At 63.5% G+C, this 56,189-nt stretch carries 55 protein-coding genes and 1 tRNA gene (1 of these 56 running past the window's edge); 23 read left to right on the plus strand and 33 right to left on the minus strand.

What is annotated here, in order from left to right; all coding sequences use genetic code 11:
• Window positions 1-468: 468 nt before the first annotated feature.
• The 3 genes from FHS49_RS14465 to aguB form a co-directional block, all read right to left on the minus strand.
• A tRNA-Lys gene (locus tag FHS49_RS14465) sits at window positions 469-544 on the minus strand.
• Between the two features lie 32 nt (window positions 545-576).
• Window positions 577-1,098, minus strand: a complete 522-nt coding sequence (gene folK, locus FHS49_RS14470) for a 2-amino-4-hydroxy-6-hydroxymethyldihydropteridine diphosphokinase (RefSeq protein ID WP_184019884.1) — start codon at window positions 1,096-1,098, stop codon at window positions 577-579.
• Between the two features lie 3 nt (window positions 1,099-1,101).
• Window positions 1,102-1,950 (minus strand): N-carbamoylputrescine amidase, encoded by an 849-nt coding sequence (aguB, locus tag FHS49_RS14475; RefSeq protein WP_184019886.1) that lies wholly within the window; start codon window positions 1,948-1,950, stop codon window positions 1,102-1,104.
• 153 nt (window positions 1,951-2,103) lie between these two features.
• On the opposite strand from aguB, the gene FHS49_RS14480 reads away from it, so the two are divergent.
• The 4 genes from FHS49_RS14480 to FHS49_RS14495 all read left to right on the plus strand — a co-directional run bounded on the left by FHS49_RS14480 (window position 2,104) and on the right by FHS49_RS14495 (window position 7,863).
• The gene (locus tag FHS49_RS14480) at window positions 2,104-3,978 is read left to right on the plus strand and encodes a 2-oxoacid:acceptor oxidoreductase subunit alpha (protein WP_184019888.1); all 1,875 of its coding nucleotides are present in this window, start codon (window positions 2,104-2,106) and stop codon (window positions 3,976-3,978) included.
• Between the two features lie 123 nt (window positions 3,979-4,101).
• The gene (locus tag FHS49_RS14485) at window positions 4,102-5,130 is read left to right on the plus strand and encodes a 2-oxoacid:ferredoxin oxidoreductase subunit beta (RefSeq protein WP_184019890.1); all 1,029 of its coding nucleotides are present in this window, start codon (window positions 4,102-4,104) and stop codon (window positions 5,128-5,130) included.
• Between the two features lie 55 nt (window positions 5,131-5,185).
• Entirely contained in the window at window positions 5,186-6,565 is a 1,380-nt protein-coding gene (locus FHS49_RS14490; protein WP_184019892.1) for a cryptochrome/photolyase family protein, read from the plus strand.
• Window positions 6,566-6,615: 50 nt separating this feature from the next.
• Window positions 6,616-7,863 carry a class I SAM-dependent methyltransferase gene (locus tag FHS49_RS14495; protein ID WP_425502708.1) on the plus strand — a complete coding sequence of 416 codons (1,248 nt, stop codon included), beginning with the start codon at window positions 6,616-6,618 and terminating at the stop codon, window positions 7,861-7,863.
• Window positions 7,864-7,874: 11 nt separating this feature from the next.
• On the opposite strand, the gene FHS49_RS14500 is transcribed toward FHS49_RS14495, so the two are convergent.
• The 3 genes from FHS49_RS14500 to purF form a co-directional block, all read right to left on the minus strand.
• Window positions 7,875-8,222, minus strand: a complete 348-nt coding sequence (locus FHS49_RS14500) for a PilZ domain-containing protein (RefSeq protein WP_184019894.1) — start codon at window positions 8,220-8,222, stop codon at window positions 7,875-7,877.
• 102 nt (window positions 8,223-8,324) lie between these two features.
• Window positions 8,325-9,035 (minus strand): SDR family NAD(P)-dependent oxidoreductase, encoded by a 711-nt coding sequence (locus FHS49_RS14505; RefSeq protein ID WP_184019896.1) that lies wholly within the window; start codon window positions 9,033-9,035, stop codon window positions 8,325-8,327.
• Window positions 9,036-9,125: 90 nt separating this feature from the next.
• The gene (gene purF / locus FHS49_RS14510; RefSeq protein ID WP_184019898.1) at window positions 9,126-10,583 is read right to left on the minus strand and encodes an amidophosphoribosyltransferase; all 1,458 of its coding nucleotides are present in this window, start codon (window positions 10,581-10,583) and stop codon (window positions 9,126-9,128) included.
• Between the two features lie 132 nt (window positions 10,584-10,715).
• Here purF and FHS49_RS14515 point away from each other — a divergent pair, with 132 nt between their 5' ends.
• The 6 genes from FHS49_RS14515 (at window position 10,716) to FHS49_RS14540 (ending at window position 15,758) form a co-directional block, all read left to right on the plus strand.
• Window positions 10,716-10,895 (plus strand): hypothetical protein, encoded by a 180-nt coding sequence (locus FHS49_RS14515; RefSeq protein WP_184019900.1) that lies wholly within the window; start codon window positions 10,716-10,718, stop codon window positions 10,893-10,895.
• Between the two features lie 53 nt (window positions 10,896-10,948).
• On the plus strand, window positions 10,949-11,305 hold the full coding sequence (gene hisI, locus FHS49_RS14520; RefSeq protein WP_184019902.1) for a phosphoribosyl-AMP cyclohydrolase: 357 nt from the start codon (window positions 10,949-10,951) through the stop codon (window positions 11,303-11,305).
• The gene (locus FHS49_RS14525; protein ID WP_184019904.1) at window positions 11,305-11,808 is read left to right on the plus strand and encodes a hypothetical protein; all 504 of its coding nucleotides are present in this window, start codon (window positions 11,305-11,307) and stop codon (window positions 11,806-11,808) included. The genes hisI and FHS49_RS14525 overlap by 1 nt, the downstream gene beginning before the upstream one ends.
• Before the next feature lie 47 nt (window positions 11,809-11,855).
• Window positions 11,856-12,281 carry a MerR family transcriptional regulator gene (locus FHS49_RS14530; RefSeq protein WP_184019906.1) on the plus strand — a complete coding sequence of 142 codons (426 nt, stop codon included), beginning with the start codon at window positions 11,856-11,858 and terminating at the stop codon, window positions 12,279-12,281.
• A gap of 31 nt (window positions 12,282-12,312) precedes the next feature.
• Window positions 12,313-14,115 carry an acyl-CoA dehydrogenase C-terminal domain-containing protein gene (locus tag FHS49_RS14535; RefSeq protein ID WP_184019907.1) on the plus strand — a complete coding sequence of 601 codons (1,803 nt, stop codon included), beginning with the start codon at window positions 12,313-12,315 and terminating at the stop codon, window positions 14,113-14,115.
• Between the two features lie 191 nt (window positions 14,116-14,306).
• The gene (locus FHS49_RS14540) at window positions 14,307-15,758 is read left to right on the plus strand and encodes a phospholipase D-like domain-containing protein (RefSeq protein ID WP_343052990.1); all 1,452 of its coding nucleotides are present in this window, start codon (window positions 14,307-14,309) and stop codon (window positions 15,756-15,758) included.
• Between the two features lie 119 nt (window positions 15,759-15,877).
• On the opposite strand, the gene FHS49_RS14545 is transcribed toward FHS49_RS14540, so the two are convergent.
• The 8 genes from FHS49_RS14545 to FHS49_RS14580 form a co-directional block, all read right to left on the minus strand.
• Entirely contained in the window at window positions 15,878-17,191 is a 1,314-nt protein-coding gene (locus FHS49_RS14545; protein WP_184019909.1) for a cell wall hydrolase, read from the minus strand.
• A 7-nt stretch (window positions 17,192-17,198) separates the two neighbouring features.
• Window positions 17,199-18,119, minus strand: coding sequence for a cysteine synthase A (gene cysK, locus FHS49_RS14550; protein ID WP_184019912.1), 921 nt, complete (start codon window positions 18,117-18,119; stop codon window positions 17,199-17,201).
• The gene (locus FHS49_RS14555) at window positions 18,116-19,399 is read right to left on the minus strand and encodes an MFS transporter (RefSeq protein WP_184019914.1); all 1,284 of its coding nucleotides are present in this window, start codon (window positions 19,397-19,399) and stop codon (window positions 18,116-18,118) included. Before FHS49_RS14555 ends, cysK begins: the two co-directional genes overlap by 4 nt.
• Before the next feature lie 38 nt (window positions 19,400-19,437).
• Window positions 19,438-20,811 (minus strand): MFS transporter, encoded by a 1,374-nt coding sequence (locus FHS49_RS14560; RefSeq protein ID WP_184019916.1) that lies wholly within the window; start codon window positions 20,809-20,811, stop codon window positions 19,438-19,440.
• Window positions 20,812-20,884: 73 nt separating this feature from the next.
• Entirely contained in the window at window positions 20,885-21,538 is a 654-nt protein-coding gene (locus FHS49_RS14565; RefSeq protein ID WP_184019919.1) for a L,D-transpeptidase family protein, read from the minus strand.
• Window positions 21,539-21,661: 123 nt separating this feature from the next.
• Complete coding sequence (locus FHS49_RS14570; protein WP_184019921.1) at window positions 21,662-22,831, minus strand: aspartyl/asparaginyl beta-hydroxylase domain-containing protein; 1,170 nt, start codon at window positions 22,829-22,831, stop codon at window positions 21,662-21,664.
• 101 nt (window positions 22,832-22,932) lie between these two features.
• Window positions 22,933-25,221 (minus strand): ATP-dependent helicase, encoded by a 2,289-nt coding sequence (locus FHS49_RS14575; RefSeq protein ID WP_343052991.1) that lies wholly within the window; start codon window positions 25,219-25,221, stop codon window positions 22,933-22,935.
• A 338-nt stretch (window positions 25,222-25,559) separates the two neighbouring features.
• Entirely contained in the window at window positions 25,560-26,132 is a 573-nt protein-coding gene (locus FHS49_RS14580; protein WP_184019925.1) for a helix-turn-helix domain-containing protein, read from the minus strand.
• A gap of 44 nt (window positions 26,133-26,176) precedes the next feature.
• Between FHS49_RS14580 and rhtA the strand changes: the two genes are divergently transcribed.
• Window positions 26,177-27,058 (plus strand): threonine/homoserine exporter RhtA, encoded by an 882-nt coding sequence (gene rhtA, locus FHS49_RS14585; RefSeq protein ID WP_184019927.1) that lies wholly within the window; start codon window positions 26,177-26,179, stop codon window positions 27,056-27,058.
• 35 nt (window positions 27,059-27,093) lie between these two features.
• On the plus strand, window positions 27,094-28,365 hold the full coding sequence (locus tag FHS49_RS14590; RefSeq protein ID WP_184019929.1) for an MFS transporter: 1,272 nt from the start codon (window positions 27,094-27,096) through the stop codon (window positions 28,363-28,365).
• Here FHS49_RS14590 and FHS49_RS14595 read toward each other — a convergent pair.
• Genes FHS49_RS14595 through FHS49_RS14605 form a run of 3 tightly spaced genes read right to left on the minus strand, consistent with a single transcriptional unit; the run spans window position 28,325 to window position 30,557 of the window.
• Window positions 28,325-29,263 carry a DMT family transporter gene (locus FHS49_RS14595; protein ID WP_184019931.1) on the minus strand — a complete coding sequence of 313 codons (939 nt, stop codon included), beginning with the start codon at window positions 29,261-29,263 and terminating at the stop codon, window positions 28,325-28,327. The genes FHS49_RS14590 and FHS49_RS14595 overlap by 41 nt on opposite strands.
• A 12-nt stretch (window positions 29,264-29,275) precedes the next feature.
• Window positions 29,276-29,812: a 16S rRNA (guanine(966)-N(2))-methyltransferase RsmD gene (gene rsmD / locus FHS49_RS14600; RefSeq protein WP_184019933.1), complete on the minus strand. Its 537-nt coding sequence runs from the start codon at window positions 29,810-29,812 to the stop codon at window positions 29,276-29,278.
• Window position 29,813: 1 nt separating this feature from the next.
• Window positions 29,814-30,557: a pseudouridine synthase gene (locus FHS49_RS14605; RefSeq protein WP_343052992.1), complete on the minus strand. Its 744-nt coding sequence runs from the start codon at window positions 30,555-30,557 to the stop codon at window positions 29,814-29,816.
• 91 nt (window positions 30,558-30,648) lie between these two features.
• On the opposite strand from FHS49_RS14605, the gene FHS49_RS14610 reads away from it, so the two are divergent.
• Complete coding sequence (locus FHS49_RS14610; RefSeq protein ID WP_184019935.1) at window positions 30,649-31,068, plus strand: response regulator; 420 nt, start codon at window positions 30,649-30,651, stop codon at window positions 31,066-31,068.
• A gap of 76 nt (window positions 31,069-31,144) precedes the next feature.
• On the opposite strand, the gene FHS49_RS14615 is transcribed toward FHS49_RS14610, so the two are convergent.
• On the minus strand, window positions 31,145-32,323 hold the full coding sequence (locus FHS49_RS14615) for an aromatic ring-hydroxylating oxygenase subunit alpha (protein ID WP_184019938.1): 1,179 nt from the start codon (window positions 32,321-32,323) through the stop codon (window positions 31,145-31,147).
• An 89-nt stretch (window positions 32,324-32,412) separates the two neighbouring features.
• Here FHS49_RS14615 and FHS49_RS14620 point away from each other — a divergent pair, with 89 nt between their 5' ends.
• Window positions 32,413-33,822, plus strand: a complete 1,410-nt coding sequence (locus tag FHS49_RS14620; protein WP_184019940.1) for an AmpG family muropeptide MFS transporter — start codon at window positions 32,413-32,415, stop codon at window positions 33,820-33,822.
• 102 nt (window positions 33,823-33,924) lie between these two features.
• Here FHS49_RS14620 and FHS49_RS14625 read toward each other — a convergent pair whose 3' ends face one another.
• The 11 genes from FHS49_RS14625 to FHS49_RS14675 form a co-directional block, all read right to left on the minus strand.
• The gene (locus FHS49_RS14625; RefSeq protein WP_184019943.1) at window positions 33,925-34,356 is read right to left on the minus strand and encodes a DUF6628 family protein; all 432 of its coding nucleotides are present in this window, start codon (window positions 34,354-34,356) and stop codon (window positions 33,925-33,927) included.
• A 239-nt stretch (window positions 34,357-34,595) separates the two neighbouring features.
• Entirely contained in the window at window positions 34,596-35,924 is a 1,329-nt protein-coding gene (locus FHS49_RS14630; RefSeq protein WP_184019945.1) for a bifunctional folylpolyglutamate synthase/dihydrofolate synthase, read from the minus strand.
• A gap of 126 nt (window positions 35,925-36,050) precedes the next feature.
• Window positions 36,051-36,905, minus strand: coding sequence for an acetyl-CoA carboxylase, carboxyltransferase subunit beta (accD, locus tag FHS49_RS14635; RefSeq protein WP_184019947.1), 855 nt, complete (start codon window positions 36,903-36,905; stop codon window positions 36,051-36,053).
• The gene (gene trpA, locus FHS49_RS14640) at window positions 36,902-37,741 is read right to left on the minus strand and encodes a tryptophan synthase subunit alpha (protein WP_184019949.1); all 840 of its coding nucleotides are present in this window, start codon (window positions 37,739-37,741) and stop codon (window positions 36,902-36,904) included. Before trpA ends, accD begins: the two co-directional genes overlap by 4 nt.
• Complete coding sequence (locus tag FHS49_RS14645; protein ID WP_184019951.1) at window positions 37,738-38,085, minus strand: endonuclease domain-containing protein; 348 nt, start codon at window positions 38,083-38,085, stop codon at window positions 37,738-37,740. Before FHS49_RS14645 ends, trpA begins: the two co-directional genes overlap by 4 nt.
• An 88-nt stretch (window positions 38,086-38,173) precedes the next feature.
• The gene (gene trpB / locus FHS49_RS14650; RefSeq protein WP_184019953.1) at window positions 38,174-39,406 is read right to left on the minus strand and encodes a tryptophan synthase subunit beta; all 1,233 of its coding nucleotides are present in this window, start codon (window positions 39,404-39,406) and stop codon (window positions 38,174-38,176) included.
• Window positions 39,407-39,523: 117 nt separating this feature from the next.
• Entirely contained in the window at window positions 39,524-40,168 is a 645-nt protein-coding gene (locus tag FHS49_RS14655; protein WP_184019955.1) for a phosphoribosylanthranilate isomerase, read from the minus strand.
• A gap of 231 nt (window positions 40,169-40,399) precedes the next feature.
• The gene (gene pyrF / locus FHS49_RS14660) at window positions 40,400-41,074 is read right to left on the minus strand and encodes an orotidine-5'-phosphate decarboxylase (RefSeq protein ID WP_184019957.1); all 675 of its coding nucleotides are present in this window, start codon (window positions 41,072-41,074) and stop codon (window positions 40,400-40,402) included.
• Window positions 41,071-41,415 (minus strand): lipopolysaccharide assembly protein LapA domain-containing protein, encoded by a 345-nt coding sequence (locus FHS49_RS14665; protein ID WP_184019959.1) that lies wholly within the window; start codon window positions 41,413-41,415, stop codon window positions 41,071-41,073. The genes pyrF and FHS49_RS14665 overlap by 4 nt, the downstream gene beginning before the upstream one ends.
• Before the next feature lie 81 nt (window positions 41,416-41,496).
• The gene (locus FHS49_RS14670; RefSeq protein ID WP_184019961.1) at window positions 41,497-43,809 is read right to left on the minus strand and encodes a patatin-like protein; all 2,313 of its coding nucleotides are present in this window, start codon (window positions 43,807-43,809) and stop codon (window positions 41,497-41,499) included.
• A 41-nt stretch (window positions 43,810-43,850) separates the two neighbouring features.
• On the minus strand, window positions 43,851-44,261 hold the full coding sequence (locus FHS49_RS14675; RefSeq protein ID WP_184019963.1) for a hypothetical protein: 411 nt from the start codon (window positions 44,259-44,261) through the stop codon (window positions 43,851-43,853).
• A 295-nt stretch (window positions 44,262-44,556) separates the two neighbouring features.
• Between FHS49_RS14675 and FHS49_RS14680 the strand changes: the two genes are divergently transcribed.
• The 4 genes from FHS49_RS14680 (at window position 44,557) to FHS49_RS14695 (ending at window position 49,227) form a co-directional block, all read left to right on the plus strand.
• Entirely contained in the window at window positions 44,557-46,140 is a 1,584-nt protein-coding gene (locus tag FHS49_RS14680; RefSeq protein ID WP_184019965.1) for a DUF4153 domain-containing protein, read from the plus strand.
• 14 nt (window positions 46,141-46,154) lie between these two features.
• The gene (locus tag FHS49_RS14685; protein WP_184019967.1) at window positions 46,155-46,859 is read left to right on the plus strand and encodes a response regulator transcription factor; all 705 of its coding nucleotides are present in this window, start codon (window positions 46,155-46,157) and stop codon (window positions 46,857-46,859) included.
• Between the two features lie 76 nt (window positions 46,860-46,935).
• Complete coding sequence (locus FHS49_RS14690) at window positions 46,936-48,525, plus strand: sensor histidine kinase (protein ID WP_246350817.1); 1,590 nt, start codon at window positions 46,936-46,938, stop codon at window positions 48,523-48,525.
• Between the two features lie 72 nt (window positions 48,526-48,597).
• Window positions 48,598-49,227 carry a DUF937 domain-containing protein gene (locus FHS49_RS14695; protein WP_184019969.1) on the plus strand — a complete coding sequence of 210 codons (630 nt, stop codon included), beginning with the start codon at window positions 48,598-48,600 and terminating at the stop codon, window positions 49,225-49,227.
• A 41-nt stretch (window positions 49,228-49,268) separates the two neighbouring features.
• Here FHS49_RS14695 and FHS49_RS14700 read toward each other — a convergent pair whose 3' ends face one another.
• Window positions 49,269-49,964 carry an endonuclease/exonuclease/phosphatase family protein gene (locus tag FHS49_RS14700; RefSeq protein ID WP_184019971.1) on the minus strand — a complete coding sequence of 232 codons (696 nt, stop codon included), beginning with the start codon at window positions 49,962-49,964 and terminating at the stop codon, window positions 49,269-49,271.
• A gap of 112 nt (window positions 49,965-50,076) precedes the next feature.
• Between FHS49_RS14700 and radA the strand changes: the two genes are divergently transcribed.
• From radA to FHS49_RS14725, 5 genes are read left to right on the plus strand one after another with little or no spacing between them, the layout of a single operon-like run.
• Entirely contained in the window at window positions 50,077-51,450 is a 1,374-nt protein-coding gene (gene radA / locus FHS49_RS14705; protein WP_184019973.1) for a DNA repair protein RadA, read from the plus strand.
• Between the two features lie 8 nt (window positions 51,451-51,458).
• Window positions 51,459-52,001, plus strand: coding sequence for a CvpA family protein (locus FHS49_RS14710; protein ID WP_184019975.1), 543 nt, complete (start codon window positions 51,459-51,461; stop codon window positions 51,999-52,001).
• A complete protein-coding gene (locus FHS49_RS14715) occupies window positions 51,998-52,429 on the plus strand; it encodes an iron-sulfur cluster assembly scaffold protein (protein ID WP_184019977.1) in 432 nt (143 codons plus the stop codon). The genes FHS49_RS14710 and FHS49_RS14715 overlap by 4 nt, the downstream gene beginning before the upstream one ends.
• Entirely contained in the window at window positions 52,429-54,252 is a 1,824-nt protein-coding gene (locus tag FHS49_RS14720; protein WP_184019979.1) for a monovalent cation:proton antiporter-2 (CPA2) family protein, read from the plus strand. The genes FHS49_RS14715 and FHS49_RS14720 overlap by 1 nt, the downstream gene beginning before the upstream one ends.
• The gene (locus FHS49_RS14725; protein ID WP_184019981.1) at window positions 54,252-54,581 is read left to right on the plus strand and encodes a DUF423 domain-containing protein; all 330 of its coding nucleotides are present in this window, start codon (window positions 54,252-54,254) and stop codon (window positions 54,579-54,581) included. Before FHS49_RS14720 ends, FHS49_RS14725 begins: the two co-directional genes overlap by 1 nt.
• Window positions 54,582-54,653: 72 nt before the next feature.
• Here the strand turns inward: FHS49_RS14725 and FHS49_RS14730 are convergent, their stop codons facing one another.
• The 3 genes from FHS49_RS14730 to aroB form a co-directional block, all read right to left on the minus strand.
• Window positions 54,654-54,953, minus strand: a complete 300-nt coding sequence (locus FHS49_RS14730) for a GIY-YIG nuclease family protein (RefSeq protein ID WP_184021113.1) — start codon at window positions 54,951-54,953, stop codon at window positions 54,654-54,656.
• A 156-nt stretch (window positions 54,954-55,109) separates the two neighbouring features.
• Window positions 55,110-55,361, minus strand: coding sequence for a hypothetical protein (locus FHS49_RS14735; RefSeq protein WP_184019983.1), 252 nt, complete (start codon window positions 55,359-55,361; stop codon window positions 55,110-55,112).
• Between the two features lie 154 nt (window positions 55,362-55,515).
• Window positions 55,516-56,189: the 3' portion of a 3-dehydroquinate synthase gene (gene aroB / locus FHS49_RS14740; protein ID WP_184019984.1), read on the minus strand. It continues 424 nt past the right edge of the window; only the last 674 of its 1,098 coding nucleotides appear in the window; the start codon falls outside the window, past its right edge — the gene reads right to left on this strand; the stop codon is at window positions 55,516-55,518.

Here is a 56,189-nt window from a genome sequence, read left to right on the forward strand (position 1 = left end):
CCATCTTGACCCACCAATGAAACTCGAAACATAACCTACAGACGGGTCACTTCTCGATGAAAACCCCGGGTCACTTCTCAGCAGCAATCAACAGCCACTCCTTGCTTGTAGCACGGAGAAGGGAGCGGCATAACCACCCATAACGAACTGAACAGGAGATAGAGGCGTGGGCACAAGATCGGCATGGTCCCCAGAGCGACGGGCAAAGCAAGCAGAGATTATCAGGCAGACGCGGCCTTGGGCGTCGTCAACCGGCCCGCGAACGCCAGAGGGGAAAGCGGCAAGCGCGCGGAATGCCTACGCTGGCGACTGGTATCATAAAACCCGTGCGAAACTTGCCGAGGCAAGGTCGGGAGCCCTCGCAACCCTAGGATATACAAGGTTTCCGAAAAACATCCGCTGACGGACACCAGACGGACATGGGATATTAGTCCCAAGTCTCAATTTTCGCTAAGTGCTTGAAAAATATGGTGAGCCCTGCTGGGTTCGAACCAGCGACCTACTGATTAAAAGTCAGTTGCTCTACCGACTGAGCTAAGGGCCCCTGCGCAGTATTTCACTGGCAAGGCGGTTCCCCTAGGGGGCGGGAGGCGTGGGGTCAACCGGGCTGTTGTGTTTCAGGCGCGATAGGAGGTGGCGCACGGCGAGGCCGGTCACCGGATCGCGCCAGTCGGCCGCGATCGCCGCCAGCGGATCGAGCACGAACCGGCGATCCCGAAAGGCGGGATGGGGGATGGAGAGGCCGGGGCTGGCCCAGATTCCGCCGGACCACAGGATGATATCCAGATCGATCACCCGCGCCCCCCAGCGGCGACCGGAGCGGCGGCCAAAGGCGCGCTCGATCGCTTTCAGGCGAGTCAGCAGGGCGGGCGGGGTCAATGCGCTTTCGATCAGCACGGCGGCATTGGCATAGCGGCGGATCGAGGGGCCAAGCGGCGGCGTGGTGACGACCTGCGCGGCATGGACGATATCGAGCCCCGCATCGGCGATCGCGTCGCGCGCCGCGGCGATTACGCGGTCAGGCGTACCATGGCGGCCGTGGCAGCGGTTCGATCCCAGAGCGACAAGATAGGACCAGCGGTCCGCCGAGGAGGGCACGGCTCAGATATCCTGCGTCAGCCGCCCATAGAGATCCGGCCGCCGATCGCGGAAGAAGCCGAAGCCGGCGCGGTGCGTCTTGACGACGTCCAGATCGATCGTTGCCACCAGCGCGCCGGTCTCTTCCGTGCCGAAGCTGGCGAGATAATCGCCATGCTCGTCCGCGATGAAGCTGTGACCGTAGAAATTCTGGCCATTCTCGTTGCCGATGCGATTGGCGGCGATCACGGGGACGACGTTGGAGACGCTGTGGCCGACCATCGCGCGCTGCCACATGCGGCTGGTGTCGAGGCCCGGATCATAGGGTTCGGAGCCGATGGCGGTGGGGAACATCAATATGTCAGCGCCCATCAGCATCAGCGCGCGCGCGGTTTCGGGATACCATTGATCCCAGCAGATGCCGATGCCGATATTGCCATAGGGCGTGGGCCAGACCTTGAAGCCGGTATTGCCGGGGCGGAAATAATATTTTTCCTCATAGCCGGGTCCATCGGGAATATGGCTCTTGCGATAGACGCCCATCACCTGGCCCGCGTCGTCGATCATCGCCAGGCTGTTATAATGATGCGGGCCATCGGCCTCGAAGAAACTGGTGGGGATGAACACCTTCAGTTCGGCGGCAAGCGCCTGCATCGCGCGCACCGCGGGATGCCGCTCCACCGGCTGCGCGCGGGCGAACAGCGCTTCATCTTCCACCTGGCAGAAATAGGGGCCTTCGAAGAGTTCGGGCGGCAGGATGACCTTGGCACCGCGCGCCGCCGCATCGCGCACCAGGGCGGAGACTGCCGCGATATTGGCATCCATATCTTCGCTCAGAGCCAGTTGCAGCGCGGCGACGGTGATTTCGGTCATCGGGGAGCCTTTTGAAAGTCTGTGGCGGACATAGGGCGTGGCAGCCGCCCCTCCAAGAGCGCATTGCGGCGGCCGCGCATGATTTATGCTTGCCGTCCCGATGATCCGGCCTATCATCTTGCCCAGAAACATAAAACATCAGGATGCGTGACCATGGCGTCAGCAGTTCATGATGTGAGCCTAGAAGAGGCAGGCTCACACCCGGTGCCGGAATCCATCGTCGTCCGCTTTGCGGGTGATAGCGGGGACGGGATGCAATTGACCGGGGGGCAGTTCACGCTGTCGACCGCATTGGCCGGCAATGATCTGGCGACTTTCCCCGATTTTCCCGCCGAAATCCGCGCGCCGCAGGGCACGCTGTTCGGCGTGTCCGCCTTCCAGATCAATTTCGGATCGACCGCGATCGAGACCGCGGGGGATGCGCCCGACGTGCTGGTCGCGATGAACCCGGCTGCGCTCAAGACCAATGTGGGATCGCTGAAGGTCGGCGGGCTGATCATCGCCGATGCCGGCGAGTTCGGGGCGCGCAATCTGGCCAAGGCCGGCTATGCGCAAAGCCCGCTGGAGGATGGATCGCTTGCGCGCTGGCAATTGCTCAGCTTCGATATCTCGGCGCTGACGATGGAGGCGGTGAAGCCGTTCGGCCTGGGCAATAAAGAGGCTTTGCGCTGCAAGAATATGTGGACGCTCGGGCTGGCGCTGTGGATGTTCGATCGGGATCGCGCGCCGCTGATCCAGTGGCTACACGATAAATTCGCCAAGGCACCGGTGCTGGCGGACGCGAATGTCGCCGCGCTGAATGCGGGCCATGCCTATGGCGAGACCGCGGAGCTTGGCGGGGCGATCCGGCAGCATCATGTGGCACCCGCGCCCGTGGCTCCGGGGCTGTATCGCACGGTAACGGGCGCTGAATCGATCTCGCTCGGGCTGGTGGCGGGCACGCAACTGGCGGGGCTCAAGATGTTCTTCGGCGGCTATCCCATCACGCCGGCCTCGGCGATCCTGCATCATCTTTCGCGCCTGAAGGAATATGGCGTGACGACCTTTCAGGCGGAGGACGAGATTGCCGCGATCGCATCGGCGATTGGCGCGAGTTATGCCGGGTCGCTTGGCGTGACATCCTCTTCCGGCCCTGGGATCGCGCTGAAGGGCGAGGCGATCGGCCTTGCGATCATGACCGAATTGCCGCTGGTGATCGTCAATTCGCAGCGCGGCGGGCCATCGACCGGCCTGCCGACCAAGACCGAACAGAGCGATCTCTATCAGGCGGTCTATGGCCGCAATGGTGATGCGCCCATGCCGGTGATCGCGGCGCGTTCGCCGGCGGATGCCTTCGATTGCGCGATCGAGGCGGTGCGGATCGCGACCCAATATATGACCCCGGTGATGCTGCTGACCGATGGCTATATCGCGAATGCGGCCGAACCCTGGAAAGTGCCTGATATGGCGGGTTATGCGCCATTCCCGGTTCAGTTTCAGGAGGATGTGCCCGAGGGCGGGTTCAAGCCCTATGCGCGTGACGACAAGCTCAAGCGCCCCTGGGTGAAGCCGGGGACGCCGGGCCTGATGCACCGCATCGGCGGGATCGAGAAGCAGGTCGACACCGGCCATATCAATTATGAGGCGGCGAACCATCAGGCGATGACCGATATCCGCCAGGCCAAGGTGGCGGGGATCGCGGACAGCATCCCCGATCAGGACGTCTGCATGGGCGAAGCGGGTGGACGGCTCGCGCTGGTCGGCTGGGGCTCCACCTTCGGGCCGATCCATCAGGCCGTGCGCCGGATGCGCGCGCGGGGGCATGACGTGAGCCATATCCATATTCGCCATATTTGGCCTTTGCCGCGCAATCTGGGTGCCCTGCTGCGGGGCTATGATCAGGTGATCGTGCCCGAGATGAATACGGGGCAACTGAAGACCGTGCTGCGCGATCAGTTTCTGGTGGATGCCAGGCCGCTCAACAAGGTTTCGGGGCAACCGTTTCGGATCGATGAGATCGAAGCGGCGATTGAGGAGGCGCTCGAATGAGCTCAATTCGCCTGATCCTCATTCACCGTTTGTCCCGAGCGAAGTCGAGGGATGTGGCGCTTGGTCCAACGTCCCTCGACTTCGCTCGGGACAAACGAGTTCTTTCGAGAACAAGGTGAAACCATGAACGAGATGACCAAGCTCACCATCAAGGATTTCGAAACCGATCAGGAGGTGCGCTGGTGTCCCGGATGTGGGGATTATGCGGTGTTGAAGGCGGTGCAGCGGACCTTGCCCGAACTGGGGACTCGCCCGGAGAATATCGTGTTCGTCTCAGGCATCGGCTGTTCCAGCCGCTTTCCTTATTATGTCGAGACCTATGGATTTCACACGATTCATGGTCGTGCGCCCGCCGTGGCGACGGGGCTGAAACTCGCCAACCCCGAACTGGATGTGTGGATCATCACCGGCGATGGCGATGCGCTGTCGATCGGCGGCAATCACACGATGCACCTGCTGCGCCGCAATCTTGATTGCCAGATATTGCTTTTCAACAATGAGATCTATGGCCTTACAAAAGGACAATATTCTCCGACATCGCGCGTGGGGACGCGATCGCCCTCCACACCCTTTGGCTCGGTCGACCGGCCCGCCTCGCCCTGCGGCTTCGCCTTGGGATCGGGCGCGCGGTTCGTGGCGCGGGGGATCGATACGCACAAGAAATTGCCCGAGGTTCTGAAGGCGGCCCACGCGCATCGTGGTTCCAGCTTTGTCGAAATTTATCAGAATTGTATCGTCTACAATGATGATGTGTTCTCAGGGTTTACCGACAAGGCCAATGCTGCCGCGAACCAGATCTGGCTGGTGCACGGTGCGCCGATGCTGTTCGACGGCGGCACCAAGGGGATGACGCTCGATCATGCGGCGCTGCGTCTGCGCGTGGTGGATGTGGCGGATGGCGATTGGGCCGCAGCGGGCGTGATCGTACATGATCAGACCAACAAGGGACTGGCGCAGATGCTGATCGAATTGATGCCGGAAGAGGGTTTTCCCGTGGCGCTGGGGGTGATCTTCGACCATCCGCGGCCTACCTTCGAGCGCGCGGTGGTCGCGCAGAATGCCGAGGCGTCGCAGGGAAAACTGCCCGATCTGCAAAAACTGGTGAGCAAGGGGCAGACCTGGCAGGTGGACAAGGAGCCGCACGCGCTCTGAACCTCTCCACGGGATAGGACTAGGCGCGGCCTTCGTCCTTCCCTACCAAGATTCCATGTCCGCTCCCGTCATCCTCTGGCTCCGCCAGGATCTCCGCCTTTCCGATCAGCCTGCCTATGCAGCCGCCGCCGCGCATGGTCCGGTCATTCCGGTCTATGTGCATGATGAGACGATCGGCGGGCCTTGGGCGATGGCCGGCGCGCAGAAATGGTGGCTGCATCATAGCCTGAACACTTTATCCGAAGATCTTGAACATAAAGGATTAAGGCTCGTATTGCGTCGGGGCGATGCGGCGCGGGAGATCATCCGGCTCGCGCAGGAGGCCGGGACCAGGACCGTCCATGCGCTGCATCATTATGAACCCTGGTGGCAGGACGTGGAGCGCGTGCTGGCCAGCAAACTTGATCTGGTGCTGCACGAAGGCACTCGCCTGACCCCGCCGGATCATCTGCGCACCGGCGCTGGCGGGCGGTTCCGCATGTTCACGCCCTATTGGAAGGCTCTGCTCCGTGACATGCCGCCGCCCTTGCCAGTGTCGGCACCGGCTGCGGTGACGGGGATCGAAGGTGCGCTGGCGAGCGACACGCTGGCGGACTGGAATCTGCTGCCGACCAAACCGGATTGGGCCACGGGCTTCGATATATGGACACCGGGCGAGGCCGGCGCAAAAGCCGCACTCAAACGCTTTCTGCCCGAGATCGAAGATTATGACGAGGCGCGCAATCTGCCGTCCCGCGAAGGCACGTCGCGCCTCTCGCCGCACCTTCATTTCGGGGAAATCTCTCCCGCCACCGTGTGGCATCATTGCGCCAAGGCCGCGCGCACTAAGGCGGAGCCGTTTCTGCGCCAGATCGCCTGGCGCGATTTCGGCGCGAATGTGATCGAAGTGCTGCCCGATTATGGACGCAGGAACGGGCGCGAGGCATTCGACGACCTGCCATGGCGCAGCGGGGCTGATGCAGATCGCGATTTCGAGGCCTGGACCAAGGGCATGACCGGCTATCCGATCGTCGACGCGGGAATGCGCGAACTCTGGGCGACCGGCTGGATGCACAATCGCGTGCGGATGATTACGGCGAGCTTCCTGATCAAGCACCTCCTGATCGATTGGCGGCGCGGCGAGCGCTGGTTCTGGGATACGCTGGTCGACGCGGATTACGGGAGCAATGCGGTGAACTGGCAGTGGGTGGCAGGCACCGGGATCGACGCCAATATGTTCAGCCGGATCATGGCGCCACTGGTGCAATCGGAAAAGTTCGATGCAGGGGATTATATCCGTTCATGGGTGCCCGAATTGAAGCATGTGCAGGGCGATGCGATCCACGATCCCGAAGAGGCTGGGCTGCTGAAACCCAAGGGCTATCCGGCCAAGATCATCGGCCACCGGGAAGCGCGGGAACGCGCTCTGGCGGCCGCGCGTGAAGCTCGAGCCTGATCGCATAAAGCACGATTGCATCCGGTTCGCCGCCGCTTCATGGTGACATGATGGACGCGGATGACGGTATTTCAGGAAAGCTGCGGCGCGGCACCCGGATGGCGCGACTGCTGGCACCGCTTTTCCACCGCATTCTCGATCGGATAGACCGCGGACTGGACGCGGGCGAGCTTGAGGGCTGGCTGCCCGATGGCAGCGTGCGGCTGCTTGGCGGTCGGGCACCGGGTCCGAAGGTGATCGTCAAACTCAAGAGCTGGATGGCGCTGGTGCGGCTGATCCGCTCGGGCTCGGCCGGATGGTATCTGGCGTGGGAAAAAGGGGAGTGGAGCAGCCCCGATCCGGTGTCTCTGTTCGATCTGTTCATGCGCAATCGCGCCGGGCTTGGCGGCACGGCGCGGGCGCGGGGGCTGTCGCGGCTGGCCAAGCGCATCGGACACGCCTTGCGGCGCAATGACCGCAAAGGCGCGCGGCGGAATATCGAATTTCACTATGATCTAGGGAATGATTTCTACAGCGCGTGGCTCGACAAAACTATGAGTTATTCCAGTGCCTTGTTTGATGAAGCTCTGCTGGAAAGCGAGCCTCTCGAGGCGGCTCAGTCACGCAAGATCCATGCGTTGCTAGATCGCCTGGCGCTAAGGCCCGATGATCGTCTGATCGAGATCGGCTGCGGCTGGGGCGGGCTCGCTGAAGTGGCCGCACGCGACTATGGCGTGGACGTTACCGGCATCACGCTTTCCATCGAGCAGAAGCGCTTTGCCGAATTGCGCATGGCCGGTGCCGGGCTTGGCCCAAAGACCCGTTTCGAACTGGTCGATTATCGCGACGCCAAGGGCCAATATGACGCGCTCGCCAGCGTCGAGATGGTGGAGGCGGTGGGGCGAGAATATTGGGAGACCTATCTGCGCGCGCTGCATGGGCTGCTCAAACCCGGCGGGCGCGCTGCAATACAATATATCAGCATCGCCGATGATGTCTTTGAAAGTTATGCGGAAAGCATGGATTTCATTCAGGCTTATGTCTTCCCCGGCGGAATGCTGATGTCCGAAAGCCGGTTCAGGGCGCTGGTGGAAAAGACGGGGTTTGAGTGGGAAGACCGGCGCGGGTTCGGCCTGCATTATGCCGAAACGCTCAGACGCTGGCGGGTGAATTTCGATGCGGCCGCGGCGCTGGGACGATTGCCCGCTCAATTCGACCGGCGCTTCATCAATCTATGGCGCTACTATCTGATGTATTGCGAGGGCGGTTTCCGCGGCGGCGGGATCGAGGTGGCGCAGGTGACGCTGATCAAACGCTGATCGACTGTCGCTCAGCCCCGGAAACCGGTGCGGCTGTGGCGGATCACGATCATGTCCAGCACGGCGGGATTGAGCAGGTCCGCAAAGGCGCAGCCCACGGTGGTGCCATTGTTCCAGATCACCTCGGCCTGCTGACCGTGAAGGCCGGGCAGGGTGAGCCAGCACAATGTGCCCGCGCGCATACTGGTGAGCGCATCGCAGGCAAAGCCGCCCAGCGACAGATCGGTCACGGTGACGGGGAAGCCATGCGATCCCGGCGCACGGAGAGAGGCGGGGATGGAGACGGGGATGCGCGGCGCGCAACGGTCTTCCTGGGCTGCGAGCGCATAACGGCCGACAATCTGCGTGGTCGAAGTCATCTTCAAGCCCTCCCAATGTCGCGCTTATCCGGATTGGTAAACGCGTTAGCTTAACGGGAATGCCGATTATCGCAGCAATTGCTTCGACTATGATTGACGAATCTAGTTAACGCGTTCGCGATAACCCGTGTCGAAGTTCCCGGCTGCGATCGCCAGGATGCGATCGGCGACAGCGACCGGGCTTTTGAGCGTCGTCGCATCCTCGCCGGGAAAGGCGCGTGCGCGCATCGCGGTCGCGGTGGCACCGGGATCGACGATCGCGGTGCGGATCGTGCTGATGTTGCGGACCTCCTCGCCATAGGCCAGCACCAGCGTTTCGAGCGCGGCTTTCGACGCGCCATAAGCCCCCCAGAAGGCGCGGGGGCTGCCGCCGACGCTGGACGTGACCGCGATCACGCGTCCGGCCTGGCTCTTGCGCAGCATCGGATCGAAATTGGCGATCAGCGCCTGCTGCGCGAGCAGATTGAGCGTGAGGATCTGGTTGAATTCCTTGGTGTCGATGGCGGTCACCGGAGAGAGCGTGCCGAGCATGGCGGCGTTCAGCACCAGCACGTCCAGCGCTTCCCAGCGGCCGGAAATCGCGCTGGCCAGCCGCGCGATGCTGTCGCTTTCGGCCAGATCGAGCGGCGCGATCGTCGCACTGCCGCCAGCGGCATGGATTCGTTCTTCCAACTCTTCAAGCGCGCCTGCCGTGCGCGCGGTGAGCACGACATGCGCGCCCTGCGCTGCCAGCGCTTCGGCGGTGGCGGCACCGATGCCGCGGCTTGCGCCCGTGACGAGCGCGAGCTTTCCGGAAAGGGGGAGGGTGGTCATGTCATTTTCCCGCTTGTCCCGAGCGAAGTCGAGGGACGTTGAGCCACACCCGCGTCCCTCGACTACGCTCGGGACAAACGGTTCTAATGTCTAATTGACGCGTTCGGCCAGCATCGAGAATTGATCCTCGGGTGCCAGATCATCCTGATCGGTGAGCGTCGTCGGATAATCGCCCGTGAAGCAGGCATCGCAATATTGCGGATGGATATCCGCACGCTTCGCTTCGCCCAGCGCCCGGTAAAGCCCGTCGATGGAAACGAATGCCAGCGTATCGGCATGGATATATTCGCACATCTGCGCGACGTTCATCTGTGCGGCGAGCAATTTGGCGCGTTCGGGCGTATCGACACCGTAAAAGCAGCTATGCCGCGTCGGCGGGCTGGCGATGCGCATGTGGACCTCGGTCGCGCCGGCTTCGCGCATCATCTGCACGATTTTCAGCGATGTCGTGCCGCGCACGATCGAATCATCGACCAGAATGATCTTCTTGCCGGTGATCAACGCGCGATTGGCATTGTGCTTGAGCTTCACGCCCAGATGGCGGACCTTGTCACCCGGCTGGATGAAGGTGCGCCCCACATAATGCGAACGGATGATGCCCAGTTCGAATGGGATCCCGGATTCCTGCGCATAGCCGATCGCGGCGGGAACGCCCGAATCGGGGACGGGAATGACGAGATCGGCGTCGACCGGGTTTTCGATGGCGAGCTGCGCACCGATCGCCTTGCGCACCGAATAGACGGATGATCCGTCAACGATCGAATCGGGCCGCGAAAAATAGACATGTTCGAAGATGCAGGGGCGTGGCGCGACCGCACCGAACGGGCGGATCGACTGGATTTCGCCCTCGCGCACCAGGATCAACTCGCCCGGCTCGACGCTCCGGATATATTCGGCTCCCACCACATCGAGCGCGACGGTTTCGGATGCAAAGATGATCGCCTTGTCCAGCCGGCCCATCACGAGCGGGCGGATGCCGAGCGGATCGCGGCAGGCGAGCATTCCTTCGGGCGTCATGCAGATCAGCGAATAAGCGCCCTCGATCTGTTTGAGCGCATCAATGAACTTGTCGAGCAGGGTCCGGTAGGTCGAAGTGGCGACCAGATGGATGATCGTCTCGGTGTCGGAGGTCGATTGGAAGATGGAGCCGCGGCGCACCAGATTGCGCTTCAGCTTCATCGCATTGGAAATATTGCCATTGTGCGCCACCGCGAACCCGCCCGAGGCGAGATCGGCATAAAGCGGCTGGACGTTGCGCAGCGCCGTCTCACCCGTGGTGGAATAGCGGACATGGCCGCACGCCGTACTGCCCGGCAGGCCGCGGATAATGTCGTCGCGATCGAAATTGCCGGCGACATGGCCCATGGCGCGATGGGTATGGAAATCCCGTCCATCGAAACTGGTGATGCCAGCCGCTTCCTGACCGCGGTGCTGGAGCGCGTGAAGACCCAGCGCCACCATGGCGGAAGCGGTCTCAGCGCCCGATATTCCGAAGATCCCACACTCCTCCCGAAGTTTGTCGTCATCGAAGGGGTGTGTCGTCAACATATGATTCGCCTGCGGCCATGAGCGATAGCCGCGCATATAGGGAGGGCTTTCCCCTTTGTCGCCCCATTGTAACAAAATTACCGGGAGCGATTTGGCCGTCCATGCGTTCAGGGGGCCAGGAGAAAATGCAAAATGGCCCGCGAAGAACGAACCAAAAGCAGGAATGACCTGCTGTCCGAAGCTCTGATCAAGCAGGGCTGCGCCGCTGAAAAAGCGGCGCGCATCGCTTGCGTTGATGCGAATATCTCCGATGAGCCGAAAGCGGACCGGGAATTTTTCAATCAGACCGTGCGCCGGGCGAGCTGGATCTGAAACACAGTTAACACTTATTTGCCGCGCGGCGGGGCTTGGTCTAGATCGCGCTGATGACCAGCGATCGCGAAACGGGCATTACGCTCGATCCCAATTATGAAGCCAATGGCCTGATCACGGCGGTCGTGACCTCGCCCTCCGGCGAAGTCCTGATGGTCGCGCATATGAATGCCGAGGCATTGGCGCTCACCCAATCCACACAGGAAGCGCATTTCTGGTCGCGCAGCCGCGCGCGCCTGTGGAAAAAAGGCGAAACATCCGGTCATGTGCTGCGCGTCATCGAGATGCGCATGGATTGCGATCAGGATTGCATATGGCTCAAGGCCGAGCCGGCGGGGCCGGCCTGTCATACGGGCGCGCCGAGCTGCTTTTACCGCCGGATCGAAAACGGGCGGCTGGTGCGCGATTGATGCGGATATGGCTCGCCTGTCTATGGCTTGCGGGCTGTTCCTCCGGCGCAGCGACCGACGATCGGGCGGGCGGCAATCTTGAGGCGGCCGCGATCGCAACGGGCGTCATTCCCGATCCTGCCACTGCGCCTGTCGAGGGGCTTTACGAACATGTGGGCGAGGCGGCGACGGACAAATTGTGCCTGATCGGCGCGGGTGACCGCTACCGGCTCGGCATCAGCGTTCACCTTGGCCGCAACGTGGCATGTCATGCGCAGGGCCGCGCCGAGCGCAAGGGGGAAGCGCTCATGATCACGCTGGAGGGGAAGGGCGATTGCCGCTTCGCTGCGGCGTTCGATGGCGAGGAAGTGCGCATTCCCGGAGCTGTGCCGCAAGGATGCGGATCCTATTGCACGGGGGACAATTCGATATCCGGCGTCGCTTTGGGCAAATCGAGCGCTGAACCCGCCGACGCGCTGGCTGCGCGTGACAATGACGGCGCGCCGCTCTGCACCGACGGCTGACCATAGCGCTTATTGACGTTGACGTGAACGTCAACTAACATCCGTTCATGGCCTATGCTTCGACTCATGCAACGCTCGATACGCCGGACATTCGGGACCGGCATGTCTACAGCATCTCCGATCTGTCAGAGGAATTCGGGGTCACCGCCCGCGCTTTGCGCTTTTACGAGGATGAAGGGCTGATCGCACCGATGCGGCGCGGCATGAGCCGGATCTATACCAAGCGTGATCGCGCGCGGCTTGCTTGGATATTGCGCGCCAAGCGCGTGGGCTTCAGCCTTGGCGAAATCCGTGAAATGATCGATCTCTACGATATCGGCGACGGCCGGCATGTGCAGCGCCGGGTGACGATCGAAAAATGCAATGACCGTGTGGCGCTGCTCAAGCGTCAGCGGCAGGATATCGACGCCGCGATCGACGAACTGACACGGTTCGTGGCCACCGTGGAAAAAGCTGAAGCCGAGTCGGACTGAACTCGGCCCCCTGTTGTTCCGGAGAGAAGAGATGCCCGTTTATACCGCGCCTGTCCGCGATACCCGCTATGTGCTTGATGCCGTCGTCAACCTCGATCGCTACACCAATTTGCCGGGCTTTGAGAATGCCACGCCTGATATGGTGGATGCGGTGCTGAGCGAGGGCGCGCGCTTCATGCAGGATGTGCTCTTTCCGCTGAACCAGATTGGCGACCAGCAGGGCTGCACCCGGCATGACGACGGATCGGTGACCACGCCCGATGGTTTCAAGGCCGCGTATAAGGCGTTCACCGAAGCCGGCTGGTCCGCCATCTCGGCACCGGAGGCCTTTGGCGGGCAGGGGCTGCCCCATGTGCTGGCGATCGCGGTCGAGGAATTCGTGAGTTCGGCCAATCAGGGGTTCGGCATGTATTCCGGGCTCACCAATGGCGCGGTCGCCTCGATCCTGACCAAAGGCTCGGACGCGCAAAAGGCGCTCTATGTGCCCAAAATGGTGTCGGGCGAATGGACCGGCACGATGAACCTGACCGAACCGCAATGCGGCACCGATCTCGGCTTGATTCGTACCCGCGCGGTGCCGCAGGCTGACGGCTCCTATGCGATCACCGGGACGAAGATCTTTATCTCCGCGGGCGAGCATGATCTGACGAGCAACATCATCCATCTGGTGCTCGCCAAGACGCCGGGCGCGCCGGATAGCAGCAAGGGCATCAGCCTGTTCATCGTCCCCAAATTCCTGGTGAATGAGGATGGCTCGCTCGGCGCGCGCAACGGCGTCTCGTGCGGCTCGATCGAGCATAAGATGGGTATTCACGGCAATGCCACCTGCCTGCTCAATTATGACGGCGCGACCGGCTTCATGGTGGGCGAGGAGAATAAGGGGCTGGCGGCGATGTTCATCATGATGAACGCGGCGCGGCTGGGCGTGGGCGTGCAGGGGCTATCGCAGGCCGAGATCGCCTATCAGAATGCGGTCCATTATGCGAAGGATCGTCGCCAGGGCCGCGCGCTGACGGGGCCGGCCGAACCCAATGAGAAAGCCGATACGCTGTTCGTGCACCCCGATGTGCGGCGGATGCTGATGGAGGGCAAGGCGCTGACCGAAGGCTTGCGCGCGCTGTGCCTGTGGGGCGCGCTTCAGGTGGATTTGGCGCATAAGGCGGCCACCGAGGAAGACCGCCAGCAGGCGGACGATCTGATCAGCCTGCTCACCCCGGTGATCAAGGGCTATGGCACGGACAAGGGCTATGAAGTGGCCACCAACAGCCAGCAGGTGTTTGGCGGCCATGGCTATATCGTGGAATGGGGCATGGAGCAGTATGTGCGCGATGCGCGCATTTCCATGATCTACGAAGGCGCGAACGGGGTTCAGGCGATGGATCTGGTCGGCCGGAAGCTCGCGCTGAACGGCGGCCGCGCCGTTCAATTGTTCTTCAGGATCGTGGGCGAGGAAGCGGCCGCGGGCAAGGCCGACGCGAAGACCGCCGGGATCGCGGAAGCGCTGGAAAAGGCGCTGGGCCAGCTTCAGGCGGCAACGATGTGGCTGATGCAGAATGGCATGGCCAATCCCAACAATGCGGGTGCGGGGGCCACTGCCTATCTTCACATCATGGGCATTGTCTCGGTGGGCCTGATGTGGATGCGCATGGCGCGCGCCTCTGCGGCGGCGATCGAGGCGGGGTCTGGCGACAAGGCGTTTCACGAAGCCAAGTTGATGACCGCACGCTTCTTCGCAGAGCGGATCATGCCCGATGCGGGCGCGCTGCGCCGCAAGATCGAAGGCGGCGCGGAAAGCCTGATGGCGTTGCCGGTGGAGGCGTTCGAAAGCGCCTAGGCCGTATCTCCGCCTCAGCAAAGGTGGCTGGACATCGCATCGCTGCGGTTCGATATGGCGGGAGTTGCGATGATGGGCAGCCCGGAGATCAGAAATATGCGCGTGCCTTTGGCTGAAGACCGGACGGTGGAGATTTCGGCGCGCCGCCGGCATCGGGAGCGCGGATCCTGAAAAACGCAACGCAGCCGGTGGTGAAACCGGGCCGCAATTGCTGGCAGATCGCGCGCGCGGATCGCGCCGCGGTGATCGTCGACGCCTGTGATTATTACCGGATCGTGCGGCAGGCGATGCTGAATGCAGAGCATCGCATCCTTCTCATCGGCTGGGATTTCGATGCGCGTATCCAGCTTGAGCGCACCGATGACGGTTCGCATACCGGCGAGACGCTGGGGCAGTTCCTGCTCGATCTGGCGAAGGCCAAGCCCGATATCGCGATCGACATTCTGAAATGGGATGTCGGCGCATTGAAGCAGCTCGGCCGCGGTGCCTCGATGTTCATGATGGCCCGCTGGGCGATGACCAAGCAGATCACCTTCAAATTCGATGGCGCGCACCCCACGGGATGCAGCCATCATCAGAAAGTGGTTGTGATCGACGACGCCTTTGCGGTGTGCGGCGGGATCGACATGACGGGAGACCGATGGGACACATGCGCGCATGTGGACGATGATCCGCGGCGCACGCGTCCCGGCGGCCAGCCCTATATGCCGTGGCACGACGCGACGATGATCGTGGACGGTGCCGCGGCCAAGGCCTTGTCCGCATTGGGGCATGATCGATGGGAGCGCGCGACCGGCGAGGATTTGAAGCCGATCAAGGACAGCAACGATCCATGGCCCGAAGAGCTTGAGCCCGATTTTCGGGATGTCGATGTGGCGGTTTCACGAACGCGCGCCAAATATCTCGATTTCGAAGAGGTGTGCGAGATCGAGACCCTGTGGCTCGATCTGATCGGATCGGCCGAGCGCTTCATCTATATCGAAAATCAGTATTTCACGTCCGGCAAGATCGCGGCGGCCATCGCCGCGCGGATGAAGGAAAAGAATCCGCCCGAGATCGTGATGATCAATCCGGTGAGCGCCGACGGCTGGCTGGAGGCCAAGGCGATGGACGGCGCGCGGGTGCGGCTGGCGCAGGCGATCGGGCAGATCGATACGCAGAACCGGTTCCGCATCTATACCCCCAAAACGAAGCGCGGCGACGACATCTACGTCCATGCCAAGGTGATGATCGTGGATGATCGCGTGCTCAGGATCGGCTCGTCGAACATGAACAATCGCTCCCAGCGGCTGGACAGCGAATGCGATCTGGCGATCGACACCCGCTTGGCGGCCAATGCAAAGGCGGGCGAGGCGATCACGGCCTTGCGGACACGGCTGATGGCCGAACATCTCGGCGTGAAGCCCGATACGGTGGCGCGGCATTTCGCCAAGACCGGATCGCTGATCGCCACGATCAAGGCGCTGCAGGGCAAGGGCAAGACGCTGGAGTTGCTCGAATTCGACGAGCCCGATGCGCTGGAGGATTTCATCGCGGAGAATGAATTACTCGATCCGGAAAAGCCCGAGGATATGTTCGAACTGCCGGGCAAAAAGGGCGGTTTGTTCAAACGATGGCGGGGGCGGCTGGGCGCTTTGCGGTAAGTCTCCGAAACCACCTCTCAAACCGTTTGTCCCGAGCGAAGTCGAGGGATGTTGGGCCTGTCACCAACGTCCCTCGACTTCGCTCGGGACAAACGGGTGAATGAATCAGCTTCCAACGCTTATTGCGTCGCCGTCACCTCGGGTGTCCCCGTCGCATCGGGACGTCGCCTGATCGTGAATTTTTCCTGCGCCGGTTTCGCCTCGTCGCCCGCAACACCTGGTCGCCGGCGGATCACCGCATTGCCCTTGGGCGCGGTGCCGATCGTGCCGCGGATGCACTGCGCGCCGGGGCGGGGGAATTTGGCACAATTCCACAGCGATTTCTCGAAATTGCTCTCTTTCATCCGCAGATAGCTAAAGGCCATCCGATCATGGATTTGTGGATCGATCGGGAGCGATTTGGGCGTCTCGTCCTTGTCCGCCCAGGCCATGAACTTGCAATAGGGCCGCGCGCCGCAGGTGGCGATGGCGAGGCTGGTGAAGCTGTCCGGCGCGGCCTTGGGATCGATCGTGACGATGAAGGTCTCGCCCATTTGCATCAGGCTGCGCGCCTTGCTGGGCGGCACGTTTGCAGCATCGAGCGCGGGCACCATGCCGTCGATCTGCTCGCCAGGCAGGCCGGATCGGTGCGCTTCGGAATAGGCGGCCAGCCTGGGCACCACAGGCTCACCGCCGCTCACGCCGCCGCGAAAGGCGGCAGGCGTGCCCCACCATCCGGTCCAGCGGAAAAACAGGTGCGTGCCGACCGCTGCGATCTTGTCGAGGCTGCCGCTCCAATAAGGCACCACCCAGTCCGTGTGATAATGCGTGGCCGTGCCCACCTTGGCGAAAACGCTGCCACCGAGCGCCTCGGCGGCCACCTTGCGTGCGCGTGTCCAGGCGTCTGCATCATAAGCGCGGGCAAGCGCACCATCGCAGGTGAAGGTGAATTGGCAGCCAGTGCTGCGCTCCTGCCCCTGAAACACGACATCGCACACTGATTTGGGGAAAGCGGGATGGCGGACGCGATTAAGAACCACCTGCGCCACGGCGCGCTGGCCGGGCACATCGCTGCCGCCCGCTTCATAGAGCATGGCCGCGGCGAGACAGTCCGTCGCCCGCATCAGTGCGGCGGGGTTGCCTGTAAAGGCGAACGGACGCGCCGGCGGATTGGGTGCGGTGGAGAAGGCCACTCTGGCGTTGATCGCCACCGCATCCTCGGGCGCGACCTGTTTCAGAACCAGCGGTTCCACTGGTGGCGGCGGTGCCGTGCGTGCGGGTTCGTTGATCGCCTGCGTGGCCGGCGTCGACGCGTAAAGTGCGACCAACTTTCCGGAATTGAACGCTGCCCAGATAGCACCGGCCAGCCCCAGTGCGAAGACGGCCAGCATGGCGATCGCCAGCCGGTTCGGCCCGCGTCTGCGCGCCGCCGTCTCCGCTGTGGTTTCGGTCAAACGGCCCTCAGCTTTCCGGCAGGAAATCGGGGACAGAGAGATAGCGTTCGCCGGTATCGTAATTGAAGCCCAGTACGCGTGTACCGGCCGGCGCTTCCTTCAGCTTCTGCGCAATCGCGGCCAAGGTCGCGCCGGATGAGATGCCGACCAGCATCCCCTCCACCGTGGCGGCGCGGCGCGCATAATCCTTGGCATCCGCCGGATCGACCTGGATCGCGCCGTCGATCGCCTGCGTATGCAGATTGGCCGGAATGAAGCCCGCGCCGATGCCCTGGATGGGGTGAGGACCGGGCTGGCCGCCCGAGATCACGGGCGAGAGCGTTGGCTCGACCGCATAGACCTTGAGATTGGGCCAGCTCTTCTTGAGCGTTTCCGCGCAGCCGGTGATATGGCCACCGGTGCCCACGCCGGTGATGAGGATATCGATGGGCGCATCCGCGAAATCGTTCAGGATTTCCTGCGCGGTGGTGCGGCTGTGCACCGCGATATTCGCCGCATTTTCGAATTGCTGCGGCATCCATGCGCCCGGCGTTTCGTCCACGATCTCCATCGCCCGCTCGATCGCGCCCTTCATACCCTTTTCCTTGGGCGTGAGATCGAAGCTGGCGCCGTAGGCCAGCATCAGGCGGCGGCGTTCGACGGACATGCTCTCGGGCATCACGAGGATGAGCTTATAGCCCTTGACCGCCGCGACCATCGCCAGGCCGACTCCGGTATTGCCCGATGTCGGCTCCACGATGGTGCCGCCGGGCTGAAGCTGGCCGGAAGCTTCGGCCGCCTCGATCATGGCGAGCGCGATGCGGTCCTTGATCGAGCCGCCGGGGTTCGAACGCTCCGATTTGATCCACACTTCGGCGTCGGGAAACAGGCGTCCGACCCGGATATGCGGGGTATTGCCGATGGTCTCTAGGATCGATCCGGCTTTCATGTCGATTTCTCCTTCAGGGAAACGTCTTCATCCAATGCGGGCAATGCAAAGCTGCGCGCGTCACGCAAGGCCGGAAACCAGCGCGCCCAGAGGCCCGCCACCAATATGGCACCGATTCCGCCCGCGACAACCGCTGTCGTCGCGCCGATCGCCGACGAGAGGAAGCCGGCGCGTGCCTCGCCCAGCTCGTTCGATCCGGAAATGAACAGGGAAGAGACCGCGCCGACCCGACCGCGCATCGCATCGGGCGTATGCAACTGGATCAGGGATTGCCGGACATAGACCGACATCATGTCCGCAGCACCCAGCAGTGCCAGCATCACGAGCGACAGCGGCAGGGAGCGCGATATGCCGAAGATGGCGGTCGCCGCGCCATAGACAGCCACGCCGATCAGCAGTTTGCGCCCCACATTATAGCGCAGCGGACGCCAGGCGAACCAGATGCCCATGGTGACCGCGCCGACAGCGGGGGCCGCGCGCAACTGGCCAAGCCCTTCGGGGCCGACCTGAAGGATGTCGCGCGCATAGATGGGCAGAACCGCGGTCACGCCCCCCAATAGAACAGCGAACAGATCGAGCGAGATCGCACCGAAAACCAGCTTGTTCTGACGCACATAGTGCATTCCCTCGATCATCTGCTGCCATGGCTTTCCGCCCCCGGCCATATCCGATCGCGGCACGGCCCGGATCATGAGCAGCGCCAGGAAGGCGACCGCGAACAGCGCCATGCTGACGCCATAGGACAGCGCCGCATGTTGATCGTAAAGGATGCCGCCCAGCGCAGGGCCGAGGATCGAGCCGGTTTGCCACGCGATCGCGCTGATCGCGATGGCCGCGGGCAGCGTGGCGGGTGGCACGAGATTGGGTGCCAGCGCGCCCAGCGCGGGGCCGGCAAAGGCGCGCGCCACGCCGAGCAGCGCGGCCACGGTGAACAGGGCAGGCAGGGTGACGGCATCGGTATAGGTCAGCCAGAACAGCGCCATGGCGCATCCCGTCTCAAGCCCGATCGCGGCCCGCGCGATCCAGCGCCGATCCACTCGGTCCGCCACCCAGCCTACGACCAGCGTCAGGACAAGCAACGGCAGAAACTGGGCCAGCCCGATCAGTCCAAGCTGGAAGGCGGCATCCCTAGTCGACATGCCCAGATCGGTGCGCGCAATATCATAGACCTGCCAGCCGATGACGATGACCATCGCCATCTGCGCCAGCGTCGTCGTCAGGCGGGCGATGAAATAAAAGCGAAAATCGCGGAAGGCGAAAGGGTGGGCTGGTTTTGACACGCGCTCTCTATGCCGGGATTGGTGCGGAGTTCAACGCCTCAATCCATTCCGATTTCGTCCTTCGATGGAATGCGGATCGCCGGATTGAGCCGCGCGATGCTGCACATGCCGGCGATCAAGGCCAGCCCGGCGCCAATGAACGCCGGTGCACGCCCGTCGCCCAGGCCCAACGCCAGCAGCGTGGCGACCAGCGTGGCCCCCAGAGTCTGCCCCAAAAGACGATTGGTGGAGATGAGGCCGCCCGCAGAGGCCGCGCGCGTGATCGGCACGCTTCCGATGATCAGCCGGGCGTTGGGCGAAAGGAACAGGCCGAAGCCTGCGCCGCACAGGCTCATGCGCCAGGCGATGTCGAGATAGGATGGTTCGGGCGGAAGCAGCGCCATGGCAACAAGCCCCGTCGCTGCAATCGCCGTTCCGATCCCGCCAAGCAATCCGGCGGGATATCGATCGGACATCGCGCCCGCCAGCGGCGCTACGAACAGCCCTGTCAGCGGCCAGGGCGCGATCGCCGTGCCGACTTCTCCGGGCGAAAAGCCGAATTCATGCTGAAGGCGAAAGGGCAAGGAGAGCAGGAAGGTCATCGAGCCGATGAACGCGGCCATGGCACCGATCATCGAAAGCGCGATCACCGGCCGACCCAGCAGATCGACAGGCAGGATCGGATTGGGATCGCGCAATTCGCGCCGGACGAACAACAGGCCGAGCGCCGCCCCCGCCAGCACGATCGCGGCCGAGATCACCGGGCTGTCACCATGCACCGCGCTTTCCATGCCGGACACGATCAGGCCGAGAAACGCAGCGCACATCACGGCACCAAGCATGTCGAACGGCTGATCGCGTGGCTTCGATTCGGGCAAGGCGCGGCCCAGCAGCAAGGAGATCAGGCCGAACGGCACGGCGGCCGCAAATACCCAGGGCCAGGGCGCAACCGCCAGGATCATCCCGCCCAATGTGGGTGCCAGCGCGATCGAACTTGAGACCACCACGCTGTTCACCCCCATGCCGCGCCCCAGATGCCTGGCCGGGTAGATCGATCGCACCAGCGCCGAGGAGACGCTGAGCGCCGCAGCCGCCCCCAGCGACTGCACCGCGCGTACCACAAGCAGGAAGGGCAGGCTTTCCGCGAAGAAACAGAGGATGGTGGCCGCCGTGAAGACGATCTGGCCATATTGGTAGAGTTTGCGATGCCCGATGCGATCCCCCAGATTGGAGAAGGGCAGCAACATCATCACCAGCACGAGCTGATAGACTGTCACCACCAGCACCGCAGCCGACGCATCAACGCCCAGATCGCGCGCGATGGTGGGCAGCGCCACCGATGCGATGCCGCCATCGATCACCACCAGCGCGGTGCCGAAGGAAAGCGCCAGGATCGCACGATAGCGGCGCGGTGTGGGAAGGCCGTCAGTCACGCGTCTCCCTTGGCGCGGGATTGCGGGGATGTCACCTCCGTATCCGTTCGTGATCGCTCCGCGGCCGATCCGGTCAGGCGACCGGCACGCTGTTTCCGATCCGCAGCATCCGGTCGCGTGTGATCACCACGCGGTCTCCCAGCTTCGCCTGCCCGAAGAGCCGCTTTGCGAACGCGGTGGGCACGCCGACGCAGCCGTGCGTGGCGGCATCGGCGGCCACTTCGCTGCCATGGATCGCCACGCCGTCGTCGGTGAGCCGCAGCATATACGGCATGGGCGCGTCATAGAGATTGGACACATGATCCGCATCCTTCTCCGAAATGGCGAAGGCACCCAGCGGGGTGGGTTTCTCGTCGGCACCATAGACGATCACCGCGACGCCGATTTCATAGCCCGCGCGGAATACCGACAGCGTTTGCGCCTCCAGATCCACGGTGATGAGCAGCGGCCCGGCGGGCACGCCTTCGTCATTCCACACATAATCGCCGTGCCGCAGCGGATGATCGATCTGCAGCACGTCCTTGATGACATAAGGCGCGGGATCGGCCGCCGCGGCGTCGATGGTCTGCATCGCCGATTGGAGCACGGCAGGTTTCGCAGCAGGCCGGGGCACCTCCTCCCTGGCGGGCAGCCGCACCGGCAATCCGGTCATCGCCATGGCACCTGCGCCCAGCGCCGCGGCAAAGACCAGTTTCGCGCCCGTCCGCGCGATCAAAGAGATGTTCATGCCCATGGACCCGTGTTGATTCACGCTTTGTTGACCCAAAGCGCCGGGCACGAGAAGATGGTGATTTCCGCTGTGCCGGGCCGGGACGGCGACTATGGTGAATCTTAACGCGGACGCGTTCGCTCAGCCGGCCGGGTCGGGCGCGCCTTGATAGGCGTTGATCGATTCGAAGATCGTCGTGAGCGCCGCGCGTTCCTCATCATGGATTTCAGGCCGCCAGATTTCGAACAGCAGCACCACACGCGTGGAATCGCCCTCGTTCCAGGCCTCATGTTCGAAACTATCATCGAAAATCAGCGCTTTGCCATCGTCCCAGGTGCGAGTTTCGTTGCCAACGCGCAGCGCGCAGCCCGCCGGCGTTATCAACGGCACATGGCAGATGAGGCGTGTGTTGAGCATCCCGTGATGCGGCTTGATATGGGTGCCGGGTTTGAGGAGCGAGAAGAGCGCCATGGGTGATCGCTCTGCAATGATCGGGATGGGCGCGCGGCTCAAGGCTTCGATCGTCCGGGGGCAACGGGCCGCATTCTCGGCGACGAGCGCCCCGCCACGCCAGAGATGAAAAGCCCCCCAGCTTGGATCGTCGAGCAGCGCGTTATTGGGGCGTGGCCGGCCAGGAAGCGCTTCGACATAAGGCGCGAATTCAAGGCCCTGATCCATCACGACCCGCAATTCTGCCTGCATCGCCGGAATGGCGGCCTCGACATCGCGCAGCCAGGGAAATTCATCGCGTTCGTAAAACTGCCGTTGCGGCAGGCCGGGAAAATAGAAAACACTGGGCTGCTGAAGAAAGACTTCCGCCTTGCCAAGAAGCAGGTCGAGGGCCTGACGCACGCGATGTGTCGGATTCGCGAGCCCCTTGGCTTCAAGGCTGGCGCGAAGATGATCTTCGAAGCGCCGCGTGCTGCCTTGAAGGAATTGCTCTGCGCGCTGCAGAAGCGGAGTCAGGGTTTCGGGAATCTTGCCCGTCTCTGCGGCCATGTTGAGCGCGGCCTGATAATTGACATAGGCGGCGCGATCATCACCCCGGCGGGCTTTCACGCCACCCATCATGAGCAATGCGGGCAAATGGCGGACGTCTTCGGAGAGCAGGCGATCAAGCGCCCGTTCCTCTGCGGCGTCATCGCCCATGAGTTGACAGGCCTGTGCGATCAGCAGCCACGGGGCGGGGAAGCCATTGCCCGCAGCCGCCACCTGGTCGAGCCGCTCCCGCGCCGTCCCGCCGTCGCCGCGCCGCAAAGCCGCAACGCCTTCCTGCACAAGGCTTTCCAGCGCCGCCCGTGTGAGAGTCATCGGGTCAATTCAACATGGCTTAGGTCAGGGCTGTAAAATCGAACGATCATGATGCCCAGTCTAATGGCGATATGCGTGAGGGCAATATGCGCGCGGCGGCATCAGCCCACCGTCACGAAACTGTCCATCACGCGCTTGCGGCCGCTTTGTTCGAAATCGATCTCCAGCTTGTTGCCTTCGATTTCGGCGATAACGCCATAGCCGAATTTGGTGTGAAACACCCGCAGGCCCAGGCTCACGTCGCTGCGGCCCTTGTTTCCCAGGCTGACCGCGCTGGCGCGGGATTCGACGACGCGGGATGGCCCCGCCTTGACCCCGCCCAATGTCTGCGCGCGTTGCCAGCCGGGGCCGCGGCCCGTGCCCCGTTCGACATGGGCGAAGGGATCGGCACGTTCGGACCAATTGGCGCGCCAGAGACTCTCGCCGCCGCTCATGCTCGATTGCGCCTCGATATGCTCGGGTGGCAATTCGCCGACGAAGCGGCTGGGAATGCTGCTGGTCCACTGCCCATAGATGCGCCGGTTGGCAGCGTGGAGGATCACGCAGCGGCGGCGCGCGCGGGTGATCGCCACATAGGCCAGGCGCCGTTCCTCTTCCAGCGAAGCGAGGCCGCCCTCGTCCAGCGCGCGTTGCGACGGGAACACGCCTTCTTCCCAGCCGACCAGGAATACCGTGTCATATTCCAGCCCCTTGGCGGCGTGGATCGTCATGATCGTCACCTTGGCCTCGTCCGCCGTGGCCTCATTGTCCATGACGAGGCTGACATGCTCCAGGAACGCGCCGAGATTTTCATATTCTTCCATGGCGCGGACGAGTTCGCTCAGGTTTTCGAGACGCCCCGCGGCGTCGGTCGATTTCTCGGCCTGCCACATGGCGGTATAGCCGCTCTCGTCGAGGATCTGCCGCGCCAGTTCGGGGTGCGGCAGATCATTGGCCATATCCCGCCAGCGCGCGATATCGCCAACCAGATTGCCAAGCGAGCGGCGCGCCTGCGGGGTGAGTTCGTCGCTGTCGAGGATGCGCGCGGCGGCCAGCATCAGCGGAATGCCCTCGGCGCGCGCGAGCAGATGGACCTTGGCCACTGCCTTGTCGCCAAGCCCGCGCTTGGGGACGTTGACGATACGCTCGAACGCCAGATCGTCCGCGGGCTGGTTGATCACGCGAAGATAGGCGAGCGCATCGCGGATTTCAGCGCGTTCATAGAAACGGAATCCGCCAACGATCTTGTAATTCAGCCCGATCGAGATGAAGCGGTCTTCGAACTCGCGGGTCTGGTGCTGCGCGCGGACAAGGATCGCGATATCGTTCAAGGATCCACCGCGAAATTTGTGGGTCTCGATCTCCTCGCCGACACGGCGCGCTTCTTCCGGGCCATCCCAGACGCCCAGCACCTCGACCTTTTCGCCGGCATCTTCCGCGGTCCACAGCGTCTTGCCCAGCCGTCCACCATTGTTGGCGATCACGCCTGAGGCGGCCGCCAGGATATGGGGGGTGGACCGGTAATTCTGTTCAAGTTTGATGACAGCAGCGCCAGGGAAGTCCTTCTCGAACTTCAGGATATTTTCCACCTGCGCACCACGCCAGCTATAGATGGACTGATCGTCATCACCCACGCAGCAGATATTCTTGTGGCTTTGCGCGAGCAGGCGGAGCCAGAGATACTGGCTCGAATTGGTGTCCTGATACTCGTCCACCATGATATATTTGAAGCGCTGCTGATACAGCGCGAGCACGTCCCGATCGGTCTTGAGGATGGTCAGCATGTGCAGCAGCAGATCGCCGAAATCACAGGCGTTCAATGCGCGCAGGCGGGTCTGGTAGGCGGTGTAAAGCTCCTTGCCGCGGCCATTGGCATAAAGCTCGCTCTCGCCCGCGTCGATCATGTCGGGGGTGAGGCCTTTGTTCTTCCAGCCATCGATCAGCCCCGCCAATTGCCGCGCGGGCCAGCGCTTCTCGTCGAGATCGGCGGCGGTGATGAGCTGCTTCATCAGGCGGAGCTGATCGTCGGTATCGAGGATCGTGAAATTCGATTGCAGGCCGACCAGCTCGGCATGGCGGCGGAGCATCTTCGCCCCGATCGCGTGGAAGGTGCCAAGCCAGGGCATTCCTTCCACCACATCGCCGACGATCCGGCCCACGCGCTCCCGCATCTCGCGCGCGGCCTTGTTGGTGAAGGTGACGCTCAGGATTTCGGAAGGCCAGGCTTTGCGCGTGTAAAGCAGATGCGCCAGCCGCGCGGTGAGCGCCGCGGTCTTGCCTGTGCCGGCACCCGCCAGCACCAAGACGGGGCCATCGGTGGTCAGCACGGCCTGGCGCTGTGGGGCGTTCAGACCCGCGATATAGGGCGGGTCTCCGGAAGCATTGGGCGGGGCGGGGGCGGGGATGGTCACAGGCGAACAGTTAGGGAACGAATGGCCTGAGGGCAATGGGGCAGGTGGGGCAATTGTCATCAGGATGTCCACGGCCGAAGAAACGCGTCTTGGACCCTACACCCGCTCGGGCTGAGCCGGTCGAACCCTCTTTGTTATGAGATCACCAAAAGAAAAGGGCTTCGACAGGCTCAGCCCGAACGGTGTTGAGCGCGTCCACATACCGCCACGCCTTCTGCTCCCTTCCACGCCTTCGTGGAGGGGGCTGGGGGTCGTGACTTCTTCTTTCTGCTTCGCGATCCGCGTGAAAAAAAGAACCCACCCCCAGCCCCTCCCGGAAGGCCGGGAGGGGAGAAGGTTTAATGCGCGATGGTGCGAAAGAAGCGGGTGATGGCCGTCCCGTGATTTTCATAGGTGCGCGGCGCGTCGCAGCGATAGGCGTGGAAATCCCCGGCGGCGATTTCCTTGCGCGTACCGTTTTCGAACCGGATCAGCAGCGTCCCCTCGATCACGCACACCGTCTCGCTCCAGCGATTGTCGTGGGTGACCGCGGCATAGATCTCGCCCGGCGCGAGCGACCAGCGCCACACCTCCACTTCCTGCGCGGTGGCGAAGCTGGAAAGCAGCACACCGCGGCTTTCGGCCTCTTCGCCCGCCCAGGCCAGTTCCTCGATCCGCGCGGGATCGGGCAAGGTGGGTGCCTGGACCAGATCGGAAAAGCGCACGCCCATGGCTTCCGCCAATTTGTCCAGCGTGGCAAGGCTCACATTGGCGTCTCCGGCCTCGATGCCGACGATCATCCGGCGGCTGACGCCGGAAGCCGTGGCCAGCGCATCCTGGCTCATCGCAGCGGCGGCGCGGTGGTGACGCAGATTGCCCGCGACATGCGCAAGAACAGGCGGACGGGGTTGACTGTGCAATATAGTGCTCATAATGACAGGGGCATTATGCTGTACGATCCCCTCCGGAGCAAGCGATGAGCCGGTCTTTCACGGGGAGCGTTGCTTATCCGATCACGTTGCTGGTGATCGCGATGATCTCGATCCAGACGGGCGCGACCATCGCCAAGAGCCTGTTTCCCATCACCGGCGCACCCGGCGCGACCGCCCTACGGCTATTGTTTGCCGCGCTCATCCTGCTGATCGTGTTCCGGCCTTGGCGCATGATGCCGCAGGGGCGCGCGTGGCGATCCCTGATCCTGTATGGCGCGGCGCTCGGCGGCATGAACCTGCTGTATTACATGGCCTTGCGCACCTTGCCGCTGGGCGTGGCGATCGCGCTGGAATTTACCGGGCCGTTGCTGGTGGCGATTTTGGGATCGCGCAGACTGCTCGATTTTCTGTGGGTAATCCTTGCCATAGCGGGGCTGCTGCTTTTGCTGCCGATCGGCCTGGGCGCAAGCGATATCGATCCCGTGGGTGCGGCCTATGCGCTGGGCGCGGGCGCATTCTGGGCGGGCTATATCCTGTTCGGGAAGAAAGCCGGCGGCGATCACGGCGCAAACAGCGTAGCCTGGGGCACGGTGTTTGCCGCGCTCATCATCGTGCCGGTGGGGGTCGTCGATGCCGGCGCGGCGCTGTTCACACCCGCGGCGATCCCCTTGGCGCTGGGCGTGGCGGTGCTTTCCACCGCCTTTCCCTATTCGCTGGAGATGGTGGCGCTGACGCGGATGCCCGCGCGCGTGTTTGGCACGCTCATGAGCATAGAGCCGGCCATCGGCGCGGTTTCCGGGCTCATCATTCTGGGCGAACGGCTGGCGACGGTGCAATGGGCGGCGATCGCGGCCATTGTGGCGGCGTCGCTGGGGGCTGCGCTCACGATCGGGGAGAAGACCGCCCCGGTGCCCGTTGCCGATTGACGACGGATAGGGCTATGGCCGCTGCAGGAGAGACCATGACCGCATCAGCCACCGCATCCGCCCCGTCCACTCGCCGCATCCTGATGGCCAGCCTCGTCGGCACATCGGTCGAATTCTATGATTTCTATATCTATGCCACCGCGGCGGCGCTGGTGTTCGGCCCATTGTTCTTTCCTGCGACATCGCCCTCGGTCCAGTTGCTGGCGGCCTATGCCAGCCTCGGCGTGGCCTTTGTCGCTCGGCCACTCGGTGCCTGGGTGTTCGGCCATTATGGAGACCGGATCGGGCGCAAATCCACGCTGGTCGCCTCATTGATGCTCATGGGCGGATCGACGCTCGCCATCGCCTTTTTGCCGACTTATGAAACCGCGGGATGGGCCGCGCCGGTGATGCTGTGTATCTTGCGCTTCGGCCAGGGCTTCGGCCTTGGCGGCGAATGGGGCGGCGCGGCGCTGCTCGCGGTGGAGAATGCGCCGCCGGGCTGGCGCGGTCGCTTCGGCATGGTGCCGCAGCTCGGCGCGCCGGTGGGCTTTATCGCCGCCAATGGCCTGTTCCTGATCCTTGGCGCGCTGCTGACACCGGAACAGTTCATGGCCTGGGGCTGGCGCATTCCCTTCCTGCTCAGCATCGTGCTGGTCGGGCTGGGCCTGTGGGTGCGGCTGAAAATCACCGAGACGCCCGCCTTCGCCGCCGTGCTGGAGGAAGGGCCGCCACCCAGCGTGCCGATGGGCGAATTATTGCGCGATCACTGGAAGGCGACGCTGGGCGGCACCTTCGGCGCGATCGCCTGCTTTGCGGTCTATTATCTCGCGACCGCCTTTGCGCTGGGCTATGCCACCACAACGCTGGGGATCAACCGGCAGGTGTTCCTCTCCATGCAGATCGTCGCGATCCTGTTCATGGCGGTGGGCATTGCGCTCTCCGGTGTCGCGTCGGACAGGATCGGCGCGGGTCGGGTGCTGATCTATGGTACGGTGGCTGCGATCGTCACCGGCCTGCTGCTCGCCCCCGCGCTCGAATCCGGATCGCTGGTGACGATCTTCATCGGGCTGAGCGTGGCGCTGTTCGTGATGGGCTTTGTCTATGGCCCGCTCGGGGCGTGGTTGCCCGGTCTGTTCCCGGCACGGGTGCGCTACACCGGCGTGTCGCTGGCGTTCAACATGGCGGGCATTTTGGGCGGCGGGCTGACCCCGGTCGCGGCGCAGGCGCTGGCGCAATATGGCGGCCTGATCTGGGTCGGTCTCTATCTGGCAGTGGCGTCTTCGCTCAGCCTGGTCGCGCTGCTGGCTTTGCGCGAAAAAGGCTGAACATCCGGCCGTCGATTGCGGCGAGACCAAGCGCGATCAGCGCGACTCCCGCCCAATGCTTCAGTTCAAGCGCTTCGCCGAGGATCGCGATCCCGAGCAATATGGCGGTAATCGGCACGAGGAAGGTGACCAGGAGCGCATTGGTGGCCCCTGCGGTTTCGAGCAGCCGGAAATAAAGGATATAAGCGAGCGCGGTGGAAAACAGCGCCAGCGCGACCATCGCGATCACCGCTTCGGGCAATGGCGCGGGCAGCGTCCATGGCTGATCCACGATCATCGCGATGGGAAACAGCATCAGCGCCGTGGTGATCATTTGGCCGGCAGCGACATGGACGGGTTCTATCCCCCAGGGCTGGAAGCGCCGCGCATAGATGCTGGCAAAGGCATAGGACGCCGCCGCGATCAGGCAGGCGATCTGCGGTGCCAGATCATCTCCCATCCCGCCGAGTGCATCACCGCCGATCATCACGATCACCCCGGCCATGCCGAAGAAGACACCGGCGATCTTGGCGGCCGACGCCTTCTCGTCATGCGTCATGAAATGCGCCGCGACCACGCTGAACAAGGGTGTCGTCGCGTTCAGGATCGAGGCCAGCCCCGCGCCGATATGCTGCTGGCTCCAGGCGAACAGCGCCAGCGGCAGCGCGATATTGAGCAGGCCGAGGATCGTGAACCCGATCCAGACCGAGGGGGAAGTGGGCAGCCGCCGACCGGTGAATCGGATGAACGCATAGATCATCAGGCTTGAAAGGATCGCGCGCAGCAGCACCAATGTAAGCGGCGGGAAGCTGTGGAGCGAGAGCTTGATGAACAGAAAGGATCCGCCCCACAGGATCGAGAGAAAGATCAGGACCGCCCATTCCGCCAGGCCCATGCGCTGGTTGATCGGAGGCGTCATCGGATCATGGCTTCAGGCGAAGGTCAGTAAAGTCAGCTTCGCCTTGCCGTGGATTCGTTCGGATTCGATCGCCAGACCCTCCACCTGCACCAATTCCTTGATCCCCGTCTCGATGCTGATCCATGTGCCCGGCTGGATCGCGCCGCGTTTGATCAGGTTTTCGAGCGCCTTTTGCCCCAGGCCGCTTTCATAGGGCGGATCGAGCATGACTAGATCGAAAGGGCCGCCGGTGATCCCGGTGGCCGATTGCGGGCGAATGTCGGCGCGGTCGCCAGCGCCGAGCAGATCGGCATTGGTCTTGAGCGCGGCCAAGGCCCAGCGGTCGGTTTCGGCAAAAGTGCAATGCGCGGCACCGCGCGACAGCGCCTCGAAGCCCAGCGCCCCGGTGCCTGCAAAAAGATCGGCGATGCGCAGATCTTCGAAACTGCCCAGCCGGCTGGCAAGCATGGAGAACAAGGCTTCGCGCGTGCGATCGCTGGTGGGGCGGGTGGATTGGCCTGCGGGCGCCTTGATCGTGCGGCCGCGCCATGCGCCGGAGATAATGCGCATTTTATTTCAGCGTCTTTCTGAAGATACCCAGATCCTGCGGGCGAATCTCGTCGACATAGCCGATCGGCATGTCGTCCAGCCCGAACGGACCATAGCTGGTGCGGATCAGGCGGCTGACCTTGAGGCCGAGATATTCGAGCACGCGGCGGACTTCGCGATTCTTGCCCTCGGTGAGCTTCATCTCGATCCAGGTGTTCGCGCCGGTGCGCCGCTCCAGATTGGCGTCGATCGATCCATAGCGCACGCCTTCGATCTCGACGCCCTCGATCAGATCCTCAAGCTGCGCCTGCGTGACATTGCCATAGGCGCGCGCACGATAGGTGCGCGTGACGCCCGACGATGGCAGTTCGAGCTGGCGCTTCAACTCTCCATCGGTGGTGAGCAGCAACAGGCCTTCGGTGTTCAGATCGAGCCGGCCCACCGGCATCACGCGCGGCAGATCCTTGGGCAATTTGTCGTAGATGGTCGGGCGCCCCTTGGGATCGCGCTCGGTGGTCAAAAGCCCCGAAGGCTTGTGATAGCGGAACAGGCGCGCGGGTGCGGCCTGCTGCACCGGATTGCCATCCACCGTCACGCCCGCGAGCGATTTCAGGATGGTGGCAGGGGTGTCGAGCACCTTGCCATTGAGCGCGATGCGCCCTTCGGCGATCATGCGCTCGATTTCGCGCCGCGAGGCGATGCCAGCGCGCGCGAGCAATTTCGCGATCCGCTGTTCTTCTTTCGGCTTGGCCTGGGGTTCGCGCACGGTATCTCCGGAACAAAATGAATCGATGCGCGCTCATCCGGGAGCAGCTAGGGCGCTGGTGCCGGGGGGCGCGAAGGTGAAAGCGCAATAGATGTTGTTTACGCGGAAGCAAAGGCTGATCAACCGGCTCCTGATCGTCGAGGATGAGCCGCTGGTGGCATTCGACAATGAACATGCGCTGGGCGAGGCGGGTTATGAGGTGGTGGCGACGGTCGATCGTTTCGGCGACGCCATGGCCGTGATCGAGGCCGGAGAGGTGGATCTGATCCTGAGCGACGTGGCGCTGGCGGGCGAGCATGACGGCGTGCATCTGGCGCGCACCGTGCAGCCGCTGGGCGTGCGGCTGCTGTTCGTAACCGGCAGTTGCCCGGTTGAGGCGCCGCAGATTTCGGTAGGCTGTCTCACGAAACCCTATGCGCAGCGCGATCTGATCGATTCGCTGAAAGCGCTGGAACTGGCGCTGGCGGGCAAGATGCCGAAGCGATTGCCGGTCGGGTTGAGCCTGTATTAAATCCTCTCTTGTTGGGAGCGGATTGCGAGACCCATTCCGCTAGTCCCGAGCGAAGTCGAGGGACGTGGTGCTTGGTCTAACGTCCCTCGACTTCGCTCGGGACAGACGGTTTAATTTCGTCGATCTGCCTTAACCGCGCCTCCGAAATGTCATGAAACGCCCGGATCCCGCTCTCCAGCGTGCCCAGCGTCAGCCGTTCGAGCGCGCCCGATTCAAGCCCTTCCTGCCCCAGCGCCGCCGCGCGGAAATCTTCGGCAGCGAAAACGCCGCCGTCCAGCAAATCCCAACTCCGCTGCCAGTGATCCAGCGCCTTGTCCGATTGCGGGGCTTCCGGGATCAGCATGAAATCCTCCACCAGCACGCGGTTCGCCGCGCGGGGCATCAGCACCATGACGTTCACATAATCCGGGCTGACGATGATCACCGTGGCGGGGAAAAGCTGATAAGCAAAGGTGATGCCGGCGCGGAGCGCCGCCCAGTCGCCGAAATCGAGCGCCGCCACGGCGGCCTCGCGGCCCACCGCCGAACGCTGATGCGGGCCGATCGAATCGCCGCTGGTCACGCCATCCTGAAAGAAAGGGCCGATCGTGCCGCTATGCAGCCGCTGGACATGATAGCTTTCGAGGAAGGCGTCCATGATCAGCTTCCAATTCGCCGGCACATCATGCGTGCGCCGCGCGAACAGGTGCTGGTCGCCCAGCGCGAAGGCATCGAAATCATGGCCGAGCGTCTCTGCCTCGCTGAAATCCGCGGCGTCATCGAAGGAAAACCAGATCAGCCCGCCCGCCTCGAACGTGGGCAGCCGTTTCAATCCATGCGCGGCCCTGTCGAAATCGGGGAAAGCATCGGGGCGGGGGATGCCGATCAGGCTGCCGTCCATCCTGTAGGTCCAGGCATGATAGGGGCACACCAGCCGTGCGGCGCAGACCGGATCGCTGCCCTCCACCAGCCGCGTGCCGCGATGCTGGCAGACGTTGAGGAAAACATGCGCCACGCCCGCGCTGTCACGCGCGATCAGCAAAGGCTTGCCGAAGCCATCATGCGGCACCGCCATATTGTTTTGCGGCAGCAATGCGGACGGCGCGATCACCTGCGGCGCGACATCGAAAATACGGTCTTTCTCGAGCGCAAAACGCGCAGGATCGGTATAAGTGGACGCCGCGACATAGGTGATCGCGTCGCCCCGTTTGGGCTGGCCATGGGCGATCGCGTCGGCCAGCGCGAGCTGGCCCGAAGTCGGGGTAAGCGCATTCATGGCGCGGCTGATCCTCTCCATCGTCTTTGGCCTAGGCATAAAGGATAAATTCGCTAGCTTCCCCAAAAATCTAAAGGCAGGGAGCCTGAATGTCCGTCGATCTCCTCCGTTTCGTGATTTTCGTGGCCATCCTCGGCGGCGCGGCGTTCGTCGCGCTCTCGGTGCCTGCCTTTCGTCCCTATCTGCGCAAGGCACCGATGGTCACGTTCCTGCTCGGAATATCGAGCGGTTTCCCTCTGACGCTGCTCGTCGCGACCATGACCTTCTGGCTGGCCAAGGTAGGGATCGACACCGCGACCATCGGCTTCGCGGTGGCTCTTGGCACGCCCTATACGCTCAAATTTCTATGGGCGCCTTTGGTCGATAAATTGCCGCTTCCCTTCCTGACCAAGGCCTTCGGGCAGCGCCGCGGCTGGTTGTTTCTCGTCCAGGCCTTGCTGTTCTTTTCCATCTGGCAATTAGGCGCGAGCGATCCGCAGCCGGGGCATCTGGGGCCATTCGCGCTCTGGGCGCTGATCGTGGCGTTCCTCTCGGCCACGCAGGATATCGTGATCGACGCCTATCGCATCGAAATCCTGGAAGATGACGAGTTCGCGCATGGCACCGCGACCAACCAGTTCGGCTATCGCACCGGCAATCTGATCGCGGGCGCGGGCACGATCTATTTTGCGTCAAACGAAGGCCTGGGGCTTGGCTGGGCGACCGCTTATGGCCTCACTGCCTTCGCGATCATCCCGGCGATCATCGGTGCTTTTTGGGCCGGGCCGGGCAAGTTCGTCGATCGCTATGCCGAAGCTGCGGGCATGACCGCCGGGCAATGGCTGACCGAAAGCGTCGTCAATCCGTTTCGCGAATTTCTGACGCGGCATGGCGCGTTCATCATCCTGGGGTTCGTTCTGGTCTATAAGGTGGGCGATGCGATGGGGCAGGCGATGCTCAGCCCGATGATCGTCGATCTGGGCTTTGCCGATCTCGATTATATTTCCGCCAACAAGATCTGGGGCTTTGGCGCGCTGATCGTCGGCTCGGCGCTGGGCGCGCCGTTCATCCTGTGGCTCGGCATGGGACGCGCGCTGCTGTTTTCGGGCCTGATGATGATGTTTTCCAACGTCATGTTCATGGTGCTGGCGGCCACGGGCAATCAATATTGGATATTGGTCACGGCGATCGTCACCGAGAATCTGACCAGCGGGATCGGCCTGACGGTGTTCACCACCTATCTCTCGGGCCTCTCCAGCCTCGCCTATACCGCGACTCAATTCGCGTTGCTGTCGTCCTTTGCCGGGGTGGGGCGCACCTTCATGGCGGGTCCGGCCGGGATCGTGGCGGAGAAAGTGGGCTGGATCGGATTCTGGGGATTTACCGTGATCGCCGCAATTCCGGGGATGCTATTGCTCTGGCTGCTGTGGAGCCGGGGCTATGTGGTGTCGAGCGTGCGCCAGCCGGGCACCGAGGATGATGGGATCGAACTGGAGTCCATCCCCATCCGACCATCTTAAGAGCCATTCTCATCCGTTTGTCCCGAGCGCAGTCGAGGGACGTGGTGACCGTTCCCACGTCCCTCGACTGCGCTTGGGACAAACGGTTAAGGCGGTTCGAACTCAACGCCTAAACATTTCCAATGGCTTGCCCAGATCCGCGCACGCCTGCGACAGTGCCTGCGCGGTGGTCACCGCACCCAGGCAATCGGGCGTGCCCATCAGATCGGAGAGCAGGAAATGCGCGTGCGGCGTATCGCTATTGGCGCAACCGAGCGCTGAGAGCAGCGTCGCCTCGTCCTTGGTGATGCGCGCGCAGCAGCAGGGCGCGACCATCACGGTCTGTTTCGAAGCGCGCGCGATTTCGGACATCATCGTGCGCGTGAGGATCAAGGGGCGGCGGTAAGACAGGCCGAAATGGGTGAGCGCCGCATGGGCGGCATGGGCGTCGTTCAGCCCGAAAGTCGCCATTCGCCGGATCGCAAACACCAGCATTCGCGCGGTGCGCCCGCCCGTTGGGGCTTCGGCGAATGTCTCCTGGGCATGTGGCTGCATGAGTCTTCCTCTCTGATTATGAGGGGCATCATGCCATCACTCTATTGCAAGTCAATATCAATAACGGGCTTGTGGAAATTGGTCGCCGGCAAGGGGAAGGGGGCGATGTTTCCCCGGAACGGACCGGTGGCAGCCGAGGCCGACGGTGGGGCCGTCGCCGCACGGAAGTCCGAATACGTCAGCGCACTGCCGCTCCACCGCAAGCGGTCCCCCGCCGCCTGTCGGGAAGCAATATGGGGTCAGTCCGGAATCTGGCCATTTTCGCGCAGCACTTCGCCCGCGAGATAGAGCGAACCGAGCACCAGCACGGTCGGCGGATTGGCCGGATCGGCCTCAGCCACAATGCGGGCGAGGGCGGAGCGCACGTCATCGGCGCGACTGGTATGCGGCACGATGGCGGCGGCGATCGCTGCCAGCGCCGCCGGATCATGATGCGCGTGATCGGGCACGGGCACGGCGGTGAGGCTCTGCACCAGCCCGGCAAAGGGCGCGAGCAGGCCGGCGGGATCCTTATTTTCCAGCATTCCCAGAATGATGTGGAAGGGCGCGCCATCAATCTGCGTTTCGCCAATATGCGCTGCAATCATTGCGCCCGCCGCCGGATTGTGGCCGCCATCCAGCCACAGCGCCGACCCTGCGGGCAGCAGCGCATCGAGCGGGCCGCCCGCCAGTTTCTGCAAGCGCGCGGGCCATTCCGCCCAGCCGGTCGCGGCCTTCAGCGCCGCCTCGGGCACATGCACCGCATCCTGATGGCGCAACATGGCGAAGGCGAGTGCCGCATTCTGCGCCTGATGCGCGCCGGGCAGGCGGGGCAGCGGCGCGTCGATCCGGCCGTGCGCATCCTTATAATGCAGCCGCCCTTCATAAATGGTCGAGTGCCACGCCGCGTGACGCGCCAGCACGGGCGCATCGGCACGGGCCGCGACCTCGGCGATCCGCGCCACCAACGGCGCGGGATAATCCATGGTGACGAGTGGCACGCCCCGCTTGGCGATCCCGGCCTTTTCACCCGCGATCCCCGCCGCATCAGCGCCCAGAAACGCCTCGTGATCGATGCCGAGCTGCGCGATGCCGCAGATGGCGGGGCGAGCAATGATATTGGTCGCGTCCAGCCGTCCGCCCAGGCCGACCTCGATCACACAGGCATCGGCGGGCGTGCGGGTGAAGGCCAGAAAGGCTGCAGCGGTGGTCGCCTCGAAGAAACTGGGATGGATATCCTCCGAACAGTCGAGCACTTCGGACAGCAGCGGCGCGAGCATGGCATCGTCGATCAGCGCGCCAGCGATGCGGATACGCTCATTGAAGCGCACCAGATGCGGGGAGCTATACACATGGACGCGCAGCCCCGCGGCTTCGAGCGCGGCGCGCAGAAAGGCGCAGGTCGATCCCTTGCCGTTGGTGCCCGCCACATGAAACACCGGCGGCAGATGATCCTGCGGCTTGCCCAAGCGATCAAGCAAAGCCGTGATCCGCTCCAGCCCGAGCACATCGCGACCCGGGGAGAGCATCGTCAGCCGATCGAGCTGGCGCTGGACGGCAGGATCGGTGGAGCGCGCGGAATCAGCCATGGTTTGGACGTCATTCTACGGGTTTAAACCGTTTGTCCCGAGCGAAGTCGAGGGACGTTGGAACTGTCACCACGTCCCTCGACTTGGCTAGGGACAAACGGTTTCTGGGGAATTTCCTTCCAAATTCTATGCGTTGACCCTAGCCTCGCACAGATAGCCGATCAGCGTGCCGAGCGTTTCAGGCAGCGCCTTGCGGTGGGTCACCATATCGAGCATTCCGTGATCGAGCAGATATTCGGCGCGCTGGAAGCCTTCGGGCAGTTTCTCGCGGATCGTCGATTCGATCACGCGCTGCCCCGCAAAGCCGATCAGCGCATTGGGCTCCGCCAGTTGCACGTCGCCCAGCATCGCATAGCTGGCGGTGACGCCGCCGGTCGTGGGATCGGTCATCACCACGATATAGGGCAGGCCGGCATCGTGCAGCTCGGCGATCGCCACCGTGGTCTTGGGCATCTGCATGAGGGAGAGGATCCCCTCCTGCATCCGCGCGCCGCCCGCTGCGGTGAAGATGATATAGGGTGCGCGTTCGGCGATCGCGGTGCGCACGCCTTCGAGAAAGGCCGCGCCCACGCCAAGGCCCATCGATCCGCCCATGAAAGCGAAATCCTGCACGCCGACCACCGCGCGATGACCCTGGATCGTGCCGCTGGCGTTCATTAGCGCATCGGTTTCTCCGGTCGTGGCGCGCGCGGCCTTGATGCGATCGACATAGCGCTTGGAATCGCGGAATTTGAGCGGATCGTCTGCCACGCGGGGAATCGCCAGCGTGCGCCAGCTTCCCTCGTCGAGGATCTGGTTGAAGCGCGCATTCGGCCCGATTCGCTCATGATGATCGCATTTGGGGCAGACGGAGAGATTGTCTTCGAATTCCTTCATGAAGATCATCTGCCCGCAGCTCTTGCACTTATGCCAGAGATTGTCGGGCGTCTCGCGCTTGGCGATGAAGGGGATCGCGTTGCGGACGCGGGTGAGCCAGCTCATGCGGCCATTTCCTTTCGTGCGGTCAGCAGCGCTGCGGAGAGCGATGCGACATAATCCTTCACTGGCCCGGCAGCATGGGCGCCATGCTGGCCGACCAGTTCGACGATGGCCGAGCCAACCACCACGCCATCCGCCACGCGGCCGATCGCCGCCGCCTGTTCGGGGGTGCGCACGCCGAAGCCGACGGCAATGGGCACGTCGGTCGCGGCTTTCAGCTTGGCGACCGCGTTTTCGATGGAGCTTTGCGCGGCCTGCTGCAGCCCGGTGATCCCGGCGACCGATACATAATAGAGAAAGCCCGATGCGCCATTCAGTACGGCGGGAAGTCGCGCGGCGTCGGTGGTCGGCGTGGCCAGGCGGATAAGATGGAGCCCGGCGTGGCGGAGTGCAGGGCCAAGCTCGGCATCCTCTTCAGGCGGCAGATCGACGCAGATCACGCCATCCACGCCCGCATCGCGGGCGCTGGCGGCAAAGGCATCCGCACCGCGGCGGAGCATGGGATTGGCATAGCCCATCAGGATCAGCGGCACCTGCGGATGTCGTGCCCGGAAATCGGAAGCGATCTTGAGGATATGCGCGGTGGTCGTGCCGGCGTCGAAGGCGCGCAGATTGGCGAGCTGGATCGCGGGGCCATCCGCCATCGGATCGGTGAAGGGCATCCCCAGCTCGATCACATCCGTGCCACCCGCCACCAGTGCATCAAGCACGTCTGCGGTACCCGCCGGCGTCGGATCGCCGCCGGTCACGAACGTGACGAGCGCCGCGCGGTTTGCGGCGGCGCACCGGGCGAAAGTGGCGGAGAGCCGATCGCGCACTGTGGGGGAGAGGGCGCTCATTGAGTCCTCTCCCCGTTAGGTGAGAGGGTTGGGAGAGGGGCAGTGCCTGTCAAATTCATCAGACTTTCCAATACGCCTTCCAGATTTCCCAGCACATCAGCATTTGTAAATCGCACGACCTGATAACCTTGCTTCTCGAAGAATTGGGTGCGCCTTAAATCATAGTCGTGCCGTTCGCCATGGCTATCGCCATCCAGCTCGATCACGAGCATGGGCTCACGCGCGCTAAAATCGGCAATATACGGGCCGACCACTTTTTGCTTCCGGAATTTGATTCCGTTGAAGCGTTTGGCACGGAGTTGCAGCCATAATCGCAATTCCGGCTCGGTCGGTTCACAGCGCATTGCTTTGGCAATATTCGATGAGGCGTGGATCGCGCATGTCTTCGGCCTCCCCCTCTCCCAACCCTCTCCCCTGAAGGGGAGAGGGCTATTAGATCTCCGTCTCCAGCGCTTCGGCTACGGTGAAGATATCCTTGTCGCCGCGGCCGCTCAAATTGATCACCAGCAATTTATCCGCATCCATGGTCGGCGCGATCTTTTCCGCGGCGGCGGTGGCGTGGGCAGATTCGAGCGCGGGGATGATGCCTTCCAGCGCGGACAGGCGCTGGAAGCTCGCCAGCGCTTCCGCATCGGTGATCGGCACATATTGCACGCGGCCGATCTCATGGAGCCAGCTATGTTCGGGACCGATGCCGGGATAATCGAGGCCGGCCGAGATGCTGTGCGCCTCGGTGATCTGGCCATCGTCATCCTGCAGCAGATAGGTGCGGTTGCCGTGGAGCACGCCCGATGCGCCGCCCGCGAGGCTCGCGGCGTGCTTGCCGGTCTCTATGCCTTCGCCCGCCGCCTCGACGCCGATCATGGCGACTTCGGGATCGTCGAGAAAGGGATGGAACATGCCGATCGCATTCGATCCGCCGCCTACGGGGGCGATCAGCAAATCGGGCAGTCGGCCTTCATATTCAAGCATCTGCGCGCGGGTCTCGGTGCCGATCACCGACTGGAAATCGCGCACGAGTTCGGGATAGGGATGCGGACCCGCCGCGGTGCCGATGATGTAGAATGTGTCATGCACGTTCGCGACCCAGTGGCGTAGCGCCTCGTTCATCGCATCCTTCAGCGTCTTCGATCCGGATTCGACCGCATGGACTTCCGCGCCGAGCAGCCGCATCCGGAACACATTGGGCTTCTGCCGCTCGATATCGCGCGCGCCCATGAAGATCGTGCAGGGCAGGCCAAAGCGCGCCGCCACGGTCGCGGTGGCCACGCCATGCTGGCCCGCGCCTGTCTCGGCGATGATCTTTTTCTTGCCCATCCGCATCGCCAGCAGGATCTGACCGATGCAATTGTTGATCTTGTGCGCGCCGGTGTGGTTCAGTTCCTCGCGCTTGAGGTATATTTTCGCGCCTTTGCCTGCGGGCGCTTCGGCGCGCAGTGCTTCGGTCAGGCGCTCTGCATAATAAAGCGGGCTGGGACGGCCGACATAATGCTTCATCAGATCGTCGAATTGCGCCTTGAACGCGGGATCGGCCTTGGCCGCGCGGTAATGCGCCTCAAGATCGAGGATGAGCGGCATCAGCGTCTCGGCGACATAGCGCCCGCCGAATTCGCCGAAATGCCCGCGGTCATCGGGCTGGCTGCGGAGTGAGTTGATCAGGGTCATGTTAAATTCCGTTTTTATCGAGCGCGGTGGGGCTATTCTTTCGGGCGGTGCTGGGTCGCCAGCTCGGCCTCGTCATGAACAGCCCTTGGGGCACGCGCGTATGGAACGGATAGCGAGTCATAATGCGGCCACGGCTTTAAGGAATGCGGCGATCTTGTCCACATCCTTGATGCCCGGCGCGGATTCGACGCCCGAGGACGTGTCGAGCAACGTCGCGCCGGTTATCCGGGCGGCCTCGGCGAGATTGCCCGCGTCGACCCCGCCGGAGAGCGCCCATGGCATCCCGTGGCGAAATCCCTCGAGCAGCTTCCAATCGAAGCGCAGACCCATGCCGCCGGGCAGTGCCGCATTCTCGGGAGTCTTGGCATCGAACAGGATGCGGTCCGCTGCGCCGTCGAACATCGCCGCGGTGGCGAGGTCGGCGCTGGCGCGCACGGGGATCGCCTTCCAGATTTCGATGCCGAAGCGCTTGGCGATCGCGGACACGCGCGCAGGGCTTTCATGACCATGCAATTGGATGGCATCGAGCGCAGCCGCGCCGGCGGCGGCATCCAGCATCGCATCGTCGGGATCGACGAACACGCCGACTTTGCGGATATGACCCGGGACGCGTGCGGCAAGCCTTTGCGCTCGTGCAAAATCCAGATGCCGTGGCGATTTGGGGAAGAATACAAATCCGACATGGCTGGCACCATGTTTGATGGCGGCATCAAGCGTTTGGGGCGTGGAAAGGCCGCAGATTTTGGCAGAGACTCGATTCATCCCGTCCCTCTACCGCAAGCGGAAGTTCAGTGCGAACCTGCTTCCGTTTGTCCCGAGCCTGAGCGCCTGCCTTGCAAGCAGTCGAAGGGCTCGGGACAAACGGTTGGGAGGCTGACCTCCGTGTCATTCCCGCGCAGGCGGGAATCCAGCTTTGCCTGGAAGCATCCGAAAGAAGAAGAAGCGGGATCCCCGCGTTCGCGGGGATGACAGGTGGGTTATGACCAGGGTGGCTTACAAAGTCGCCGCGATATCGCGTGCGGCCTGATCGGGATCCTCCGCCCCCGTGATCGGACGGCCCACAACGAGGATCGACGCGCCGGCATCAAGCGCCTTGCGGGGGGTCATGACGCGCTTCTGGTCGCCGATCACGCCGCCCGCGGGGCGCACGCCGGGGACGACGAAGAAACCACCCGGCCAGATCTTGCGCGCCGCAGCGACCTCATTGCCCGAACAGACCACACCATCGAGTCCGGCATCCTTGGCAAGCTGGGTCAGGCGCATAACCTGATCATGCGGATCGGCGGGGAGGCCGACCGAGGCGAGATCGTCGCCATCGAGACTGGTGAGCACGGTGACGCCGACGACCTTGGTGCCGAGGGGGGCGGCCGCCTTGGCGTCTTCCATCATCGCGCGTCCACCCGAGGCGTGAACGGTGAGGATCGCGGGTTCGAGCGCGCGGAGCGCCTGGATCGCCTTGCCAACGGTGTTGGGAATATCGTGCAGCTTGAGGTCGAGAAAGATCGGCAGACCGAGCGCCGCCATGTCGCGCACGCCAGAGCGGCCGTTGGCGGTGAAGAATTCAAGACCTAGCTTGATCCCGCCCACGTGATTGCGGACTCTGGAAGCGATCGCCTTGGCGCGTTCGAGATCGGGCGTGTCGAGCGCCACATAGACTGGACTGCTCATGAAACACCTGGCGGCACGGCGGTGGGGATCGAGGCGGGCGGGATCGAATCGCCGGGATCGGAGGACACGACCGGCGCGGTGGTGACCGAATAGCCGCGCGCCGCATCCAGCGCGCGTTCCGTGCTTTCCAGCTTGCGGCGCATTCGCCACCGGGTCGCGCGGTGCAGGATGAAGGTGGGCAACAGGCCGATCAGAAAGGCGGAGAACAGAAGCACGGGCAGCTTCGAATCGATCTGGACATCACCCCATAAATTGAGTGTCACCGGGGTCCAATTCCCGAAGGAAAAGATCACCGCCACCACGGCCAGTATCACCCAGAAGATCGTTTTCAAAAATTGCATGTGGTGCGCCCCGTGTCGTTCATTGAAGATAATAGGCCGTTTTCTGCGGATTTGCCAAGGATGGCTATGTCCATCGCCGTCTCATTCTATTTCCGCGCGCAGTTCCGTGAACAGATCGGGCACGGTTTTCAGCCGCGGTTCCTCTTCATCCAGGATGGCGATGAAGGCCGCGCGCTTCATCCGGGCGGCAATGCCCTCGGGCAGGGCGGCTTCCGCGGGCAGGCTGGAAAGCAAGATGTCGATAAGCCGGTCCGCGCCGTGCAGACGGCCCCAAAGATAGTCATTTTCGCGAAACGCGCGGCTGAAGAAGGCGCCGAAGCTGTTGAACTGGACGCCTTTCAGCGTGGCTTCCGCGCCCCCGCTGCGGATCGCATGGGCGTCATCTGGCGAGATGCGATCGACTTTCACCGGATCGAATTCGTCGAGTCCCTCGCCCTGCAGCAGCGGCAGCGTGGCAATGTCATAATAAGGAAAGCCCAGATAGGTGAGCAGCATCGTGCGGCGTTCGGCCTTGGGCAGATCGGCCAGCGCCTCGGCGATGCGCTCGTCCGTCATCGCATCCAGGCCGTTCAGATTGCGCGCGGCGGCCAGCGCATCGAGCGCGGCGGCGGGATCGTTCATCACCTTTTGCGCCGCTTCGATCATCGGGGCGGCAAAGAGATCGCGGATTTCAAGATCCAGATAGAGCGCCAGGCATTCGTAAATGGCGTTGCGCAGCGCGTCGAGCGCGGGCAGCGGCGCTTCAGCCAGTGCGGAGACTTCGCCCAGGCGACGCGCCATGAAGCGCAGACGGCGGATGCGGAAATTGAGATCGTGATCGCGGAAGAATTCGATCGCCTTGGCAGACGCGCCGCTGTTCCGCCCGCCCACCCGCTCCAGTCCGCGCGCATGGAGCGCCGAGACCAGCATCATGCGGATCGCGTCGGCGCGGGGCGGGTGTGTGGCATTTTCCCCCAGCCGCGCGATCATCGCCGCCATTTCACCGATCACCGCAGACAGCTTCAAATGGCCATAAGCGGCATAGGCATGGCCCGCGCTCTTTGCGCCGCGATCCTGCGCCTTCTCGCGCCAGGCGGAGAGGCGCGCCGCGGTCGGGCGATCGAGGAACAGCGTCATGCCGAACAGCGCCTCGATCGATTCCTCCACCTCTTCGCGCAGCGCCTCGACGACTTCGCGCATCCGCCGAATGCGGGTGGAGCGCTGATCGATCGCATCGAGATTGTCGCGGATCGGCTGGGTGCGGGGCAAATCGGAAAGCGCGCCGAAGATCGTGCCGAAGAAGCCGGGCAGCGCATCGTCATCCGCATTCCGCGTGATCCCGATCGAGCGCACGCCGGGCTTGGGATCGATATAGACGAAACGCCGGTCCACCTCGCGGCGCGCGGGGCGGTTTTTCAGTGCATCGATCGCCGGCTTGAACGGCGCGTTGGCGAGCACGGATCCGTCGATCAGCACGGTATCCTCGGCCAGCAATGCACCGGCATGGCGCGGCAAGATGCGTTTCAGAAAGGCCGTGCGCCCCGGCCAGGCCTGGCCCCGCTCTTTCAGAACAGTGTCAAGTTCAGCGACCGTGAAGGGCGGGAAAGCACCAGGAAAGCTGGCAGTGGCGCGCGCGGCGAACGCCAGATCGGCGGCGTCGCCCAGGCCGCGGGCATCATGCGCGCGGTTTGAAAAGCCGATAACTAGACGATGTTCAGTTTCAATCACTTTGGGCGGGCTATGCAGCCTGAGCGATTCCGGATGACCCCGGAAATCGGTGACCGTCACAAACAGATCGAGCGGCTGGCTGGGCGGCAGCAGCGGCGGGCCGGGTTCGCTCTTCTGCATGGCCTCCAGCGCGTTCAGCAGCAATGTGGTGAAGCCAGCGCCGCCAAAGGGCGGCTCGAACCAGCGCGCCCGGATGAAGCGGGAGAGCTTGCCCTTCACCTCGGTCTGCGTATCGGGATCGACGGTGCGCTCCACCGTGCCGTCCTTGCGCCCCGCCGCCATCCACACGATCGGCGTCGCCCAGAATTTGCTGAATTTGGAGAGCGGCCGCGCATCGGGATCGAGCAGCCGGTCTATATCGGCGCATTCGAGCCAGAGATCGGTGAGCGGCTCGAGCGATTGCCCGGTGACGATCGCCTGGGAGAGGAAGATGCCGTTGATCCCGCCAGCGGACGCACCCGCGACGATATCGGTCAGCACGCGCATCTTCGTGCCGGTTTCGGCCTGAATGGTTTCCAGCAGCGCGCGATACACGCTTTGGCTGCCGGTGTCGGCGGGGCGGCCGTCGTGAAAATCCCGGCTCGCGCGCGCCAGCCGCCAGATCTCCTTGGTGATGCCATGCATGTAAACAGCGAGCGAAATTCCGCCATAGCAGACGAGCGCCAGCCGCAGTTCCTTCTCCCGCATGGCGCATGGTTGGCAGGGGCGGGCGGGAAAGTCGAGAGCGCTCAGCGCTTTGAGCGTTGCTGTTCGCTTTTCGGAAATATCAATGGCGCGCCAAGATCGCGAACCGCCTTTTGCTGTTCAACGTCCCGATTTTCGGCGGGCAATGAAGGTCCAGTTATCGGATCGATCACCAGCATTTGGTCCGTCGAGGACAGAATGCTGCCGACCACCGTTCCTACGGCCCCGACCCTTGGAAATACATCGCAACTGGATATTACTTCGGGCTTCAACAGAATATTTTTTCCCGCATATGAGCCTTGGCGCATCGCGATGACGCGCGCTTCCACCGTGGATCGATTCACTGCTACAATTTGCACGTCGGCCGCGATAATATCTCCGACTTTATCAACTGGAATGCCGTGTCTTTGAATATAGGGTGGAAGATCGGGCAATCCACGAAGATAGGATCTCATACTCTCGCTTGTGCGACACGCATGAGCCGACTGTATGGTACAGGTCAGCGTTACCAGTATGAAGAAAAATCGTGATGGACCGCAATTTTTCATAATAAAAACTCTTAAAATAGAAATATCTGTTGTTTCTTATGTAATAAATACTATTCTTTATAGAATTGCGACCGATAAATTCATATCGGCATCATTCTGCACCAAAACTGCACATCTCTTGCGCGGCATCAGCAACCGTCCCGGATCAGCAATGCTTGGCGCGGCTTCACAAGGCCGATCATGTCCAAAGGGGAGATGATCGATGGCGGATGCGACGCTGCGGCGGGGCCGCTATTCCTATGTTTTGAAATTCGCGGCTGCTGCGGCGCTGGGGGTGGCGGCGGACTGGCTGTTCCTGTCCCAGTGGTTCGGCGCAAACCTCGGCTATTTCGCGCTGATGCTTGTGGCCGCGGTGGCGTGGCTCAGGCCATCGGCGCGGCAGGATTGGGGCGGACTGGCGGGGTTGTGCGGGGCGTGCTGCTTCGCGCTGGTACTCGTCGAGAATCCTTCGCTGCTGGCGGCGGCACTTTACTGGTGTGCGCTGGCCTTTGCCGTGCTCTCGCCCCGGACGGCGCAATTCGATCATGCGCTGCGCTGGATCGTCAGGCTGATGATCCATGGCGCGCTGATTCCTGTTGGGCCACCTGTCGATTTGCAGCTCTGGCTGAAGGCAAAGCGTCGCACGCCGCGCTGGGGCGTTGCCCGGTTTATCCCGGTCGTCGCCTTGCCGCTGATCGGAAGCCTCGTCTTCCTCGCCTTGTTCGCCAGCGCCAATCCGCTGATCGGCGATGCGATCGGACGCCTCGACATCGGATTGCTCACGGCGATTTTCTCGCTGCCAAGGCTCGCCATATGGGCATTCGCCTTCGTGATATGCTGGGCGATGCTCCGGCCCTTGACGACACGGGCTTTGAAGCGCCCGGCAGAGCGAGGCGCAGCCATGGTCATTCCGGGCGTTACCATCGCCTCGGTCACGCTGTCGCTTGCCATGTTCAACGCGCTGTTTGCGTTGCAAAACGGGCTCGATATCGCCTTCCTCTGGAGCGGCGCGGCACTGCCGGAGGGCGTGACGCTGGCGGGTTATGCGCATCGCGGTGCCTATCCATTGATCGCGACGGCGTTGCTGGCGGGGTTGTTCGTGCTGGTGACGATGCGGCCCGGATCGAGCACGGCGGCCAGCGGGGCGATCCGGCGGCTGGTCTATATCTGGACTGCGCAGAATGTGTTCCTCGTCGCATCCTCCATCCTACGCACGCTCGATTATATCGAGGCTTATTCGCTCACCCGGCTGCGCATCGCGGCGCTGATCTGGATGGGGCTGGTGGCGCTCGGGTTGATCCTGATCTGCATTCGGCTGTGGCGATCGAAGAGCGATGCGTGGCTGATCAACGCCAATTTCGCAGCGGCGCTGATCGTGCTTTCGGTCTGCTCGGTGGTGGATCTGGGGCGGATGGCGGCGGCATGGAATGTGCGCCACGCATCCGAAGCGGGCGGCAGCGGGACCGCGCTTGACCTTTGCTATCTGAACGCTCTTGGCCCCTCCGCCCTGCTGCCGCTATTGGAACTGGAAGGGCGCACGCAAAATGCCGAATTGAGGGCGCGGCTGGAATGGTCCCGCAATGCGATGATGGACCGGATGGATCGCCATCTTGCCGACTGGCACAGTTGGACATGGCGCGATGCGAGGCGGTTTGCGCAGGCCGAGCGGATTATCGCGGAGGAAAAACTGCCGCGCTACCGCGCCGGCCCCAGGCGCTGCAACGGCATGGCTCTGCCACCTCCGCCGCTGACGACGACGGTCGAGCCAGCGACATCAACCCCTTTGACAGCGGAGCCCACACGGTGAACACAGCCTATGCCATGAGCCACAAGATCCTGATCGTCGATGACGACCCCCATATCCGCGAAATCCTGTCCTTTGCGCTCGGCAAGGCCGGCATGGAGACGCGCGAGGCGGCGGACGGCGAGGATGCGCTCGCCGCGATCGCGCGATCACGTCCCGATCTGGTGGTGCTCGATATCAATATGCCGCGGATGGACGGGCTTGAGGTGTGCCGTCGCCTGCGCGCCACGGGGGATCTGCCCGTGCTGTTCCTCTCGTCGCGCGATGACGAGATCGACCGCGTGGTCGGGATCGAGCTGGGCGCCGACGATTATGTGGTAAAGCCCTTTTCGCCGCGCGAAGTGGTGGCGCGGGTCAATGCGATCCTCAAGCGCGCCGGGCGCACGCCGGCGGTGACGGGGTCGGAGGGACAGGTGGCGCATAACCGGCTGTCGCTCGATACCGAAGCCTGGGAGGCGCGCTGGGGCGGCGACAAGGTGGACGTGACTGCGACCGAATTCCAGCTTCTGCTGCTGCTCGCCTCGCTCCCCGCCAAGGTGTTCAGCCGCGATGCGATCATCGACCGGCTGCACGGGCCCGGCTTTGCCGTGACCGATCGCACGATCGACAGCCATATCCGCAATCTGCGCGGCAAGTTCGTGAGCATGGGCGGGACGGATCTGATCGAGACGCGCGCGGGGATCGGGTATCGGATCGGTGCTTGTGTGGGCGCGGCGGATTGATATCCGTTTCTCCCCGTCCTTCCCGCGGAAGCGGAAATCCAGCTACCTTTGGTACTGAAGCCATGGAAGAAGCGGGATGCCCGCGTTCGCGAGCATGACGGGGATGGAGACGCTGAAATCATGGATCAAGCGCCGCTGGCCGCCGATCCATTTGCGCGTGATCCTGTTCGGCGTGCTGCTGTTCGTGGCGGCGCTACCCGGCGTGGCGGCGGTCTCCTTGCGGGTCTACGAAAATACGCTGGTTCAGCAGACCGAGGCCGAGTTGATCGCCCAGGGTGCGGCGCTGGCGGGGGCGTATCGCGCGGCCTGGCCGGAGCGCTTTGATGCAGGACGTCGCCCGCTGATCATCGAGCGGCCCAAGGTCGATCTGAACGCCATGCAGATCCTGCCCGAACTGCCCGATCCGGTGCGCGGGCCGGCGGCGGGGCGCAACGCCGCGCTGACGGGCCGCGCCTTGGCCCCTGTGGTCGCCGATACGCAGCAGACCACGCTCGCGGCGATCCGCGTGCTGGATCGGAACGGCCTGGTCGTGCTCGGTCGCCGCGATCTGGGGCTGAGTTACCGCGATGTGCCCGAAGTGCGCGCCGCGCTGGCGGGTCGGAGCGAAACCGTGCTGCGGCGGCGGGGCGGCTATCAGCCGCGCTACAATCTGGAGTTTCTCAGCCGCGCCTCGGCGATCCGCGTCCATTATGTCCGCCCGGTGATCGCGGATGGGCAGGTGATTGGCGCGCTGATGTTTTCACGCTCCCCGCGCGGGCTGTTCCTCGGCGTCTATCAGGATCGCGGCAAGATATTGCTGGGCGTGGGCGGGATATTGCTGATCCTGCTGTTTCTGGCGGGCCTGCTTCATCGCGCCATCGCCAGGCCGATCGAAGCCTTGAGCCGTGCGACCGAGGCGGTGGCATTGGGGCATGTGGATGTGCCCGAAACCCCCGCGACGGCCGCGATCGAGATCCGTGCGCTCTATCAAAATTTCGCGCTGATGGCGGAGCGGATCGAGCGGCGCTCGCGCTATCTGCGCGATTTCGCCGCGGCGGTGAGCCATGAATTCAAGACGCCGATCGCGGGTTTGCGCGGCGCGCTCGAGCTGCTCGGCGATCATGGCGCCACGATGACCGCGGACGAACGGAAGCGCTTTCTCTCGAACGCGATGGCCGATGCGGACCGGCTCTCCCACCTCGTCCAGCGGCTGCTTGATCTGGCGCGGGCGGACATGATCGTGGCACCGAGCGATGCGGCGACCGATCCGGCGGGACCGGTGGGACTGGTGGCGGACGCGCATCGCGGTCCGGGGCTGGCGATCGACGTGGATTTGCCGCGTGACGTCATGGCGGCGATCCCGCCCGAAGTGCTGGAGGCGGTGCTGGAAACCCTGGTAGAAAATAGCCGGCAGGCGGGCGCGGGCAAGGTGATGATCCAGGGGGTGATCGACAATGGCGCTCTGGCGCTCACCGTGTCCGACGATGGCCCGGGCATCGCGCCCGCCGATCGCGACCGCATTTTCGAGCCCTTTCACACCGGACGTCGGGCCGAAGGCGGCTCCGGTCTCGGTCTGGCGATCGCGCGATCGCTGCTCGCCGCGTGCGGCGGGACGATCGCCAGCGCGCCATCGGACGCGGGCGCGCGGATCGTGATCCGCCTGCCAATTGTAAAAGATTCGCACTGAATTCAGCGATTGCTTCTGCGCGTCATCCTGCGAGACTAAGCATCCGGTTCAACGCCCAGGGAGCGCGCGATCATGGATATTGCCCAGGAACTTCTCAAACAAAGCGAAAATATCGACATGGGTGCGCTCGCCCAGCAATTCGGGCTGTCCGAATCGCAGGCGGGATCGGCCGTGTCGGCGTTGCTGCCGGCGATTCTCGGTGGCGTGCAAAAGGCCGAACAGAGCGGCGGGATTGATCAACTGGGTTCGATCGCCAGCGCCTTGGGCGCGCCGGCGCAGGATACCGAGGGCGGCAATGCGATCCTCGGCCAGATCTTCGGCTCCAAGGATGTGAGCCGGACCGTGGCGAGCCATGCAGCGGCGCAGACCGGGATCAGCGACGGTATCTTGAAGGCGATGCTGCCCGTGGTTGCGGGACTGGTGGCGCAGCAATTGACCAAGAAGATGGGCGGCGGGATGCTCGGCGGCTTGGCGGGCGGTCTGCTCGCCTCGCTGGCGGGCGGTGCGGCTGCCAATGCGCAATCCCCCGCGGGCGGCGGCGGCCTGGGTGATCTGCTGGGCGGCCTTGGCGGTATGTTCGGCGGTGGTGGGCAGGCGGGTGCACCCGCGGCTGGCGGGCTCGGCGGTCTGCTTCAGGGGCTGGATGCCAATGGCGATGGCAATCCGCTGGATGATATCATGGCGAAATTCGGCAAGGCTTGAGCATTTCTCCCCTCTCATAAGACTTGGAGGGGAGAAAGACGCTAATCCGCTTCGAGATCCGCCCAGACCGGTAAATGATCGGACGCCCGGCGTGCAATGGGGCTGTGATGCGTTCCCGCGTCTGCAATCTCCAGGCCTTCGCCGATCATGATCCGGTCCAGCGTGGCAACCGGGCGGCGCGCGTGAAAGCTCTTGCCGCACGCCGCGAACCGGTAATGCCGCGCGAAATCGTGCAGGCAGCCGCTCTGACGGCTCCATTCGTTCAGATCCCCCATCATCACCGTGGGATATTTCACCTCGCACGCATCGAGATTGGCGAGGATCGCGCGCGCCTGCCGCCGCCGCCACAGGCCCGAAAGATCGAGGTGCATCCCGACCACGCGGATCTTGACGCCGTTCACTTTCACATCGGCCATGACCGCACCGCGCGGTTCCAGCGCGGGAATGTGGATCACTTCGCGGTGTAATATCTCGGCGGATTTGCGCACGAGGATCGCATTGCCATGCCAGCCCAGACTGTCTGCCCGAATATCGAAGGGCACATGGACATAATCGCTATGCTCCTCCAGCAGGTGCAGCGGGATCACGCCCATGCGCGCGCCGAAACGCCGGTCGGCCTCCTGCAAGGTGATCACATCGGCCTGGATCTCGTTCAGCACGGCAAGGATCCGGTCCGGATTGCGGCGGTTGTCGGTGCCGACGGCCTTGTGGATATTGTAACTGGCGACGCGGATCATCGGACCCCTAGTGGACGGTTTGAACGGGATGCACAACGCTTCGGATGCCGATACCGATCCTCGACAGAATTGCACCCTAGCGCGCCCTAAAAAGAACATGTAGGGAACATGGATGGCAAAACTCCAGCGACGATATGTGTGCCAGGCGTGTGGCTCGGTCAGCAATAAATGGGCCGGGCAATGCGCCGATTGCGCAGAATGGAATACGATGGTGGAGGAGGGCGGCCAGGTGGTGACGCCCTTTGCCGCCAAGCATAATCTGCAATCCGGCGGCCGCGCCGTGTCGCTGGTCGGGCTCGATTCCGATATCGCGCTGCCCGAACGCGCCGCGACGGGGATCAAGGAACTGGATCGCGCGCTGGGCGGTGGTTTCGTGGAGGGATCCGCTACGTTGATCGGCGGTGATCCGGGGATCGGAAAATCGACCCTGCTGCTGCAGGCGGCGGCGAAGCTGGCGCTGGCGGGCAAGTCGGTCGCCTATGTCTCTGGCGAGGAAGCTGCGGATCAGGTGCGGCTGCGCGCGCGGCGGCTGGGCCTCGGCAATGCGCCGGTGCAGCTCGCCGCGGCCACGTCCGTGCGCGATATCCTGACCACCTTCGGGAATGGCGCGCCGCCCGATCTGCTGGTGATCGATTCGATCCAGACGATGCACAGCGATCTGATCGAGGGCGCGCCGGGCACGGTGAGTCAGGTGCGCGCCTCCGCGCAGGAACTGATCCGCTTCGCCAAGGAGCGCGGGACGGCGGTGGTGCTGGTCGGCCATGTCACCAAGGACGGCAGCATCGCGGGGCCGCGCGTGCTTGAGCATATGGTGGACACCGTGCTCAGCTTCGAGGGTGAGCGGAGCCACCAATATCGCATCCTGCGCGCGATCAAGAACCGCTTCGGCGGCACGGACGAGATCGGTGTGTTCGCAATGGTCGAGGAGGGGCTGACCGAGGTCTCCAACCCGTCCGCGCTGTTTCTCACGAGCCGGGACGAAAATGTGACCGGCTCCACCGTCTTCCCCGCGCTGGAAGGCACGCGCCCGGTGCTGGTGGAAATCCAGGCGCTGACGGTCCGACTGGCGAGCGGGGCGACGCCGCGCCGCGCGGTGGTCGGTTGGGATTCGGGACGGCTCGCGATGATCCTCGCGGTGCTGGAAGCGCGCTGCGGCCTGAGTTTTTCCACCTGCGAAGTGTATCTGAACATCGCCGGGGGATATCGGCTGACCGATCCTGCCGCTGATCTGGCCGTCGCGGCGGCGCTGGTTTCTGCGCTCAGCGAACGGCCGGTGGCGATCGATGCGGTGGCCTTTGGCGAAGTGGCGCTCTCGGGAGAGATCAGGCCGGTGGCGCACGCCGGATTGCGGCTGAAGGAATCGGCGAAACTGGGCTTTGGCCGCGCGCTGGTGCCGCTCGCGATCGCAAGGGACAAGAGCGCGATGACGCTCTCCGGCTTCAAGACGCTGCGCCAATTCGTTGACCATATGCTCGCGCGTGACTAGCTGGGCCTATGCCCGCTTTCACCGCGCTTGATATCATCGTCCTCATCCTCGTCGGCGGCGCCGGTGTGCTGGGGTTCCTGCGTGGATTTTCGACCGAGGTGCTGTCGCTTTTCGCCTGGCTGCTGGCGGTGTTCGCGCTGAAATTTCTTCATGCCCCGGTGGCTCACGCGCTGGAAGGCAGCGTCGGCACCTGGGGGGGAGCCAGCGTGCTCGCATTCACGCTCGTTTTCGGGATCACCTTCTTCATTGGTCGGCTGACGGCGCGGACGATCGGTGGGCGCATCCGGCAATCGGTGCTGGGCGGATTCGATCGCATCCTCGGGGTCGGCTTCGGCGCGCTCAAGGGCCTCATCATCGCGACCGTGATCTACCTCATCGTCACGCTGTTTTACGATACGGTTTATGGCGGCGTCGCCAAGCGGCCGGACTGGATGACGCAATCGCGGACCTATCCCTTGCTCAATGCTTCGGGCCGGGCGCTGGTCGATTTCGTGCAGGCGGGGCAGAAGGCCACGCCCGCCAAACCCGAAAATGCGGCCAAATCCTCATGAACGCACCGCTCTATAACGCCACGATCCTGCGGCTGGCCGCCACGATTCCGCATCATGCGCGACTGGAAAAGGCGCAGGCGAGCAGCGAATTGCGCTCTCCGGTCTGCGGCAGCCGGGTGACGGTGGATGTAATCCTTGGCGATGATGGTCGGGTTGCGGCTCTGGGGCAGGAGGTGCGCGCCTGCGCGCTGGGGCAGGCATCCGCGTCGTTGATGGGCGCGCACGCCTTGGGCAAGTCCGTGCAAGAACTGGAGGCCGCGCGCGATGCGCTCACGGCCTTTCTCGCTGGGCAGCGCGACGATCCGGGTGACTGGCCGGGGCTGGACATCTTCCTGCCCGCACGGCCCCACACCGCGCGCCATGCCTCGATCCGGCTGGCGTTCGAAGCCGTGGCCGATGCGGCGCAGCGGGCATTGAAGGCAGATTGATGGAAACCGAAGTCCACGCCACGACGATTTTGCTTCAGGAAGGGGTGGTGTTGCTCGGCGCGGCGCTGCTGGCGGTGATGCTGTTCCGCAAGCTCGGGTTGGGCGCGGTGCTGGGGTATCTCGTCGCGGGGGTGATCATCGGGCCGCAGATGCTGGGGCTGGTCGGCGGCGGCGAATCCAAGCTGAACATCGCCGAGATCGGCATCGTGCTGCTGCTGTTCATCGTCGGGCTCGAACTCAATCTGGAACGGCTGTGGCGGCTCAAGCGCGAGATTTTCGGCTTTGGCCTGGCACAGGTGGTGGTGAGCGGAATCGCGATCACGCTGCTCGTGTTCACCACGAGCGGCTTCACGATCGGCGCGGCGCTCGCTCTTGGCCTTCCCCTGGCGCTGTCGTCCACCGCACAGGTGCTGCCGGGCCTCAAATCCTCGGGCCGGATCAACACGCCCTTTGGCGAGCGCGCCTTTTCGATTCTGCTGTTTCAGGACCTTTCGATCGTGCCGCTGATCACGATCATTGCCGCGCTGTCCCGCGCGCCCGCCGATCCCACGCCGATTCCGGGCGCTGCGCTGTGGGCGAGCACGATCGGCATGGTGCCCGCCAATGGCGTGCTGCTCGCGATCAACACGGTGGCGGCGATCGTCGGGCTGGTGCTGGCCGGGCGCTATATATTGCGGCCCTTGCTCTCTCTGGTCGGGCGACTGGGCGAGCGGGAGTTGTTCATCGTCGTCGGGCTGTTCACCGTCTTTGCCAGCGCCGCGCTGATGGAGACGCTCCATCTGTCCACCGCGCTCGGCGCGTTCGTCGCGGGCGTGATGCTCGCGGATTCGCCCTATCGGCATGAGATCGAGGCGGATGTGGAGCCATTCCGCTCGATCCTGCTCGGCCTGTTTTTCCTCGCGGTGGGGATGGTGCTGGATGTGGGCGCGGTGCTGGCCAATCCGCTCTATGTCATCGGTATGGCGGCGGCGCTGGTGGCATTGAAGACCGGGGTGATCTTCGGGATCGCCAAATTGGCGGGCATGAAGACGCGGCAGGCCTTTGGTCTGGGGCTTTTGCTCAGTCAGGGCGGCGAATTCGGCTTCGTGCTGTTCGGCCAGGCGCAGAGCGCGCTGCTGATCGAGCCGCAGGCCGCCAGCCTGTTCGGCGCGATCGTCACGCTCTCCATGGCGACCACGCCGTTTTTGCTCGCCATCGCGCGTCGCTTCGAAAGCGCCGAATCGGTGGCGCAGGGGGAGGCGGAGGATGCGGCCAATGCGGGCGGCGCGCGCGCGATCGTGATCGGCTATGGCCGCTTCGGGCAGACCGTATCGCAATTGCTGATCTCGCAGGGCGTTTCGGTCACGATCATCGATCAGAGCCCGAGCCAGATCGAGCTTTCCAGCACCTTTGGCATGAAGGTCTATTATGGCGACGGCCGTCGCGTCGATCTGCTGCGCGGGGCGGGCGGCGAAGAGGCGCGACTGATCATCTTCTGCACCGACGACCGCGCGATGGGCGAAGAGACGATCGCGCCGATCCAGGCGGCCTTCCCGCGCGCGCAGATGCTGCTGCGCGCCTATGACCGGCGTCAGTTGATCGCGTTCTCCAGGCTGCATGTGGCGGGCGCGGTGCGCGAGGTTTACGAATCGGCGCTGACGATGGGCGCGCAGGCGCTGGCCGAACTGGGGCTGGACGAGGAAGATATCCGCGTTGCCGAGCGGGAATTCCGTGAGCGGGATATGGCGCGGTTCGAGAAACAGGCCGAGGCGGGTGATCTCCATGCCGCGCAGGACATGATGTTCAGGCCGGGTGTGCCGGTCAAACGCGGGGAGTGCGGCTGATGCTGATGGTGATCGCGGCGCTGTCGGGCGCAATGGCGGTGGCAGCGGGCGCGTTCGGCGCGCATGGCGCCAGCGGCGATGCGGTGGAATGGCTGAAAACCGGCGCGCTCTATCAGATGGTCCATGCGGTTGCGGCGATCGCGCTGGCGGGCCGGGCGGGAGCCAATGGTCCGGCGTGGCTGTTCGTGATCGGCGGCGGGCTGTTCGCGGTGACGCTCTATGCGATGGCGCTGGGCGCGCCCCGCTGGTTCGGGGCGATTACGCCGATCGGCGGGACGCTGTTGATCGGAGGATGGCTGTGGCTGGCTTGGGGTGCGTTGCGGGGGTGAAGGTGTAAAACGACCACTTGCGGACATTGGCTTCATCGTCATCCCGGACTTGATCCGGGATCCCGCTCTTTTTCAGGCAAGCGTTTCGAACATATCGTGCCATTGGGCATTGCTCTGCTCGATCAGGGCAAACTTCCATTCCCCTCGCCAGCGCTTGATGCGCTTTTCATGGGCGATGCACTGAAGGATATCATCGCCGCGCTCCGCCCAAACGAGTCGGGTTAGCCTATATCGCGCGCAGAAATCCGATCCCTCACCACGCCGATGCTGATAAACGCGGACCGCAAGATGCGTCGTGACACCGACATAGATCGTGCCGCGATAACGATCGGCCATAATGTAGACCCAACCGCCCTTCCTTTCACTTCCCATACGCAAAGCTTGAAGAAAAGCGGGACCCCGGGTCAAGCCCGGGGTGACGAGGAAGGCGAGCGTGATACCAAAACCCGACAGTCCGCTCTCCACCAAAATCAGCCTTTCACCGGCAATCTGCAATCTGGCGCAAATCCGCGGAAGGTCACACGAAAGTCACACTTGTATCCAACTCTTTCCAAGGCATCCTAAACCCGAAATACCGGGCATTGCCTTGTTCAACGATGTCAAAAAGCCGCGCGGAGTGAAGCAGATCATGCCGCTGTAGGACAGTGATAAAAAACGGCGGTGCGGGACTGGAGCGGGGACTTTACCCTGATCGTCATTGCGAGCGCAGCGAAGCAATCCCGCGAGGTGGCCGACGATGGATTGCTTCGCGGCGCTCGCAATGACGACGATGATGTTCATGTCATCAAAAACCGATCCCCGTCATTCCCGCGAACGCGGGAATCCCGCTTTTTGATTCTTCCTTTTCGCGTGAAGCCTCGAAAGGCAGGAAGAAGAAGCGGGGTCCCCGCGTTCGCGAGGATGACGGTTAGGGGGCGTAGTTGCTCCTCCCGCCTCAGCCCCGCTCGCCATCCAGAAACGCCGCCACATCCGCCAGCGCGACCGACTTATCGACATAGGATTGTCCGATCCCCCGCGCCAGGATGAACGCCAGCGTGCCTGCCGCCATTTTCTTGTCGTGCATCATATGCGCCACAAGCGCCGCGCCGCTGGCTGTCACACCCGCGCTGGCGGCGTCATGGGGCAGGCCGATCGCCTGCAGATGGTGCGTCAGGCGCACCGCATCCTGTGACGGGCACAGCCCTCTGGACGCCGAGAAGCGGAAAGCCAGCGCCATGCCCGCGGCGACAGCCTCGCCGTGCAGCAGCGCGTCGGAAAAGCCCTTGTCCGCTTCCAGCGCGTGGCCGAAGGTATGGCCGAGATTGAGCAGGGCGCGGCGGCCGCTGGTCTCGCGTTCATCCTCGCCCACGATCGCGGCCTTGGCGGCGACGCTCTTTTCGATGGCATAGGCGCGGGCTTCGGGATCGCCAGCAAGTAGCGCGGCGGCATTGGCCTCGCACCATTCATAGAAAGCGAAATCCGCGATCAGCCCGTATTTCACCACTTCGGCATAGCCAGCGGCGAGTTGGCGGCGGGGCAGGGTGTCCAGCACCGTGGGATCGATCAGCACGAAGCTGGGCTGATGAAAGGCGCCGATGAGGTTCTTGCCCGCCTTACTGTTGATCGCGG

It is taken from the genome of Sphingobium boeckii, from assembly GCF_014199215.1.
Classification (GTDB): Bacteria; Pseudomonadota; Alphaproteobacteria; order Sphingomonadales; family Sphingomonadaceae; genus Sphingobium_A; species Sphingobium_A boeckii.

Coding starts and splice junctions, on each gene's coding strand:
- FHS49_RS14670 (WP_184019961.1), bottom strand. CDS start 43,809: ATGCGGGAGAAGGAACTGCGGCTGGCGCTCGTCTGCTATGGCGGAATT.
- FHS49_RS14610 (WP_184019935.1), top strand. CDS start 30,649: ATGTTGTTTACGCGGAAGCAAAGGCTGATCAACCGGCTCCTGATCGTC.
- trpA (WP_184019949.1), bottom strand. CDS start 37,741: ATGAGCGCCCTCTCCCCCACAGTGCGCGATCGGCTCTCCGCCACTTTC.
- FHS49_RS14735 (WP_184019983.1), bottom strand. CDS start 55,361: ATGAACATCATCGTCGTCATTGCGAGCGCCGCGAAGCAATCCATCGTC.
- FHS49_RS14500 (WP_184019894.1), bottom strand. CDS start 8,222: ATGACTTCGACCACGCAGATTGTCGGCCGTTATGCGCTCGCAGCCCAG.
- FHS49_RS14655 (WP_184019955.1), bottom strand. CDS start 40,168: ATGAATCGAGTCTCTGCCAAAATCTGCGGCCTTTCCACGCCCCAAACG.
- FHS49_RS14700 (WP_184019971.1), bottom strand. CDS start 49,964: ATGATCCGCGTCGCCAGTTACAATATCCACAAGGCCGTCGGCACCGAC.
- FHS49_RS14530 (WP_184019906.1), top strand. CDS start 11,856: ATGGCCTATGCTTCGACTCATGCAACGCTCGATACGCCGGACATTCGG.
- cysK (WP_184019912.1), bottom strand. CDS start 18,119: ATGAAAGCCGGATCGATCCTAGAGACCATCGGCAATACCCCGCATATC.
- FHS49_RS14480 (WP_184019888.1), top strand. CDS start 2,104: ATGGCGTCAGCAGTTCATGATGTGAGCCTAGAAGAGGCAGGCTCACAC.
- FHS49_RS14525 (WP_184019904.1), top strand. CDS start 11,305: ATGCGGATATGGCTCGCCTGTCTATGGCTTGCGGGCTGTTCCTCCGGC.
- FHS49_RS14715 (WP_184019977.1), top strand. CDS start 51,998: ATGAACGCACCGCTCTATAACGCCACGATCCTGCGGCTGGCCGCCACG.
- FHS49_RS14710 (WP_184019975.1), top strand. CDS start 51,459: ATGCCCGCTTTCACCGCGCTTGATATCATCGTCCTCATCCTCGTCGGC.
- FHS49_RS14720 (WP_184019979.1), top strand. CDS start 52,429: ATGGAAACCGAAGTCCACGCCACGACGATTTTGCTTCAGGAAGGGGTG.
- FHS49_RS14615 (WP_184019938.1), bottom strand. CDS start 32,323: ATGAATGCGCTTACCCCGACTTCGGGCCAGCTCGCGCTGGCCGACGCG.
- FHS49_RS14695 (WP_184019969.1), top strand. CDS start 48,598: ATGGATATTGCCCAGGAACTTCTCAAACAAAGCGAAAATATCGACATG.
- rsmD (WP_184019933.1), bottom strand. CDS start 29,812: ATGCGCATTATCTCCGGCGCATGGCGCGGCCGCACGATCAAGGCGCCC.
- radA (WP_184019973.1), top strand. CDS start 50,077: ATGGCAAAACTCCAGCGACGATATGTGTGCCAGGCGTGTGGCTCGGTC.
- trpB (WP_184019953.1), bottom strand. CDS start 39,406: ATGACCCTGATCAACTCACTCCGCAGCCAGCCCGATGACCGCGGGCAT.
- FHS49_RS14730 (WP_184021113.1), bottom strand. CDS start 54,953: ATGGGAAGTGAAAGGAAGGGCGGTTGGGTCTACATTATGGCCGATCGT.
- FHS49_RS14645 (WP_184019951.1), bottom strand. CDS start 38,085: ATGCGCTGTGAACCGACCGAGCCGGAATTGCGATTATGGCTGCAACTC.
- rhtA (WP_184019927.1), top strand. CDS start 26,177: ATGAGCCGGTCTTTCACGGGGAGCGTTGCTTATCCGATCACGTTGCTG.
- FHS49_RS14570 (WP_184019921.1), bottom strand. CDS start 22,831: ATGACTCTCACACGGGCGGCGCTGGAAAGCCTTGTGCAGGAAGGCGTT.
- aguB (WP_184019886.1), bottom strand. CDS start 1,950: ATGACCGAAATCACCGTCGCCGCGCTGCAACTGGCTCTGAGCGAAGAT.
- FHS49_RS14485 (WP_184019890.1), top strand. CDS start 4,102: ATGAACGAGATGACCAAGCTCACCATCAAGGATTTCGAAACCGATCAG.
- FHS49_RS14490 (WP_184019892.1), top strand. CDS start 5,186: ATGTCCGCTCCCGTCATCCTCTGGCTCCGCCAGGATCTCCGCCTTTCC.
- FHS49_RS14620 (WP_184019940.1), top strand. CDS start 32,413: ATGTCCGTCGATCTCCTCCGTTTCGTGATTTTCGTGGCCATCCTCGGC.
- FHS49_RS14565 (WP_184019919.1), bottom strand. CDS start 21,538: ATGAACATCTCTTTGATCGCGCGGACGGGCGCGAAACTGGTCTTTGCC.
- FHS49_RS14725 (WP_184019981.1), top strand. CDS start 54,252: ATGCTGATGGTGATCGCGGCGCTGTCGGGCGCAATGGCGGTGGCAGCG.
- FHS49_RS14580 (WP_184019925.1), bottom strand. CDS start 26,132: ATGAGCACTATATTGCACAGTCAACCCCGTCCGCCTGTTCTTGCGCAT.
- FHS49_RS14690 (WP_246350817.1), top strand. CDS start 46,936: ATGCCCGCGTTCGCGAGCATGACGGGGATGGAGACGCTGAAATCATGG.
- purF (WP_184019898.1), bottom strand. CDS start 10,583: ATGTTGACGACACACCCCTTCGATGACGACAAACTTCGGGAGGAGTGT.
- FHS49_RS14515 (WP_184019900.1), top strand. CDS start 10,716: ATGGCCCGCGAAGAACGAACCAAAAGCAGGAATGACCTGCTGTCCGAA.
- accD (WP_184019947.1), bottom strand. CDS start 36,905: ATGAGCTGGCTCACCCGCGTCCGCAACGCGATCCCCTTCATCGCCAAG.
- FHS49_RS14625 (WP_184019943.1), bottom strand. CDS start 34,356: ATGCAGCCACATGCCCAGGAGACATTCGCCGAAGCCCCAACGGGCGGG.
- hisI (WP_184019902.1), top strand. CDS start 10,949: ATGACCAGCGATCGCGAAACGGGCATTACGCTCGATCCCAATTATGAA.
- FHS49_RS14630 (WP_184019945.1), bottom strand. CDS start 35,924: ATGGCTGATTCCGCGCGCTCCACCGATCCTGCCGTCCAGCGCCAGCTC.
- FHS49_RS14680 (WP_184019965.1), top strand. CDS start 44,557: ATGGCGGATGCGACGCTGCGGCGGGGCCGCTATTCCTATGTTTTGAAA.
- FHS49_RS14675 (WP_184019963.1), bottom strand. CDS start 44,261: ATGAGATCCTATCTTCGTGGATTGCCCGATCTTCCACCCTATATTCAA.
- FHS49_RS14685 (WP_184019967.1), top strand. CDS start 46,155: ATGAGCCACAAGATCCTGATCGTCGATGACGACCCCCATATCCGCGAA.
- FHS49_RS14665 (WP_184019959.1), bottom strand. CDS start 41,415: ATGCAATTTTTGAAAACGATCTTCTGGGTGATACTGGCCGTGGTGGCG.
- FHS49_RS14595 (WP_184019931.1), bottom strand. CDS start 29,263: ATGACGCCTCCGATCAACCAGCGCATGGGCCTGGCGGAATGGGCGGTC.
- FHS49_RS14495 (WP_425502708.1), top strand. CDS start 6,616: ATGGACGCGGATGACGGTATTTCAGGAAAGCTGCGGCGCGGCACCCGG.
- FHS49_RS14590 (WP_184019929.1), top strand. CDS start 27,094: ATGACCGCATCAGCCACCGCATCCGCCCCGTCCACTCGCCGCATCCTG.
- FHS49_RS14535 (WP_184019907.1), top strand. CDS start 12,313: ATGCCCGTTTATACCGCGCCTGTCCGCGATACCCGCTATGTGCTTGAT.
- pyrF (WP_184019957.1), bottom strand. CDS start 41,074: ATGAGCAGTCCAGTCTATGTGGCGCTCGACACGCCCGATCTCGAACGC.
- FHS49_RS14505 (WP_184019896.1), bottom strand. CDS start 9,035: ATGACCACCCTCCCCCTTTCCGGAAAGCTCGCGCTCGTCACGGGCGCA.